The organism is Streptomyces sp. NPDC039609 (assembly GCF_055596705.1).
In genome coordinates this window covers 115,344-171,866 of sequence record NZ_JBVIUJ010000009.1, presented here as the reverse complement: position 1 = coordinate 171,866, position 56,523 = coordinate 115,344, and the positions used below count along the sequence as shown (strand labels likewise).

The following is a 56,523-nucleotide window of genomic DNA, read 5'->3' as shown; positions in this document are numbered from 1 at the left end:
CTTCGGGGGAGGGCTTCCTCGCGTTACCGGCGATCCGCACACAACTCCGGCCCACCGCTGCGGCGTTGAAGCGGTGGGCCGATGTTCGGGCGGGTGACGGGAGAAGGCTGCCAGGAGGGACGTGAAGCGCGTCAGCCGTTGCGGCGGAGCGCCTCGGAGAGGCGGGCGGCGGCATCGATGACCGCCTGGGCGTGCATACGGCCCGGGTGACGCGTCAGGCGCTCGATCGGCCCGGAGACCGACACGGCGGCCACCACGCGGTTCGAGGGGCCGCGTACGGGTGCGGAGACGGACGCGACGCCCGGCTCCCGCTCACCGATCGACTGAGCCCAGCCACGGCGCCGTACGCCGGAGAGGGCCGTCGCCGTGAAGCGGGCGCCCTGAAGGCCGCGGTGGAGCCGCTCGGGTTCCTCCCAGGCCATCAGGATCTGCGCCGAGGAGCCGGCCTTCATCGTCAGCGTGGAGCCGACCGGGACCGTGTCCCGAAGGCCGGACAGCCGCTCGGCCGCCGCGACGCAGATGCGCATGTCGCCCTGGCGACGGTAGAGCTGGGCGCTCTCGCCGGTGACATCGCGCAGATGCGTCAGTACGGGGCCCGCCGTGGCGAGCAGGCGGTCCTCACCGGCCGCGGCGGCGAGCTCCGCCAGGCGCGGTCCGAGGATGAACCGGCCCTGCATGTCGCGAGCCACCATCCGGTGGTGTTCCAGTGCCACGGCGAGGCGATGTGCCGTGGGTCGTGCGAGTCCCGTCGCCGCGACCAGACCTGCGAGGGTGGCCGGACCGGACTCCAGGGCGCTCAGGACAAGGGCTGCCTTGTCGAGAACGCCCACGCCGCTAGAGTTGTCCATGCAACGATATTCACGTCTCACTCTGTGAAACGCAAGTTCAATTTTCCCGGGATCTTGCGACCCTGGTGAGGCGGCCGCACAACGGCCTGCGAAACGGGTCTCTAGTTGCGCCGACGTAGCCGTCGGCCGGAGGGAAAGCGATGGGTAGGACACTCGCGGAGAAGGTCTGGGACGACCACGTCGTCCGGCGCGCCGAGGGCGAGCCCGACCTCCTCTTCATCGATCTGCACCTGCTGCACGAGGTGACCAGCCCCCAGGCGTTCGACGGCCTGCGTCAGAACGGCCGCCAGGTGCGGCGCCTCGACCTCACCATCGCCACCGAGGACCACAACACCCCGACCCTCGACATCGACAAGCCCATCGCCGACCCGGTCTCGCGTGCCCAGTTGGAGACCCTGCGCAAGAACTGCGCGGAGTTCGGCGTACGGCTGCACCCGCTGGGCGACGTCGAGCAGGGTGTCGTCCACGTCGTGGGCCCCCAGCTGGGTCTGACCCAGCCCGGCACCACCGTCGTCTGCGGCGATTCGCACACCTCCACGCACGGCGCCTTCGGCGCGCTGGCGTTCGGTATCGGCACCAGCCAGGTCGAGCACGTCCTGGCCACCCAGACCCTGCCGCTGGCCCGCCCCAAGACCATGGCGATCACCGTCGACGGCGAGCTGCCCGAGGACGTCACCGCCAAGGACCTGATCCTGGCGATCATCGCCAAGATCGGCACCGGCGGCGGTCAGGGCTACATCCTGGAGTACCGCGGCTCCGCCATCGAGAAGCTCTCGATGGAGGCCCGGATGACCATCTGCAACATGTCGATCGAGGCCGGCGCCCGCGCGGGCATGATCGCCCCCGACGAGACCACCTTCGCGTATCTGAAGGGCCGGGCCCACGCCCCCGAGGGCGAGGACTGGGACGCCGCCGTCGCGTACTGGAAGACCCTGAAGTCCGACGAGGACGCGGCCTTCGACGCCGAGGTCGTCATCGACGCCGCCTCCCTGGCGCCGTTCGTCACCTGGGGCACCAACCCGGGCCAGGGCGCGCCGCTTTCGGCGAACGTCCCCGACCCGGCTTCGTACGAAGACGCTTCGGAGCGCCTGGCCGCCGAAAAGGCCCTGGAGTACATGGGGTTGACCGCAGGACAGCCGCTGCGCGACATCAAGGTCGACACCGTCTTCGTAGGCTCCTGCACCAACGGCCGCATCGAGGACCTGCGCAACGCCGCCGCCCTGCTGGAGGGCCGCAAGGTCGCCGACGGCGTCCGGATGCTGGTCGTCCCCGGCTCGGTCCGGGTGGCCCTGCAGGCCGTCGAGGAGGGCCTGGACAAGGTCTTCAAGGAGTCCGGCGCCGAATGGCGGCACGCGGGCTGCTCGATGTGCCTGGGCATGAACCCCGACCAACTGGCGCCCGGTGAGCGTTCCGCGTCCACCTCCAACCGCAACTTCGAGGGCCGGCAGGGCAAGGGCGGCCGGACCCACCTGGTCTCGCCCCAGGTCGCCGCCGCCACCGCCGTACTGGGCCACCTGGCCTCCCCGGCCGATCTGTCCGACGTCGCTACGCCCGCGGGGGTCTGAGGAACCATGGAAGCTTTCACCACGCACACCGGCCGGGCCGTCCCGCTGCGCCGCAGCAACGTCGACACGGATCAGATCATCCCCGCGCACTGGCTGAAGAAGGTCACCCGCGACGGGTTCGAGGACGGGCTGTTCGAGGCCTGGCGCAAGGACTCCGAGTTCGTGCTCAACCGCCCCGAGCGGCAGGGCGCCACGGTCCTGGTGGCCGGCCCCGACTTCGGCACCGGCTCCTCCCGTGAGCACGCCGTCTGGGCGCTGCAGAACTACGGCTTCAAGACCGTCATCTCCTCCCGGTTCGCCGACATCTTCCGCGGCAACTCGCTGAAGAACGGCCTGCTGACCGTCGTCCTCGACCAGAAGACCGTGGACGCGCTCTGGGAGCTGACCGAGGCCGACCCGACGGCCGAAATCACCGTTGACTTGGAGCGCCGCAAGGTGCTGGCGGCCGGGATCGACGCCGACTTCGAGCTCGACGAGAACGCCCGCTGGCGTCTGCTGAACGGCCTGGACGACATCAGCCTCACCCTTCAGAACGAAGCCGACATCGCGACCTACGAGGCGGCCAGGCCGGCCTTCAAGCCGCGTACAATTACGGTCTGAGCAGCGCTTTTCCACGACTGCGCCCCCCACCCTCCGGTGGGGGGCGCAGTCGCTTGTTGAGACCCCGTCGGGCGACAACTCGCCCTAGATGGCACAATCGGTGCATGGAACGCGACAGCCAACTCGAGCTCTACGAGGCAGTCGCCACCCGATTGAAGGAAGCGCACACAAGAGTGCGTGAACTGCAAGTCCCGGAGGGCGTAAGGATGGCGCTGTCCCGGAAGCTGCTGGTCGTCACGGCAGCGGCGAAGCACGATCTCGCGGACGCGGCAACGCGTCTCGACCGGTTGATGAAGGACCTCGATGAGGGCCGATTCCCTGAAGACGACTGACACCAGGAACTCCACAACGGCACTACTGCGTTGCGGCACTAGGGTGATTAGCCCGTTTCGTGTTTGATTTGCGGTATATACATGCCTAACGTGCGAAAAAGCTTGAACACTTTCGTTCTGGCAATGTCTCCGAAGGGGAAGACGTGAACAAGGCGCAGCTCGTAGAAGCGATTGCCGACAAGCTCGGCGGCCGTCAGCAGGCCGCGGACGCTGTCGACGCGGTGCTGGACGCGATCGTGCGTGCCGTGGTCGGCGGGGACCGGGTTTCGGTCACCGGCTTCGGCTCGTTCGAGAAGGTCGACCGCCCGGCCCGGTACGCCCGCAACCCGCAGACGGGTGAGCGCGTGCGGGTCAAGAAGACCTCGGTGCCGCGCTTCCGTGCGGGTCAGGGCTTCAAGGACCTGGTCAGCGGCTCGAAGAAGCTCCCCAAGGGCGGCGAGGTCTCCGTCAAGAAGGCGCCCAAGGGCAGCCTGACCGGCGGGGCTTCCGCGACCGTGAAGAAGGCCGCGGCCAAGAAGGCCACCACCGCCAAGAAGGCGGCGGCCAAGAAGGCCACCGCCAAGAAGACCGTGGCGAAGAAGACCACCGCGGTCAAGAAGACCACCGCCGCGAAGAAGACCACCGCGGCGGCCAAGAAGACCACGGCGGCGGCCAAGAAGGCGGCCCCCGCGAAGAAGACCACCACCGCGGCCGCCAAGAAGGCCACCGCCAAGAAGACCGCGCCGGCGAAGAAGGCCACGGCGAAGAAGGCGCCCGCCAAGAAGGCGACGGCGCGCAAGACCACCGCCAAGAAGGCCGCCGCGAAGAAGTAGGAGTAAGCGGCGCAGGGGTCATTGGCCACTCACACGCCGGGCCGGGCTCCCCTCGGGGAGCCCGGCCCGCGGCGCGTTTACGCCCCCTTCGGCCCAGTCGGGCCGATCTCTTCGGTGTCTTCGGCCGATTCGGCTCGTCGAGCCGGTCCGATCAGAGGGTCTGCAGCGTCACCAGCGTGATCCGCAGCCCCGCGTTCTCCGCCGGCCCCGTCTCCGTCTCGATCCGCACCCGCTGCCCCGGACGCAGCAGCAGCAACCCGCCCGCATCGAAGGCATCGGCCCCGAACTCCACCGGGGTGCCGTCGTCGAGCAGCACACTGCCGCTGCGGGTCTCGGGGTCGTACGTGTACGCGGTCGCCTGCATGGTCCGCAGCCTATCCGGCCGCGTGGAACCGATGGGCCGCCGTCCGCGGGCCGACACCCAGCGCCCACGCGGCCGCCAGATCCTCGCCGGTGTCCACGTCCCGGCGCACGGAATCCACCCCGGTCAGCCGGATTTCCACCGCCCCCGAAGACAAATGCCGCCGGCGCGAAGCGCCCCCGAATGCAGGTGCCAATTCCACTCCCGGACCCGCCGAGAGGAATGTCGTACCGATTTCGGCAGCATCTGCGAGAAATGTCCGAGGGAATTCACCGGCGGCGTCCAGGACCCGGGCCAGCTCGCCGGGGCGCAGCGCCGGCAGGTCCGCGTTGAGCGCCGCGACCCCCGCGTCCGGCCGGGACACCCGTACCGTCCGCGCCCCGTGCGCCAGCGCCGCGTTGAGTCCGGCGGACGGGGAGTCGGGCACGATCCGCGCACCGAGCGCCGCCAGCGCCACCGCGGCCACCGGATCGTCCGTGACGACCGCCACATCCCGCACCCGCCCGCATTCCAGCGCCGCAGCCACCGTGTCCTGCGCGAACGCCAGCGCGAGCCGAGGGCGCAGCAGCGCCCCGGTGGCCGTCGCGAGCCTGCTCTTCGCCCGCGCAAGGGGCTTCAGGGGGACGACCAGGGACCAGCCGCCATCCGGATCGGTGTTCATCGGGGCCCATTCTGTCCCGACACCCGCCACGTGTGATCGACGGGCCGTAGGGGCCGGTGCCCGGCGGAGGCGTGATCCCGGGGCGTACGGTGTTCTCGACAGACCAGGAGCATGGGGCGACACTTGGCCCCCTGCACGCCAGTCCCAGAGGAAGGTGCACGAGTGTCCCGCCGCAGAATCGGCTTCTGGTACCGCCTGGCGGCGGTCATCGCTAAACCGCCGCTGGTGGTTCTGTTCAAGCGGGACTGGCGCGGAGCGGAACACATTCCGGCCGACGGCGGATTCATCACCGCCGTCAATCACAACTCATATCTGGACCCGCTGTCGTACGCGCACTACCAGTACAACACCGGACGCGTCCCGCGCTTCCTCGCCAAGGCCGGCCTCTTCAAGGGCTCGTTCGTCGGCACGATGCTGCGCGGCACCGGACAGATCCCCGTCTACCGCGAGACGACCAACGCGCTGGACGCCTTCCGCGCCGCCGTCGAGGCCATCGAACGCGGCGAATGCGTCGCCTTCTACCCCGAGGGCACCCTCACCCGCGACCCCGACATGTGGCCCATGGCCGGCAAGACCGGCGCCGCCCGCGTCGCGCTGCTCACCAAGGCCCCGGTCATCCCCGTCGCTCAGTGGGGCGCCAACCTCGCGATGCCGCCGTACGCCAAGGAGAACAAGCTCAACCTGTTCCCGCGCAAGACGCTGATCGTGCAGGCAGGCCCGCCCGTCGACCTCTCGCGCTTCTACGGCCAGGAGCCGACGCCCGAGGTACTGCGCGAGGCGACCGAGGTCATCATGGCCGCGATCACCGCGATCCTGGAGGACGTACGCGGCGAGAAGGCACCGGCCGAGCCGTACGACCACCGCAAGGCCCGTCTGGAACAGCGGCGCAAGGCCGCCGGGGAAGGTACGAAGTGACCAAGGTAGCCGTCTTCGGTACGGGATCGTGGGGCACCGCCTTTGCGATGGTGCTCGCCGACGCGGGCTGCGAGGTGACCCTCTGGGGCCGCCGCGCCGAACTCGTCGAGGCCATCAACACCACCCGTACCAACCCCGACTACTTCCCCGGCATCGAGCTGCCTGCGGGCGTACGGGCCACCACCGACCCCGCCGAGGCCGCCCGCGACGCCGAGTTCACCGTCCTCGCCGTCCCCTCGCAGACCCTGCGCCGGAACCTCGCCGAGTGGGCCCCGAAACTGGCCCCCGACACGGTCCTCGTCTCCCTGATGAAGGGCGTCGAACTCGGCACCGCCGAGCGCATGAGCGAGGTCATCATGGAGGTCGCCGACGTCCCCGCCGAGCGTGTGGCCGTCCTCACCGGTCCCAACCTGGCTCCGGAGATCGCCGCCCGGCAGCCCGCCGCCGCAGTCGTCGCCTGCGCCGACGAAAGCGTCGCCCAGCGGTTCCAGGCCGCCTGCATGACCCCGTACTTCCGCCCGTACACCAACACCGACGTCGTCGGCTGCGAACTCGGTGGCGCGGTCAAGAACGTCATCGGGCTCGCCGTCGGCATCGCCAATGGCATGGGACTCGGCGACAACTCCAAGGCCACGCTCATCACCCGCGGCCTCGCCGAGACCACCCGGCTCGGCCTCGCCATGGGCGCCGACCCGCTCACCTTCTCCGGCCTTGCCGGGCTCGGCGACCTGGTGGCCACCTGTTCCTCGCCGCTCTCCCGCAACAACACCTTCGGCACCAACCTCGGCCGCGGCATGACTCTCCAGGAGACCATCGCGGCGACCAAGCAGACCGCCGAGGGCGTCAAGTCCTGCGAGTCCGTGCTCGATCTGGCCCGCCGCCACGGCGTCGACATGCCGATCACCGAGACGGTCGTCTCCATCGTCCACGAGGGCAAGCCGCCGATCGTCGCCCTCAAGGAACTGATGTCGCGCAGCGCCAAGTCCGAGCGCCGCTGAGGCACCCGCTACGCCGGACGCGCGCGGCGGGCCGGGGCTCTTAAGCGGATCGAACACGCAAGGTACGCTCAACCCGTTATGAGCGAGAACACCCAGAGCCCCCGCAAGCCGCGCGTGGCCGTCGTCTTCGGCGGACGCAGCTCCGAGCACGCCATCTCCGTCGTCACGGCCGGCGCCGTCCTGCGCGCCATCGACCGGACCAAGTACGACGTGCTGCCCATCGGCATCACGACGGACGGGCGCTGGGCGCTGACCGCCGACGCCCCGGAGCGGATGGCCATCGCCGACCGCGCGCTGCCGAACGTCACCGACCTCACCGAGTCCGAGCACGGTGGCGTCGTCCTCTCCGTCGACCCGGCCAACCGCGAGGTCGTGTACACCGAGCCCGGCTCCGTGCCGAAGGCCCTCGGCGAGGTCGACGTCGTCTTCCCGATGCTGCACGGCCCGTACGGCGAGGACGGCACCCTCCAGGGCCTCCTGGAGCTCTCCGGCGTCCCCTATGTCGGCGCGGGCGTCCTCGCCTCCGCCGTCGGCCAGGACAAGGAGTACATGAAGCGGGTGTTCACCTCCTTCGGGCTGCCCGTCGGCCCGTACGAGGTCATCCGCCCCCGCGAGTGGGAGCAGAGCCCCGCCGCCGCCCGCAAGAAGATCGTCGAGTTCGCCGCCGAGCACGGCTGGCCGCTCTTCGTGAAGCCCGCCCGCGGCGGCTCCTCCATGGGCATCACCAAGGTCGACGACCTCTCCGGCCTGGACGAGGCCATAGAGGAGGCCCGGCGCCACGACCCCAAGATCCTCGTCGAGTCGCTGCTGCGCGGCCGCGAGATCGAGTGCGGCGTCCTGGAGTTCGAGGACGGCCCGCGCGCCAGCGTGCCGGCCGAGATCCCGCCCGTCACCGACCACGACTTCTACGACTTCGAGGCCAAGTACATCGACTCGGCGTCCGGGATCGTGCCCGCGCCGATCGGCGACGAGGCCACCGCCGAGGTCCAGCGACTCGCGGTCGCCGCGTACGAGGCCGTGTCCTGCGAAGGGCTGGTCCGCGCGGACTTCTTCCTCACCGAGGACGGCCAGTTCGTGATCAACGAGATCAACACCATGCCGGGCTTCACCCCGATCTCCATGTACCCGCGCATGTGGCAGGAGAGCGGCGTCGGCTACCCGGAGCTGGTCGACCGGCTGATCCAGGCCGCGCTGACCCGCTCCACGGGCCTACGCTAGGGGAGACCCCCTAGTCGCATTCGGGTTCCAGAGCACACGGAACGGTCTGCTCCACGGGGGCGGCGAGATCCACGAGCGGTGCGGCGTCGTGCGCGTACCGCTCGTCCAGCGTCACCTCGACGTACGTCTTCCGGTACACCGAGGTGAAGCGGGGTCCGCCGCCCTCCGGTCGTTCCAGCATCCAGCGCACGCCGTTAACCGAGATGCCCTGGGACTGGGGATCGGTCATCTTTTCGGGCCGGGGAACGCCGCAGCGCAGTACGATCGCCGCATCCCCCCACCCGGCGGTCAGCTCGGACTCGGGCTTCGGATCGGTCCGTCCCAGCCCCGCCACGGTGTCCGGAAGCTCCTTCGCCAACGCCTGGCAGAGGACGGCCTCCTCCGCCGAAGGGCTGGGAACCGGGACCGATGCCTTCGCGTCCGTGGACGAGCAGCCCGCGGCGGTCAGCAGCAGAAGCGCTGCGGCGGCGGTGGGCAGGCCGAAGGGCCGGTGGGAAGACTTCACCGGCCAAGGGTAGACGGGGGCTACAGATGCACGACCGGGCAGGTGAGGGTCCGCGTGATGCCGTCCACTTGCTGGACCTTGGCGACCACCATGCGGCCCAGTTCATCGACCGTGTCTGCCTGGGCGCGGACGATCACGTCGTACGGGCCCGTCACGTCTTCCGCCTGGATCACCCCCGGGATCTTGGAGATGGTCTCGGCGACGGTCGACGCCTTGCCCACCTCGGTCTGAATAAGGATGTACGCCTGTACCACGGAACCTCCAGGGCGACCACGAGGATCTTGTGGGAGAAAGGGACGCCACGGTACCGCGTCGCCGAGGGCCGCGGGGAGACCTGCGCGCCCCGAGGCGCCCACAGTGTGGCGTACGCACGACAGAAGTTGACGGTCTACTTGACGGTACCCAGCGCCGTGACGGCTCGCGACCCGCAGAGCGAGCGGCGGGCGACGCGCACGGCCGGCACGACAACACGAGGTGATACGCGGTGAAGGGCACAGTAGGAGAGCTGGGCGAGTTCGGGCTCATCAGAGAGCTCACCTCCCGGCTCACCTCCACCCCGGCGGTACGGATCGGACCCGGCGACGACGCCGCGGTCGTCTCCGCACCCGACCGGCGCGTGGTGGCCAGTACGGACATCCTGCTCGAAGGACGTCACTTCCGCCGCGACTGGTCGACGGCGTACGACGTCGGCCGCAAGGCGGCCGCACAGAACCTCGCCGACATCGCGGCCATGGGCGCCGTCCCCACCGCACTGCTGCTCGGCCTCGTCGTCCCCGCCGAACTTCCCGCCACCTGGCCCGTGGAGCTCATGGACGGCCTGCGCGACGAGTGCCAGGTCGCCGGCGCGGCCGTCGTCGGCGGCGACGTCGTCCGCGGCGACACCATCACCATCGCCATCACCGCCCTCGGCGACCTGCGCAACCACGACCCGGTGACCCGCGGCGGGGCACAGCCCGGCGACGTCGTCGCGTACACCGGCTGGCTCGGCTGGTCCGCCGCCGGATACGCGGTGCTCTCCCGCGGCTTCCGCTCCCCGCGCGCCTTCGTCGAGGCCCACCGGCGGCCCGAACCGCCGTACCACGCGGGCCCCGCGGCCGCCGGGCTCGGCGCCACCGCCATGTGCGACGTCAGCGACGGGCTCATCGCCGACCTCGGCCACATCGCCGAGGCCAGCAAGGTCCGCATCGACCTGCGCTCCGGGCTCATCGACATCCCGACCCAGATGAACGACATCGGCCAGGCGGTGGGCGTGGACCCGCTGCAGTGGGTGCTCACCGGGGGAGAGGACCACGCGATCGTCGCCACCTTCCCGCCCGACGTGAAGCTGCCGGCCCGCTGGAAGGTCATCGGCGAGGTCCTCAACCCCTCCGCGCTGCCCCAGGTGACGGTGGACGGGGCGCCCTGGCACAGCAAGGGCGGCTGGGACCACTTCGGGGGGACGGAGTGAGCCTGCCCCTGGTCCTCACCGTCGCCGGATCCGACTCCGGCGGCGGCGCCGGCATCCAGGCCGACCTGAAGACGATGCTCGCCCTCGGCGTCCACGGCATGAGCGTGATCACCGCCGTCACCGCCCAGAACTCGCTGGGCGTCCAGGGCGCGTGGGAACTGCCCGAGGAGGCCATACGGGCCCAGTACCGGGCCGTCGTCGACGACATCGGTGTCCAGGCCGTGAAGACGGGCATGCTGTCCTCCGCCCCGCTCGTGGAGACCGTGGCCGAGCTGCTCGCGGGCACGCCGGACGTGCCCGTGGTCGTCGACCCGGTCGGGGTCTCCAAGCACGGAGATCCGCTCCTCGCCGCCTCGGCGCTGGATTCCGTACGGACGAAGCTGCTGCCGGTGGCGACGGTGGCCACACCCAACCTCGACGAAGTGGCGCAGCTCACGGGAGTCGTCGTCGAGCGGGAGGCCGATCTGCGGCAGGCCGCGGCGGCGATCCTGTCGTACGGGCCCCGCTGGGCGCTCATCAAGGGCGGCCATCTCGAAGGCGACGCGGTCGACCTGCTCACGGACGGGACCGAGGAGCACTGGCTGCGCGCTCCCCGGCACGACAACCGGCACACGCACGGCACGGGCTGCACGCTGGCCTCGGCGGTGGCGTCGGGCCTCGCGAAGGGGCTCACCGTGCCGGAGGCGGTCCGGGAGGCGAAGACGTATGTGACGGGGGCGATCGCGGCCGGCTTCGCGCTGGGCGAGGGGATCGGGCCCGTGGACCACGGCTGGAGATTCCGCGCCTAGGGGTGTCTTGCCGATCAGGCCGGGCTCGCGGCGCGCGTTTCGTCTCCGGGCATGGCAAAAGGCCGGTTCACCGAGGTGAACCGGCCTTTCAAGGCAACCGCAGGGGCTGCGCTACGACGAAACGTCGGCGTTAGCGCGAGACCTTGCCGGCCTTGATGCACGAGGTGCAGACGTTGAGCCGCTTCGGCGTCCGACCGACCACGGCACGCACACGCTGGATGTTCGGGTTCCAGCGACGAGACGTACGGCGGTGCGAGTGCGAAATGTTGTTGCCGAAGCCCGGCCCCTTGCCGCAGACGTCGCAGTTGGCAGCCACGGGTCACTCCAAAGACTTCAGATTTACAGTGAAATCCGGCGCACCGGAATCAGAGTTCTGAAGTGGCTTGCCGGGGGAATGGCCCGACTCTCGCCGGGCAACCGAAGCAGCATACAACGGCTGCTCCCGTAGAACGAAACTACCATGGCGACGGCGGCCCCCGCCCCGGGTGCAGGTCACGAGCGGGTCTACCCTGCGGTGAGCCCACCGCAGACGCCGCCTAGCAGGAGGATCACCCGTTGCCGCAGACCGCGCAGACCCTCGACGCCGCAGCGGTCCGCTCCTGGTGCGTAAGGGCGCTGGACGCGCTCGGCAGGGAGCGCGAGGAGATCGACGCGATCAACGTCTATCCGATCGCCGACGGGGACACCGGCACGAATCTGTATCTGACGGTGGAATCCGCCGCCCGGGCCGTCGAGGCGCTCTTCACGGAGGACGCCCCGGACGCGGGCGCCGCCATAAGGGCCATGGCCCACGGCGCCCTGATCGGCGCCCGGGGCAACTCCGGAACGATCCTCTCGCAGCTGCTGCGCGGCATGGCGTCCGTCCTCGCGGACGGGCGTGACGGCGAGCACCTCGCCCGGTCCCTGGCGGCGGCGGCCCGCGCGGCCCGCGAGGCCGTGGCGCACCCCGTCGAAGGAACGATCCTGAGCGTGGCCACCGCGGCCGCGGACGCCTGCGACGGGGGCGGAAGCCTCGTGACGGTGGCCAGGGGGGCGTACGAGGGGGCCAGGACCGCCCTCGAGGCCACTCCCGGACAACTGGCCGTCCTCGAACGTGCCGGGGTCGTGGACGCGGGCGGACGGGGTCTGGTGGCCGTCCTCGGGGCCCTCGTGGAGGTCGTGTCGGGAGAGGCGCAGGTACGGCCGACCGGGACGGCGCACCGGCCGGTCCCCGCCGACGAGGCGTGCGGACCCGAAGACGGAGCCGCCGGACCCGCCTTCGAGGTGATCTACCTCCTGGAGGCGGAGGACGCGGCCGTGGAGCGGCTGCGGGCCCGGCTGGACGCGCTGGGGGACTCGCTGGTCGTGGTCGGCGGCGACGGCCTGTGGAACGTCCACGTCCATGTCGACGACGCGGGGGCGGCCGTGGAGGCCGGCGTGGAGGCGGGACGGCCGTACCGGATCCGTATCACGCACTTCTCGGGCGTCACCGAGACCCGGGAGCGGATGCAGCGGGCGGTCGTGGCGGTCGTACCGGGCGAAGGGCTCGCGGGCCTGTGCGCGGAGGCCGGGGCGACGACGGTGCTGGCCAGGCCGGGCGAGCCACCGGCCGCCGGTGAACTCCTCGACGCCGTCCGGAGGGCCCACGCGCGCGAGGTCGTGCTCCTGCCCAACGACACCGACCTGCGGCACACGGCCGGCGCCGCCGCCGAACAGGCCCGCGCGGAGGGCATCCGGGTCGCCCTGATCCCGACCCGGGCCGCCGTCCAGGGCATCGCGGCGCTCGCCGTCCACGAACCGGACCGGCGCTTCGACGAGGACGTGGTGGCGATGACGGCGGCTGCGGGCGCGACCCGGTACGCCGAACTCGCCGTCGCCGAACGGCAGTCCTTCACCTCGGCCGGCGTCTGCCAGGCCGGAGACATCCTGGGCCTGATCGAGGGCGATGTGGCCGTCATCGGCCAGGACCTGACGACGACGGCCCGCACGGTCCTGGACCGGATGCTCTCGGCGGGCGGCGAACTGGTCACCCTGATCGTGGCCGACGAGACCCCGCCCTCCCTGGCGACAGCGCTCGAACGCCACGTCCGCGAGACGTACCTGGCGGTCGACACGGCGACGTACCGCGGGGGAGTGGGAGCGCCGCCGCTCCTGATCGGGGTCGAGTAGCGGGGCAGGCGGCCGTCCCGTCCCCGGCACCACTCCCCGGCACCACACCTCGCCGACGTGACCCGGCGATATCCACAGCCTGCGGGACGGGTGTCAGTGGAGTGGTGTGCAATGGAACGCGTGCCAGTGCTCGACGAACCCCTCAAGAACCTCCTCGGCGCCGCCACCGCGAAGGTGATGGCCGAGCACCTCGACCTGCGGACGGTCGGGGACCTCCTCCACCACTACCCCCGGCGGTACGCCGAGCGCGGCGAGCTCACCGCCCTCGCCGACCTGCCGCTGGACGAGCACGTCACGGTGGTCGCGCAGGTGGCCGACGCCCGCGTGCTGACCTTCAACAAGGGCGGCCGGGGCAAGGGCCAGCGCCTCGAGGTCACGATCACCGACGGCAGCGGCCGGATGCAGCTGGTCTTCTTCGGCCGTGCGGTCCACTTCCACCAGAAGGAGCTACTGCCGGGCCGCCGCGGGATGTTCGCCGGCAAGGTCGGGGTCTTCAACCGCAAGCTCCAGCTCACCCACCCCGAGTACAAACTCCTCGACGCGGAGAGCAGCGACGAGACGGTCAAGGCGTTCGCGAACGAGCTGCTGCCGATCTACCCCGCCTGCAAGCAGCTGGAGTCCTGGACCATCGAGCAGTCCGTCTCCATCGCGCTCGACTCCCTGGTCGCCACCGGCTGGGCCGGGCTCGCCGACCCGCTGCCGCCCGCCCTGCGCGAGGACCGCGGCCTCACCGACCTGCCCGAGGCGCTCCTGAAGGTCCACCGCCCGCGCACCAAGGCGGACATCGAGGACGCCCGGCAGCGGCTGAAGTGGGACGAGGCCTTCGTCCTCCAGGTCGCCCTCGCCCGCCGCAGGTTCGCCGACACCCAACTGCCCGCCGTCGCCCGCAGACCCGCCCCCGACGGTCTCCTCGACGCCTTCGACGCCAAGCTGCCCTTCACCCTCACCGACGGTCAGCAGAAGGTCTCCAAGGAGATCTTCGACGACCTCGCCACCGAGCACCCCATGCACCGCCTTCTCCAGGGAGAGGTGGGCAGTGGAAAGACGATGGTGGCCCTGCGGGCCATGCTCGCCGTCGTCGACGCCGGGGGACAGGCCGCGATGCTCGCCCCCACCGAGGTCCTCGCCCAGCAGCACCACCGCTCGATCACCGAGATGATGGGCGAGCTCGCGGAGGGAGGGATGCTCGGAGGGGCCGAGCACGCCACCAAGGTCGTCCTGCTCACCGGCTCGATGGGCGCCGCCGCACGCCGAAAGGCCCTGCTCGACCTCGTCACCGGAGAGGCCGGGATCGTGATCGGTACGCACGCGCTCATCGAGGATAAGGTGCAGTTCCACGACCTCGGCCTGGTCGTGGTCGACGAGCAGCACCGCTTCGGCGTCGAGCAGCGCGACGCCCTGCGCGGGAAGGGGCACTCCCAGGGGGAAAGGCGGACGCCCCACCTGCTCGTGATGACGGCCACCCCCATCCCGCGGACGGTCGCCATGACCGTCTTCGGCGACCTGGAGACCTCCGTCCTGGACCAACTGCCCGCCGGACGCTCCCCGATCGCCAGCCACGTCGTGCCAGCCGCCGACAAGCCGCACTTCCTCACGCGCGCGTGGGAGCGGGTGCGCGAGGAGGTGGAGAACGGGCACCAGGCGTATGTGGTCTGCCCCCGCATCGGCGACGACGAGGACGAGAACGGCAAGGGGGCGAAGAAGAAGCCGTCCCCCGAGGACGAGGCCGAGAAGCGCCCGCCGCTCGCCGTCGTCGAGATCGCCGAGCAGCTCACCGGGGGACCTCTCGCGGGGCTCCGTATCGAGGTCCTGCACGGCCGGATGCACCCGGACGACAAGGACGACGTCATGCGCCGCTTCGCCGCCGGCGAGGTCGACGTCCTGGTCGCCACGACGGTCATCGAGGTCGGCGTCAACGTCCCCAACGCCACCGCCATGGTGATCATGGACGCCGACCGCTTCGGCGTCTCCCAGCTCCACCAGCTCCGCGGCCGCGTCGGCCGAGGCTCCGCCCCCGGCCTGTGCCTCCTCGTCAGCGAGATGCCCGAGGCCAGTCCCGCCCGGCAGCGCCTCGGCGCCGTCGCCTCCACCCTCGACGGCTTCGAGCTCTCCCGCATCGACCTCGAACAGCGCCGCGAGGGCGACGTCCTCGGCCAGGCCCAGTCCGGCGTCCGCTCCTCGCTGCGGATGCTCACCGTCATCGACGACGAGGAGGTCATCACCGCGGCCCGCGAGGAGGCGACCGCCGTCGTCCTCGCCGACCCGGACCTCACCGGCCACCCCGAGCTGCGCACCGCCCTGGACGCCCTCCTGGACAAGGAGCGGGAGGAGTACCTGGAGAAGGGGTGACGCCACACCCGCCCCACCCGCCATATCGTGGAGGCACAGACCACGGAGCGCCCCCGAAAAGGACAAGGACCTCAGATGACCCGCGTGATCGCCGGTACCGCCGGCGGACGCCGACTGGCCGTGCCCCCTGGCAACGGCACCCGCCCCACCTCCGACCGGGCGCGCGAGGGCCTCTTCTCCACCTGGGAGTCGCTCCTCGGCACCCTCGACGGCGCTCGGGTGGCCGACCTGTACGCGGGTTCGGGCGCTGTCGGCCTGGAGGCGCTCTCCCGGGGCGCCTCCCACGCCCTCCTCGTCGAGGCCGATGCCCGCGCCGCTCGGACCGTCCGCGAGAACGTCCGGACGCTCGGACTGCCCGGCGCGGAACTCCGCACGGGCAAAGCGGAACAGATCGTGACGGGACCGGCCCCCGCCGCCCCCTACGACCTGGTCTTCCTCGACCCGCCGTACGCCGTCTCCGACGACGATCTTCGCGAGATCCTGCTCACACTCCGCTCAGGGGGCTGGCTCACGGAGGACGCCCTCGTCACCGTGGAGCGCAGCACCCGAGGCGGGGAATTCGGCTGGCCGGCCGGATTCGAGCCACTACGGGCCCGTCGTTACGGCGAGGGAACGTTTTGGTACGGTCGCGCCGCCTCTACGTGCGAAGACGCACGATGACCGGACCGGAGAGCGAGGGACCCAAGTTGCGCCGCGCCGTCTGTCCGGGGTCATTCGACCCCATCACCAACGGACATCTCGACATCATCGCCCGCGCCTCCAAGCTGTACGACGTCGTACATGTCGCGGTGATGATCAACCAGTCCAAGAAGGGACTGTTCACGGTCGACGAGCGGATCGAGCTGATCCGCGAGGTCACCGCCGACTTCGGAAACGTCGAGGTGGAGGCCTTCCACGGCCTCCTCGTCGACTTCTGCAAGCAGCGCGACATCCCCGCGATCGTGAAGGGCCTGCGCGCGGTCAGCGACTTCGACTACGAGCTGCAGATGGCGCAGATGAACAACGGGCTCTCGGGCGTCGAGACCCTGTTCGTCCCCACCAACCCCACGTACAGCTTCCTGTCGTCGTCCCTGGTCAAGGAGGTCGCGGCCTGGGGCGGCGACGTCTCCCACCTGGTGCCGCCGGCCGTCCTCGGCAGGCTCACCGACCGGCTCGCCGAACAGCGCGGCGGGCACTGACCCGGACGTGACCGCGAGCGACCACCGCTGACGGTCCGTCACCCGGTGTCGGGCGGGGGACGACTGCCCTTAAAGTCGTCCCGTCCGTCTCCATCCAGCTGTAGAGAGTGGCGAGCACCCGGTGGACGTGCAGAAGAAGCTCGACGAGATCGTTTCGACGGTCACAAACGCCCGCTCCATGCCCATGTCGGCGTCCTGCGTGGTCAACCGCGCCGAGCTGCTCGCCATGCTCGAAGAGGTACGGGAGGCCCTGCCGGGCTCCCTGGCCCAGGCGCAGGAGCTCCTCGGGGGCCGTGAGCAGATGGTGGAGCACGCCCGGCAGGAGGCGGAGCGGATCATCGAGGCCGCCCACGCCGAGCGCGGCTCGCTGATCTCCGACACCCAGGTCGCCCGCCAGTCCCAGGACGAGGCGGACCGGATCCTCTCCGAAGCCCGCCGCGAGGCCGAGGAGATCCGGGCGGAGGCCGACGACTACGTCGACTCCAAGCTCGCCAACTTCGAAGTCGTCCTCAACAAGACCATCGGCTCCGTCGACCGTGGCCGCGAGAAGCTCCTCGGCCGCGGCCCGGGCCTGGACGCGCAGGGCTACGCCGACGAGGACGCCCCCGAGTACAGCGCGGACCCGCAGACCCTGATCCACCGGGCCGACGAGTACGTGGACGCCAAGCTGGGCGCCTTCGAGGCCGTGCTGTCGAAGACCCTGGAGGCGGTCGGCCGCGGCCGGCAGAAGCTGCACGGCAGGATCGCCACCGACGACCTCGGCGCCCACATGGCGGCCCAGGACGCGGCGGGCGGCGCGGCGCACACCAGCGACGCGGACTACCTGGCGGGGCTCGCGGAGCTGGCCGACCCCGAGCCGGTCCAGCAGCCCGTCCACCAGCAGGCCCCGCAGATCCCGGCGCAGCAGCCGGACCCGTACGGCTACCAGCAGCCGCAGCACCAGGACGCCTACGCCTACCAGGCCCAGGCCCAGGACCCGTACGGGTACCAGACCCAGGACCCCTACGCGTATCAGCAGCCGCAGCAGCCGGTCTACGACTATCAGCAGCCGCAGGCCGCCGCGCTCGACGAGACCAGCTTCTTCGACACGAGCATGATCGACCTGGAGCAGCTGCGTCAGTACGAGCAGGGTCACGGCCAGGGGCACGGTCAGGCGCACTGAGCCGAGCGCCGCCCAAGGCCGGATTGGGCCCTGGGCGAAGCGTCCAGTATCCTGGCTCTTCGGTCGCGCGTATGCCCGCGATCCATGCTGCCCGCTTCGTCTCTCGATTCGAACACGGCAGCCCCTCACGATCCGAAAGCAGGAAGAACCCTGAGCACGCGCCTTGACCACCGCAACCCCCTCGTGTTCGACACACACGAGCTGGGGCGGCGTCCTGGTGCCCTCCAGAGGATCTCCCGCTCGGCCTCGGCCCCCAAGGACTTCGGTGTCGAAGGGGTCATCGGGGTGCCGGAAGGCTCGCCCGTGGAAATCGAGCTCCGTCTCGAGTCGGTCATGGAAGGGGTGCTCGTCACAGGCACCGCCCGTGCATCGGCCGAGGGGGAGTGCGTAAGGTGTCTGGAGCCCGTCGAGCTCGAGCTCGACGTGGACTTCCAGGAGATGTTCTCGTACCCCGACTCCGACGACCGGGGCCGCTCCAAGGCGGCCGCGGACGACGAAGCCGAGGACGACGAGGACATGATCCCCCTCGAGGACGGCATGTTCGACCTCGAACCCGTGCTGCGTGATGCGGTGGTGCTCGCACTGCCGATGCAGCCGGTGTGCCGGGAGGACTGTGCGGGTCTGTGTTCCGAATGCGGAACCAACCTGAACGACAACCCGGACCACCACCATGACGCCGTCGACATTCGTTGGGCGGCACTGCAGGGACTCGCCGGTTCGCTGGGAACCGATGAGAAGGACAACATGAGCGGCGCCGAAGCTGGCGTCGACGAGAAGCAGGAGAAGTAGCCGTGGCTGTTCCGAAGCGGAAGATGTCGCGCAGCAACACGCGCCACCGCCGGTCGCAGTGGAAGGCTGCGGTCCCCACCCTGGTTTCGTGTGAGCGTTGCCAGGAGCCGAAGCAGCAGCACATCGCGTGCCCGAGCTGCGGCACCTACAACAAGCGCCAGGTCCTCTCGGTCTGAGTGGCTGGTGAGAGGCGCAATGTCTGAGTCCAACAAGACGGACAATGCCTCGTCCCACACGCTTCTGGAAGGGCGGCTCGGGTATCAGCTCGAGTCCGCCCTTCTGGTGCGTGCGCTGACGCACCGCTCGTACGCGTACGAGAACGGCGGTCTGCCCACCAACGAGCGTCTCGAGTTCCTCGGGGACTCCGTGCTCGGACTGGTGGTCACGGACACGCTGTACCGCACCCACCCCGACCTGCCCGAAGGCCAGCTGGCCAAGCTGCGGGCCGCGGTGGTCAATTCGCGTGCGCTGGCGGAGGTCGGTCGCGGCCTCGAACTCGGCTCCTTCATCCGGCTCGGCCGGGGTGAAGAGGGCACGGGTGGCCGGGACAAGGCGTCCATCCTCGCCGACACCCTTGAAGCGGTGATCGGTGCGGTCTATCTCGACCAGGGCCTCGACGCGGCCTCGGAGCTGGTGCACCGGCTCTTCGACCCGCTGATCGAGAAGTCCTCGAACCTCGGTGCAGGACTGGACTGGAAGACCAGCCTCCAGGAACTGACCGCGGCCGAGGGCCTGGGTGTTCCGGAGTACCTCGTCACGGAGACGGGTCCGGACCACGAGAAGACCTTCACTGCTGCCGCCCGCGTCGGTGGTGTCTCGTACGGCACCGGCACCGGCCGCAGCAAGAAGGAAGCGGAGCAGCAGGCGGCGGAGTCCGCATGGCGCGCGATTCGCGCGGCGGCGGACGAGCGTCTCGCGGCGGCGAAGGCCGCGGCGGACGCGGCGGCCGAAACGACGCCGGAAGAGGTCGCCGACACCTCTTCCCCCGCGGACCAGGCCTCGGCCTGAAGCCCTCCCCTTCCTGACGGCACTGCTTCTTGACGACCCCGCCCGGGGCCCCGCGAGGGTCTCCGGGCGGGGTCTTCCGCTTCCGTTCGGTCGTCCCGGTCCGGGCGGTAGGCTTCGGGCGTCGCCTGTCCCGTACCCCTCCGGAGGAGTCCCGTGCCCGAGTTGCCCGAGGTCGAGGTCGTACGACGCGGTCTTGAGCGCTGGGTCGGCGGCCGCACCGTGGGCGAGGTCGAGGTGCTCCATCCGCGGGCCGTGCGCCGGCACCCGGCCGGCGGGGCGGACTTCGCCGCCCGGCTCAAGGGGCACCGCTTCGGGGCCGCGCGCCGGCGCGGCAAGTACCTGTGGATTCCGCTCGCCGACTCCGACGTCTCCGTCCTCGGCCATCTCGGCATGAGCGGGCAGCTGCTCGTCCAGTCCGAGGACGCCTCCGACGAGAAGCACCTGCGGATCCGCGTCCGTTTCCAGGACGGCCTCGGCACCGAGCTGCGCTTCGTCGACCAGCGGACCTTCGGCGGGCTCTCGATCCACGAGAACACGGTGGACGGCCTTCCCGACGTCATCGCGCACATCGCCCGCGATCCGCTGGACCCGGAGTTCGACGACGCGGCCTTCCAGACGGCGCTGCGCTTGCGCCGTACGACCGTCAAGCGCGCGCTGCTCGACCAGACGCTGATCAGCGGGGTCGGCAACATCTATGCCGACGAGGCGCTGTGGCGCGCGAAGCTGCACTACGAACGCCCCACCGCGACGCTGACCAGGACCCGCTCCGCCGAGCTTCTCGGCCATGTACGGGACGTCATGAACGCGGCTCTCGCCGCGGGAGGCACCAGCTTCGACAGCCTCTACGTCAATGTGAACGGGGAATCGGGCTACTTCGACCGGTCGCTGGACGCCTATGGGCGCGAGGACGAGCCGTGCCGCCGCTGCGGTACGCCGATGCGACGCCGGCCGTGGATGAACCGGTCCAGCTACTTCTGCCCGCGCTGCCAGCGCCCGCCGCGCCCGACGGCCTGACGCTCTCGGTCGCTCACGCGCGCACCGCGGCGCTCGACACGGCCGCTCAGGCGCTCGCTGCGGCCGCACGCTCCTCGTCGTAGCTCTCGCGCGCCGAGAGTACGTCCGGCATCCGGCCCTCGACCAGGTCGATCAGCGCACGCAGGCGCTCCGCGATCTCGCGGCCCAGCGGCGTCAGCCGATAGTCCACCCGCGGAGGGTTGGTCGGCTGCGCCTCGCGGTGGACGAGCCCGTCGCGCTCCAGCGCGTGCAGGGTCTGCGCCAGCATCTTCTCGCTGACCCCGTCGACCCGGCGGCGCAGCTCGTTGAAGCGGAACGTGCCCTCGTGGAGCGCGCCGAGCGTGAGCGTGCCCCACCGGCCCGTCACATGCTCCAGCGTCTCGCGCGAGGTGCAGGCCCGGGCGAACACGTTGAACACGAGGTCGTCAGTCATGCCCTCTACCATACTCGCGCACAGCGCTAACCAAAGGAGTGCGCTTACCTGTGGATTGCACTTTCTGAAAGTTAGTGCTCTACTTCTTGTCGTTCCCCCGCCGATGAGGAGTCCCACCATGTCCACGCCCGTCATCTCCATCGCCTACCACTCCGGCTACGGCCACACCGCCGTCGTCGCCGAGGCCGTCCGTGCCGGTGCCCTCGACGCGGGTGCCACCGTCCACCTGATCAAGGTCGACGAGATCACCGACGCCCAGTGGGAGCTGCTGGACGCCTCCGACGCGATCGTCTTCGGCTCGCCGACGTACATGGGCACGGCCTCGGGCGCGTTCCACACGTTCGCCGAAGAGAGCTCGAAGCGCTGGTTCACGGACGCCTGGATCGACAAGCTGGCCGCGGGCTTCACCAACTCCGCCTCCAAGAGCGGCGACAAGCTGCACACGCTGCAGTTCTTCCAGGTCCTTGCCGCTCAGCACGGCATGACCTGGGTGAACCTGGGCCTGAAGCCGGGCTGGAACACCACCGAGGCGTCGGAGAACGACATCAACCGCCTCGGCTTCTTCTCCGGCGCCGCCGCTCAGACCCACAACGACCTGGGCCCCGAGGGCGTCCACAAGGCCGACCTCGCCACCGCCGAACACCTCGGCCGCCGCGTCGCCACGACCGCCCGCACCTTCGCAACGGGCCGCGCCGCCGCCTGACCGCGCGACGCGCGAAGGCCCCGTCACCACTCGGTGCCGGGGCCTTGAGCAACGCCCGGTCGCCTCCGTGGTTCGCCGAGGCCCCCCGTACGATCGGGCGCGGCTGGGGCACGCACACCCCCTGGCAGTCAGATACGTGTGCGAACCAGGGGAGCGGTCATGGGGTTGCTGATCTCAACCGCGCTTCTTGTCGTTCTTCAATGGGGCCTGAAGGTGATGCTGCTCGGGGGTGCGGTCCTCTGCCTGCTGGGCGTCACTCTGTACCTCCGGCGCTTCTGGGTTGCGCGTAGGGGTGAGGTGTCCGGCGGCTCGCGGCGTACGACGCCATGGGCAGCGCATGTGCTCGGCGGCATCGGCATCGCCATGCTGGTGCCCGCCTCGGTGGCGCTCGCCATGGGGGAATGGCTGGGCGTGTTCGGAACCTGAGCGGCGTAGACCCGCACCGCGGGCTGGGGTGGCGAGGAGCGGGCGTTCCCCTGCTCGTACCCGTGCCGCTGTGGACGCAGTGTGGGCCGCCCCGGTCGCCGATGGCGACCGAGACGGCCCACGAAAGCTCACAGGTGGCTGACCTGCGGAAGTGTCAGAAGCCGAAGTCCTGCGTCCACCACGGGCCGCCGTCCGCGAAGTACACGCCGACGCCCATGGTCTTGTAGTCGCAGTTCAGGATGTTCGCGCGGTGGCCGTCGCTGTTCATCCACGACGCCATCACGGCTGCCGCGTCCACCTGGCCGCGGGCGATGTTCTCGCCGCCCATGCCCGTGACGCCCGCCTGGCCGGCGCGGTCCCAGGGGGTGTCGCCGTCCGGGTCCGTGTGGTCGAAGAAGCCGCGCTGCGCCATGTCCTGGCTGAACGCTCCGGCCAGTGCGGCGAGGGCGCCGTCGGACCGGACCGGGGTGCAGCCGACCTTGGCCCGCTCCACGTTGACCAGTCGTACGACCTCCGCCTCGGCCGCCGCGGCGCGGCTGGGCACGGACGGGGTCGGCGCCGGGGCCGGGGTGCGCACGACGGGCTTCTCGGTCGTGGGCGCCGGCTTGGGCTTCGGCTTCGCCGTCGTCTTCGACGGCTGCGGGGCCGGCTTCTTCGGCGCGGGGGACCTGGTGGTCTTCGACGGCTGCGGCGACGGGGTCGCGGAAGGGGAGGACGAGGCCTTGTCGGTCGCCTTGTCGGTCGCCTTGCCCGTACCGGTACCCGTACCAGTGCCCGTGCCCGTGCCCGTGCCCGTGCCCGTCGACGGGCTCGACGACTGGCTCGACGGGGTCGCGGACGCGCCGCCCTGAGTCGTCAGCTCCGGCGTCTGCCGGGACTGGGTGGTCTGCTGCTCTCCGGAGCCGGCACTGCCCACGGTCAGGGTGTCCCCGCCGGGCAGAAGGCCCGAGGCGACGGCGACCGCGCCGACGGCCACCGCGGCCGAGGCGCCGATCAGTCCCGTACGCATGCCGCGCTTCCTGCGGCGTTCACCCCGGTGCCGGCGGTCCGAACCCGCCGCGTAATCTTCTGCGGCGGGCGCGGCGCCGGAGCGACGATGGCGTCCCATCTGCTCTGCCTTCCTGACGACCTGTGCTGTCTCTTTGCTGATCTTTGCTTCTGCGTGGCCCGTGACGGGCTCGCTCGATGAGGCGCACCCGAACGGGTGAGCCTCATTCGGTCGGGACTGTACGCCATGACGCGCCGGGCCGACGTGCTCCTTCGGCAATTGGCCCGTTAGCGTGCAGCCATGAATGAGGACGTACGGCTCACCGCATGGGTGCGCGGCCGAGTACAGGGAGTGGGCTTCCGCTGGTTCACCAGGGCAAACGCCTTGGAGATCGGAGGGCTCGTCGGCTTCGCTCTGAACCTCGACGACGGGCGCGTGCAGGTTGTGGCCGAAGGGTCGAGTGAGAATTGCCACCGACTGCTCGACTGGCTGCGGTCCGGCGACACTCCCGGGCGCGTCGACGGAGTCACTGAGATCTGGGCCACCCCGCGCGGCGGTTACGACAGCTTCGCGATCCGCTGACGGACGCCTCGGCGGAGCCCCGCCCGGTGGCCTGCTCGACCCCCGAGCGGACGTTCGCCGACGAGCCGCCGAAGTGGAAATGGCCTGATGGTTGCCGAGAGGGGCTTGCGGTGGCGCGCTCCGCGCGGAAGGATGATCGCTACGCCCCTGAGGCACCGAGTTGCGAGGCGCCGCCGCCTGTTCCGCGGCCGCAGACCCCCCGGTCGCCCTTGATACGGGGCGTGATCGTGTTGACCGTCAAACTTTTTGGTGAGACGCTGGAATCCCCGCGCACCTTAGCTGTTTGGCAGTACGAACCGGCACGACATGAAGCACTGCCGAGACCGCGGGTGCGAAATCCCTCACGACCCACACCGCTTCGGTCGGTCACTCAGTGTGGAGGACCATCCATCATGGCAAAGGCGCTTCTCGGTTACGTCGGCGGCTCCGACCCGCGACTCCTCGCCGAGATGCGACGGCTTCAGCAGCGCGTCCAGGATCTGGAGTCCGAGCTCGTTCGGATCCAGTCCGAGAACGACGCGCTCAACGCTGCCGCCGCACAGCATGGCGAGTCGCTGCTCGACAGCATCGACCTCGACGTTCCCCAGGCGGAGCCTGCGCTCACCTGACAGTCAGCCCCGTGCCGGGGCCAGGTGAGAAACACTCACGCCAGCACAGCTGGATATGCAAGGGGCGCTCCGGCGTCCCTTCTTTCTTGAGTCCCCCATGAGCCCCCCGAGTCCCACCGTTCCTTAGGGGAGGGTGTGCCCTGCACCTTCATGGGTGAAACGCGCAACCCCAGGTAGAGTCCGGGGGCGTGCACCTCAAGGCCCTGACCCTCCGCGGTTTCAAGTCGTTCGCCTCCGCCACCACGCTGCGGTTCGAACCTGGAATCACGTGTGTCGTGGGGCCGAACGGCTCGGGCAAGTCCAACGTGGTGGACGCGCTGTCCTGGGTCATGGGAGAGCAGGGCGCCAAGTCGCTGCGCGGCGGCAAGATGGAGGACGTCATCTTCGCCGGCACGACCGGGCGCCCGCCGCTCGGCCGCGCCGAGGTCTCGCTGACCATCGACAACTCCGACGGCGCGCTGCCCATCGACTACGCCGAGGTCACCATCACCCGGATCATGTTCCGGGGCGGCAGCAGCGAGTACCAGATCAACGGCGACACCTGCCGGCTGCTCGACATCCAGGACCTGCTCTCCGACTCCGGCATCGGCCGCGAGATGCACGTCATCGTCGGCCAGGGCCAGCTCGACTCCGTCCTGCACGCCGATCCCATGGGCCGCCGCGCCTTCATCGAGGAGGCCGCCGGCGTCCTCAAGCACCGCAAGCGCAAGGAGAAGGCGCTGCGGAAGCTCGACGCGATGCAGGCCAACCTCGCGCGCGTGCAGGACCTCACCGACGAACTGCGCCGCCAGCTGAAGCCGCTCGGCCGGCAGGCGGCGGTCGCCCGACGGGCCGCGGTCATCCAGGCCGATCTGCGCGACGCCCGGCTGCGACTGCTCTCCGACGACCTCGTACGCCTCCAGGAAGCACTCAAGGCCGAAGTCGCCGACGAGGCCGCGCTCAAGGAGCGCAAGGAGAGCGCCGAGGCGGAACTCCGCGCGGCGCTCGCCAAGGAGGCCGACCTCGAGGACGAGGTCCGCCGGCTCGCCCCGCGCCTCCAGCGCGCCCAGCAGACCTGGTACGAACTCTCCCAGCTCGCCGAGCGGGTCCGCGGCACCGTCTCGCTGGCAGACGCCCGCGTGAAGAGCGCCACCGCCCAGCCGCCGGAGGAGCGCCGGGGCCGCGACCCCGAGGACATGGAGCGCGAGGCCGCCCGGATCCGTGAGCAGGAGGCCGAACTGGAGGCCGCCCTCGAAGCGGCCGAACGGGCCCTGGAGGACACCGTCGCCCACCGCGCCGAACTGGAGCGCGAACTGGCGGTGGAGGAGCGCCGGCTCAAGGACGTGGCCCGCGCCATCGCCGACCGGCGCGAGGGCCTCGCCCGGCTGCACGGCCAGGTCAACGCCGCCCGCTCGCGCGCCGCGTCCGCCCAGGCCGAGATCGACCGGCTCGCCGCCGCACGCGACGAGGCCCAGGAACGGGCCGTCGCCGCACAGGAGGAGTACGAGCAGCTCAAGGCCGAGGTCGACGGACTCGACGCGGGCGACACGGAACTGGGGGAGCGGTACGAGGCCGCCCGCCGGGACCTCGCCGCGGCCGAGTCGGCGCTGACGGCCGCCCGCGAGGCGGCCACGGAGGCCGACCGCAGCCGCGCGGCGACCCGGGCCCGGCACGAGGCGCTCTCCCTGGGGCTGCGCCGCAAGGACGGGACAGGAGCGCTGCTCGGCGCCCGGGACACGCTGGGCGGACTGCTCGGCCCGGCCGCCGAACTGCTCACCGTCACCCCGGGATACGAGATCCCGCTCGCCGCCGCCCTCGGCGCGGCGGCGGACGCGATCGCCGTCTCCGGCCCCGCCGCGGCCGCCGAGGCCCTGCGCCTGCTGCGCAAGCAGGACGCGGGCCGGGCCGCGCTGCTGCTCACCGGCGGGGAGGCCCCGGGGGAGTCCCCGGAGTCCGCCGGCGGAAGCCCTCGCGCGGCGGACTTCGTCCGGGGCCCCGAGGAACTCATGACGTCCGTACGACGGTTGCTCGCCGGGATCGTGGTGGTCGGGACGCTGGAGGAGGCCGAGGGACTCGTCTACGCCCACCCGGGCCTCACCGCCGTCACCGCCGAGGGCGACCTCCTCGGGGCGCACTTCGCCCAGGGCGGCTCCGCCGGGGCGCCCAGCCTCCTGGAGGTGCAGGCGTCCGTCGACGAGGCGGCCACCGAGCTGGACGAGCTGGAGTCGCGTTGCGCACGGCTGGCCGCCGCCCAGCAGGAGGCCACCGAACACCGGCGTACGTCCGCCGCGCTCGTCGAGGAGCTCGCCGAACGCCGGCGCGCCGCCGACCGCGAGAAGTCCCAGGTCGCACAGCAGCTCGGCCGGCTGGCCGGACAGGCCCGCGGCGCCGCGGGGGAGGCCGAGCGCACCACCGCGGCGGCCGCCCGCGCGGAAGAGGCCCTGGAGAAGGCGCTCTACGAAGCCGAGGAGCTGGCCGAGCGGCTGCTGGTCGCCGAGGAGGCCCCGGCCGAGGAGGAGCCCGACACCTCCGTGCGCGACCGGCTCGCCGCCGACGGCGCCAACGCCCGCCAGACCGAGATGGAGGCCCGGCTTCAGCTCCGTACGCACGAGGAGCGGGTCAAGGGCCTCGCGGGACGCGCCGACTCCCTCGACCGTGGCGCGCGCGCCGAACGCGAGGCACGCGCGCGTGCCGAGCAGCGCCGCGCCCGGCTGCGCCACGAGGCGGAGGTCGCCACCGCCGTCGCCGCCGGCGCCCGGCAGCTCCTCTCGCACATCGAGGTCTCCCTGCTCCGGGCCGAGCAGGAGCGAGCGCTCGCGGAGGCCGCGAAGGGCGCCCGCGAGCAGGGCCTTGCCGGGGCCCGTAACCGGGGCCGCGAGCTGAAGGCCGAGCTGGACAAGCTCACCGATTCCGTCCACCGGGGCGAGGTCCTCGGCGCGGAGAAGCGGATGCGGATCGAGCAGTTGGAGACCAAGGCCCTGGAGGAGCTGGGCGTCGAGCCGGCCGGCCTCGTCTCCGAGTACGGCCCCCATCAACCCGTACCGCCGTCGCCGCCCGCCGAGGGCGAGGAGCTGCCGGAGGATCCGGAGCATCCGCGCAACCAGCCGCGCCCCTTCGTCCGTTCGGAGCAGGAGAAGCGGCTCAAGTCCGCCGAACGGGCGTACCAGCAGCTCGGCAAGGTGAATCCGCTGGCCCTCGAGGAGTTCGCCGCGCTGGAGGAACGCCACAAGTTCCTTTCCGAGCAGCTGGAGGACCTCAAGAAGACCCGGGCCGACCTCCTTCAGGTCGTGAAAGAGGTCGACGTCCGCGTCGAGCAGGTCTTCACCGAGGCCTACCGGGACACCGCCCGCGAGTTCGAGGGTGTCTTCTCGCGTCTCTTCCCCGGCGGCGAGGGGCGGCTGATCCTGACCGACCCCGACAACATGCTCACCACCGGTGTCGATGTGGAGGCCCGTCCCCCGGGAAAGAAGGTCAAGCGGCTCTCCCTGCTCTCCGGTGGCGAGCGTTCGCTTACCGCCGTGGCGATGCTGGTCTCCATCTTCAAGGCCCGCCCCAGCCCCTTCTACGTGATGGACGAGGTGGAGGCGGCCCTGGACGACACCAACCTCCAGCGGCTGATCCGGATCATGCAGGAACTCCAGGAGTCCTCGCAGCTCATCGTCATCACGCACCAGAAGCGGACGATGGAGGTCGCCGACGCGCTCTACGGCGTCTCCATGCAGGGCGACGGCGTCTCGAAGGTCATCAGCCAACGGCTGCGATGATCGTCTCCATGGTCAACTTCAAGTCTTGAACTCAAAGGTTGATCCAGTGCGGTTGAAGTCATACGACATCAGGTCTTGACTTCGAAACTTGAAGGCATAGTCTCTGCAACGTTGCTTTTACCTTCAAGTGGTGGGCGGCGTGATGTTGTGCGCCACTGGAAGGGCTCGCCCCCCACGCCCCGGCGACGCTGCCGGAGGCCTCCAGGAGTCCATGTGACCAGCACCGCGCAGGCGCCCACGCCGCCGCCTTCCGAAGGCCGAGCCGCCCACCCGGACCACCTCGGCCACGTCATCTTCATCACGGCGTCCGCAGCGATGGGTGGTTTCCTCTTCGGCTACGACAGCTCCGTCATCAACGGCGCCGTCGAGGCCATCCGGGACCGGTACGACATCGGCTCGGGCACGCTGGCCCAGGTCATCGCCATCGCCCTGATCGGCTGCGCGATCGGCGCCGCGACCGCCGGCCGGATCGCCGACCGCATCGGCCGCATCCGCTGTATGCAGATCTCCGCCGTGCTCTTCGCCGTCAGCGCCGTCGGCTCCGCACTGCCCTTCGCCCTCTGGGACCTCGCCTTCTGGCGGATCGTCGGCGGCTTCGCCATCGGCATGGCCTCGGTGATCGGCCCGGCGTACATCGCCGAGGTCGCCCCCGCCGCGTACCGCGGCCGCCTCGGCTCCTTCCAGCAGGCCGCCATCGTCATCGGCATCGCCATCTCCCAGCTGGTCAACTACGGCATCCTGCAGATCGCCGACGGCGACCAGCGCGGCGAGATCGGCGGCCTCGAGGCCTGGCAGTGGATGCTCGGCGTGATGGTCGTCCCCGCCGTGCTCTACGGACTGCTCTCCTTCGCCATCCCCGAGTCCCCCCGCTTCCTGATCTCCGTCGGCAAGGTCGACCGCGCCAAGGAGGTCCTCGCCGAGGTCGAGGGCCACGAGGTCAACCTCGACCACCGCGTCGCCGAGATCGACCGCGCCATGCGCAGCGAGCACAAGTCCACCTTCAAGGACCTGCTCGTGGCCGGCGGCCGCTTCAAGCTGCTCCCCATCGTCTGGGTCGGCATCGGACTCTCGGTCTTCCAGCAGCTCGTCGGAATCAACGTCGCCTTCTACTACTCGGCGACGCTCTGGCAGTCGGTCGGCGTCGACCCCTCCAGCTCGTTCTTCTACTCGTTCACCACGTCGATCATCAACATCGTCGGCACCGTGATCGCGATGGCCCTGGTCGACCGGGTGGGCCGTAAGCCCCTCGCCCTCGTCGGCTCCATCGGTATGGCCATCGCCCTCGCCTTCGAGGCCTGGGCGTTCTCCGCCGACCTCGTCGACGGCAAGCTGCCCGAGACCGAGGGCGTCGTGGCGCTCGTCGCCGCCCATGTCTTCGTGCTCTTCTTCGCCCTCTCATGGGGCGTGGTGGTCTGGGTCTTCCTCGGCGAGATGTTCCCCAACCGGATCCGCGCCGCCGCCCTCGGCGTCGCCGCCTCCGCGCAGTGGATCGCCAACTGGGCCATCACCGCGAGCTTCCCGTCCCTCGCGGACTGGAACCTCTCCGGCACGTACATCATCTACACGGTCTTCGCCGTGCTCTCCATCCCCTTCGTGCTCAGGTACGTGAAGGAGACCAAGGGCAAGGCGTTGGAGGAGATGGGCTAAACCCCGCTGCCCCTCTCCTCGAATCCGGAACTGCCCCGGCGCACGGTCCTATGCCGTGAGCCGGGGCAGCACCGTCTCCCCCAGCAGACGCAGACTGCGCCACGCCTCCTCGACCGGCATCCCGCCGCACAGCGGATGCAGCACCAGACTCTCCAGCTCCCGCCCCAGCGCCACGCACTCGTCCGGCGTCACGATCCGGTACACCCCCTCCGCCCGCAGCTCCGCGACCGTCGTCGCCGTCGAGCGCACCGCCGAGCGGATGTCCTTCGACTGCCAGGAGGCGTACGTCCGCGCCTCGTGCAGGAAGTGCTCCCCGTACAGCTCCCAGGACCGGTCCGGGTCCTCCGAGAGATGCAGCAGCGGGGTCTGCTCGGCCGGCATCATCGTCCAGCCCTCGGTGCCGTACTCCGCGCACCGCTCCCGGTAGTACGTCTCCAGCTCCGGCAGATGTGCGCTCGGGAAGAACGGCAGCCCGAGCCGGGCCGCCCGTCGCGCCGCCGCCTTCGAGGAACCGCCGACCAGAAGCAGCGGATGCGGCCGGGTGAAGGGCCGCGGAGTGACCCGCACCGTACGGCCCTGATACGTGAACGGCTCACCGGACCACGCCTGCAGCAGGGTCTCCAGGAGCAGGTCCTGCAGCTTGCCGCGGCGGCCCCAGTCGACCCCGCGCTCCTCGTACTCCTCCGGCCGGTAGCCGATCCCCGCGACCGTCACCAGACGCCCCGCGCTCAGCAGGTCGAGGACGGCGATCTCCTCGGCCAGCCGCAGGGGATCGTGGAGCGGCCCGATGATCGCGGAGACCGTGACCGCGATCCTCTTCGTGGCGCCGAACACCGCGCCCGCGAAGGCGAACGGGGAGGGCAGCCAGTTGTTGGCGGCGCCGTGGTGCTCCTCGGTCTGGATCGTGTCGACGCCGTGCTCGTCCGCGTAGGCGGCCATGGCGAGGGCGGCGCGATAGCGCTCCGAGAGGGACTCGGGGGTCGCGTGGGGATCGACGAGGTTGAACCGTACGACTGTGAAGGGCATGGGAAGTCCCCCTCCGCGAGCGTGGGATGCCGGCGAAGGGGGACGCTATCTGACGTTGCGTCAGATGGAAACAGTCTCGCGGACCTCGGCCGGCTCCACGGCCGCCGGCGCGGCGGTCCGCGGCAGCACCGTGTACAGCACACCCGCGACCACGATCGTCGCGCCCCAGCCGAGCCCGTTCTCCCCGATCCAGGAGGAGGCGAGCGGACCGGAGAACCAGTCGACCTTGGTGAACAGCAGGCCCACCAGCAGGGCCACCGCCCACGCCGTCATCGCCTGCCAGGCGAAGCCGCCCCGGTACCAGTAGGCGCTGGTGCGCGTGGTGTCCATCAGCGCCACGCCGTCGTACGACCTCCGCCGCAGCATGTCGACGCCGAAGACGCCGATCCACGCGGAGAACGCCACGGCGAGCAGCGTCAGGAACGAGATGAACGAACCGATGAAGCTGGTCGCCACCACCATCAGAAGGAAGCCGAAGACCAGGCTGATCACCGCGTTCACACTCACCGCCGCGGCGCGCGACACCTTGATGCCCAGCGTCTGCGCCGTGAACCCGGCCGAGTACATCGACATCGAGTTGATCAGCAGCATCCCGATCAGCGCGATGATCAGGTACGGCACGGAGATCCAGGTCGGGAGCAGCTCGCCGATGAACGACACCGGGTCCTGCGCCGACGCCAGACCGGGGGTGGCCACCGCCATCACCGCACCCATCAGAACCATCGGCAGCACGACGATCCCGGCGCCGCCGATCGTGGAGCCGACCATCGCCTTCGAAGAGGCCGTACGCGGCAGATAGCGGGTGAAGTCGGGGCCGGAGGGGACCCAGCTGATGCCGCCCGCCGCGATCGTGCCGATACCCGCGATCATCATGGCCGTCGAACCGGCCGGCTTGTCGAAGACCGCCGACCAGTCGGTGTCGGCGACCAGATACACCAGCACCAGGACCGAGAACGCACCGAAGAGATACGTCGACCACTTGCTGCACACCCGCAGCGCGTTGATGCCCAGCCCGGACACCAGGAAGGTGCAGGCGACGAAGAGCATCAGTGTGATGACGATCAGCGCGGTGTTCGAATGGATGCCGAAGAGCAGATCGAGAACCGTCAGCACGGCGTAGGCGCCGGTGACCGCGTTGATCGTCTCCCAGCCCCAGCGGGCCACCCAGATCAGCGACCCGGGGAAGAGATTGCCGCGCTGGCCGAAGACGGCCCGCGACAGGGCCATGCCGGGGGAGCCTCCACGCTTTCCGGCGATCGATATGAGGCCGACGATCCCGTACGAGAGGATCGGCGCGGCCGTCGCGACGACGAGGACCTGCCAGAAGTTCAGGCCGTTGAAGACGACCAGGCCCGCGCCCATCGTGAGCAACAGCACACTGATGTTGGCGGCGACCCAGGTCGGGAACAGCTCACGGACGTGGCCGGTGCGCTCGGCGTCGGGGACGGGTTCGAGACCACGGGTCTCGACGGCACCTTCGCTCTCGGCGGCGTGGGGCATGGGGGTACTCCGTGCGGGGTGTGGGGGACCCACCCAGCGTACGTGCTCCTCCTACCGCCCTCTCGTGGCCGATACTGGAGCCGTTATGGAACTCATTCTTGCTGTAGTCATCGCCCTGGTCGTCGCCGTCGCCGTGACCAGCGGGCTCGTGATCAGCGGCCGCAAGAAGAAGCAGCTGCCGCCGCCCGAGGCGCCGCCCACCACGCCGACCATCACCGCTCCGCCCGCCGAGCCGCACGTCGGCGACGAGGCGGAGACGCCACGGGAAGAACCACGCCGGACCATCGAGGAGGTCGACCTCCCGGCCACCGAGGCCCCGGTCGCCGTCGAGGACCCGGTCGTCGCCGAGGCGCCCGCGCCCGAGATCGAGGTGCCGGAACCGACCGCGGGCCGTCTCGTACGGCTCCGGGCCCGCCTCGCCCGCTCGCAGAACTCCCTCGGCAAGGGGCTGCTCACGCTCCTGTCGCGGGACAACCTCGACGACGACACCTGGGAGGAGATCGAGGAGACCCTCCTCACCGCCGACGTCGGCGTCGCCCCCACCCAGGAGCTGGTCGAGCGGCTGCGCGAGCGCGTCCGCGTCCTCGGCACCCGCACCCCCGACGAGCTGCGCGGCCTGCTCCGCGAGGAGCTCATCACCCTTCTCGGCCCCGACTTCGACCGCACCGTGAAAACCGAGAGCGACCCCGGCACCCCCGGCGTCGTCATGGTCGTCGGCGTCAACGGCACCGGCAAGACCACGACCACCGGCAAGCTCGCCCGGGTCCTGGTCGCCGACGGCCGCTCCGTCGTCCTCGGCGCCGCGGACACCTTCCGTGCCGCCGCCGCGGACCAGCTCCAGACCTGGGGCGAGCGGGTCGGCGCACGGACCGTCCGCGGCCCCGAGGGCGGCGATCCGGCGTCGATCGCCTTCGACGCGGTCAAGGAGGGCATCGCCGAGGGCGCCGACGTCGTCCTCATCGACACCGCCGGCCGTCTGCACACCAAGACCGGCCTCATGGACGAGCTCGGCAAGGTCAAGCGGGTCGTCGAGAAGCACGGCCCGCTGGACGAGGTCCTGCTCGTCCTCGACGCCACCACCGGCCAGAACGGCCTGGTCCAGGCGCGCGTCTTCGCCGAGGTCGTCGACATCACCGGCATCGTGCTCACCAAGCTCGACGGCACCGCCAAGGGCGGCATCGTCGTCGCGGTCCAGCGCGAGCTGGGCGTCCCGGTCAAGCTGATCGGCCTGGGCGAGGGCCCGGACGACCTGGCCCCCTTCGACCCGGCCGCCTTCGTCGACGCCCTGATCGGCGACGGGGCCTAGAGCAGCCCGCAGCCTCGATGACGCGGCCCCGGCCCCACCACCGGTGGGACCGGGGCCGCGCCCGTTCCAGGGCCGTCGGGGCCGAGGGTCCGTGCCCGCCGCCTAGAAGTGCGTGCGATGGCAGATGTACGCCAGGGTCCCGAGGAGCAGCCGTGCCTGCGGCGGCGCACCCGCCGCGTCCAGCGTCGGCGGCCGCAGCCACCGCACGGGCCCCAGGCCCCCGAGATCCGACGGCGGCGCCGTCACATGGTCGCCGGGACCGAGGCCCCGCAGATCCAGGTCCGCGTCGTCCCAGCCCATCCGGTACAGCAGCTGCGGCAGCTCCGCCGCCGCCCCCGGCGCCACGAAGAACCACGCCCGCCCCGTCGGCGTCGCGCAGACCGGCCCCAGCGGCAGTCCCATGCGCTCCAGCCGGACCAGCGCCCGACGTCCCGCCGGCTCGGCGACCTCGATCACGTCGAAGGTCCGGCCCACCGGCAGCAGCAGCGCCGCCCCCGGATACTCCGACCACGCCTTCGTCGCGTCGTCCAGACCCGCGCCCGCCGGGACCTCCGCGGCGAACGAGAGCGGATGCGCCCCCGGAGCCGTACAGGAAGCATCCCCGCAGGAACACTGGCCGGAGACGGCCCGTGCTCCGGGGACCACGTCCCAGCCCCACAGTCCTGTGTATTCGGCCACCGCTGTGCACTCTGTGGTGCGGACGCGGCGTCGTGAGCCGGACCGCATCTCACGAATGCCGCCGATCGTGAAGCCCATGCCCCCTCCAACGGGTCGGACGCGCCGGTGGTTACGACCCGGAGCACCGTCGTCACGCTCCGTCGCCGGGGGTGGCGTACCGTCGCGGGCGAGGTGGTGCGGCCCGTCGCGCGCGCCTCCTCGCGCAACGCTCCGCCAACCCAGGTCGTCGCATGTCAAGTGAATCGTGTTCGGCGGCACGCGAGTTCATTCGAAGGGGTGGCGAATGGTGGCGTTTCTTGAATCCGCCTCGCGAGAGGGGTGATCGTAGGATTACTTTCGGTGCACGAACCCCGGAGTTCACTGCGCGCGTGGGTATGCCGGGGGCAACCCGCTTTCCAGTTCGAAGGGGTCCAAGCTCCAGACGAACGCCGCAACACACGGCATTCTGTTAGGGGTTCGCGCAACAGAGGCATCGACGTGGATGGGGGCGTTCCTGTGGGCGGCAACGGCGCAGACGGTACGACTGCCGGCAAGCGCCCGAACGAGCAGCTGAGCTCGTGGTTCGTGCGAAGCGGCTGGTCGAAGGGCGAGCTGGCACGCCAAGTGAACCGCAGGGCACGCCAGATGGGCGCCCACCACATCTCCACCGACACCTCCCGCGTCCGCCGCTGGCTGGACGGCGAGCAGCCCCGCGAACCCATCCCGCGGATCCTCTCCGAGCTGTTCTCCGAGCGGTTCGGCGCCGTCGTGGCCGTCGAGGACATCGGACTGCGCACCGCCCACCAGTCACCGTCCGTCTCCGGTGTCGACCTGCCCTGGGCAGGACCCCAGACCGTCGCGCTGCTCAGCGAGTTCTCCCGCAGCGACCTGATGCTCGCCCGCCGAGGCTTCCTCGGCTCCGCCCTGTCGCTCGCCGCCGGACCCTCCCTCATCGAGCCCATGCAGCGCTGGCTCGTGCCCACCCCCGCCGGCGAACCCGAACGCCCCGAACCGGCCGTCGACACCCGACGCCCCGGCCGCCTCTCCCCGGGCGAGCTGGACCTCCTCGAATCCACCACGGCGATGTTCCGCCAGTGGGACGCCCAGTGCGGCGGCGGACTGCGGCGCAAGGCGGTCGTCGGCCAACTCCACGAGGTCACCGACCTCCTTCAGGAACCCCAGCCCGCCGCCACCGCCCAGCGCCTGTTCAAGTGCGCCGGCGAACTGGCCGAACTGGCCGGATGGATGAGCTACGACGTGGGCCTGCAGCCCACCGCCCAGAAGTACTTCGTCCTCGCCCTGCACGCCGCGAAGGAAGCGGGCGACAAGCCGCTCGGCTCGTACATCCTCTCCTCCATGAGCCGCCAGATGATCCACCTCGGCCGGCCCGACGACGCCCTCGAACTCATCCACCTCGCCCAGTACGGCAGCCGCGACTGCGCCACCCCGCGCACCCAGGCCATGCTGTATGCGATGGAGGCCCGCGCCTACGCCAACATGGGCCAGCCCTCCAAGTGCAAGCGGGCCGTCCGCATGGCCGAGGACACCTTCGCCGACGTCGGCCTCGACGGCGAGCCCGAGCCCGACTGGATCCGCTTCTTCTCCGAGGCCGAGCTCAACGGCGAGAACTCCCACTCCTACCGGGACCTCGCCTACGTCGCCGGACGCTCCCCGACGTACGCCTCCCTCGCCGAGCCCGTCATGGAGCGGGCCGTCGCCCTCTTCGAGAAGGACAGCGAGCACCAGCGTTCGTACGCACTCAACCTGATCGGCATGGCCACCGTGCACCTCCTCAAGCGGGAGCCCGAGCAGTCCGCCACCCTCGTCGAGAAGGCCCTCGGCGTCGCCAAGAGGGTCCGCTCCGAGCGCGTCAACACCCGGCTCCGCAAGACCGTCGACACGGCCGCCCGCGACTTCCGCGACGTCGCCGAGGTCGTCCAGCTCACCGACCGGCTCACCGCCCTGCTGCCCGAGACCGCCGAGGCGGTCTGAACACCGGCACCCTCCAGACCCCGGCCGCGACAGACGTCCCCCACTGCCCGACTCGGCTCCCCCGCCGCCAGGACACAGGGACGCTGCCGCGGCCGGTCCCCTCTCTGCGGCTCATCCGCCGCCGCTCTCGCGGATGTGGTCGATCGCCGTCGTGGTTGCTCAACCGATGGCTGCTGAATCGGGAGGGCGGGCGCGTTACATGTCCGTGACCTTGCCGTTCACAGTCGCGTAACACGCCCCACCCCTTCGTCACTGCGGCGAAACATCGTGCGGCATCGACGGAAACCGCGCTGCGCGAATCTCTGGCGCATAACCGGCCACCCCTCACGGCCAAGCCGCTTTTCGGCCCCGCCCCCGCACAGGCCGTACCGACGACGAGGAGACGCCGATGGCACCAGCCATCACGACCCTGGCCGCAGACGCCCCCGAGCTGTCTGCAGCCAACACCGGGTTCATGCTCATCTGCTCCGCCCTGGTCATGCTGATGACCCCGGCACTCGCCTTCTTCTACGGAGGCATGGTCCGCGTCAAGTCCACCCTGAACATGCTGATGATGAGCTTCATCAGCCTCGGGATCGTCACGATCCTCTGGGTGCTCTACGGCTTCAGCATGGCCTTCGGCACCGACTCCGGATCGCTCATCGGCTGGTCCTCCGAGTACGTCGGCCTCAGCGGCATCGGCGTCACCGAGCTGTGGGACGGCTACACCATCCCGGTGTACGTCTTCGCCGTCTTCCAGCTGATGTTCGCGATCCTCACCCCCGCCCTGATCAGCGGCGCCCTCGCGGACCGCGTCAAGTTCACGGCCTGGGCCCTCTTCATCGCCCTCTGGGTCACCGTCGTCTACTTCCCCGTCGCCCACTGGGTCTGGGGCGCCGGCGGCTGGCTCTTCGAGATGGGCGTCATCGACTTCGCCGGCGGCACGGCGGTCCACATCAACGCCGGTGCCGCGGCCCTCGGCGTGATCCTCGTCATCGGCAAGCGCGTCGGCTTCAAGAAGGACCCGATGCGCCCGCACAGCCTCCCGCTGGTCATGCTCGGCGCCGGTCTGCTCTGGTTCGGCTGGTTCGGCTTCAACGCCGGCTCCTGGCTCGGCAACGACGACGGCGTCGGCGCGGTGATGTTCGTCAACACCCAGGTCGCCACCGCCGCCGCCATGCTCGCCTGGCTGCTCTACGAGAAGATCCGCCACGGCTCCTTCACCACCCTGGGCGCCGCCTCCGGCGCGGTCGCCGGCCTCGTCGCCATCACCCCGTCCGGCGGCTCCTGCTCCCCGCTCGGCGCGATCGCCATCGGCGCCATCGCCGGTCTCGTCTGCGCCATGGCCGTCGGCCTCAAGTACAAGTTCGGCTACGACGACTCCCTCGACGTCATCGGCGTCCACCTCGTCGGCGGTGTCATCGGCTCCCTGCTCGTCGGCTTCTTCGCCACCGGCGGCGTCCAGTCCGACGCCAAGGGCCTCTTCTACGGCGGCGGCCTCGAACAGCTCGGCAAGCAGGCCATCGGCGTCGTCGCCGTCCTCGCCTACTCTCTGATCGCCTCCGCGATCCTCGCGCTGCTCATCGACAAGACCATGGGCATGAGGGTCAGCGAGGACGACGAGGTCTCCGGCATCGACCAGGTCGAGCACGCCGAGACCGCGTACGACTTCAGCGGAGCCGGCGGCGGCGCCTCCTCGCGCACCACCGCCGCCCCCGCCCCCGCCGTCACGGAGAACAAGAAGGTGGACGCATGAAGCTCATCACCGCGGTCGTGAAGCCGCACCGGCTCGACGAGATCAAGGAAGCCCTCCAGGCCTTCGGGGTCCAGGGCCTCACGGTCACCGAGGCCAGCGGCTACGGCCGCCAGCGCGGCCACACCGAGGTCTACCGCGGTGCCGAGTACACCGTCGACCTCGTCCCCAAGATCCGCATCGAGGTGCTCGTCGAGGACGACGACGCCGAACAGCTCATCGATGTCGTGGTCAAGGCCGCCCGAACCGGCAAGATCGGTGACGGCAAGGTGTGGAGCGTGCCGGTCGAGACCGCCGTACGGGTCCGCACCGGCGAACGCGGTCCGGACGCACTGTAAGCGCGGAGCACTAGGGAGCTGCTGGGTGACGAGCCTCGACACGAGTACGCAAGCGGAAGACTCGGGACCCAGCGGATACGCGGCGGCCCGGCTGCGCCTTCTCACCGAGAAGGCGCAGTCCGGGCCGCCGCGCCGTGCTGCCCTGGCCCGGCTCACCGACGACTGGCTGACCGGACTGTTCACCGCCGCCCAGCCGCCACGAGGGGTGGCGCTCGTCGCCGTCGGCGGCTACGGGCGCCGTGAACTCTCCCCGCGCAGCGACCTCGACCTGCTGCTCCTGCACGACGGAACCGCCGACGCGGGCACCATCGCCACCCTCGCCGACCGGATCTGGTACCCCGTCTGGGACCTGGGCCTCGCCCTGGACCACTCCGTACGCACCCCCGCCGAGGCACGCAAGACCGCCGGGGACGACCTCAAGGTCCAGCTCGGGCTCCTCGACGCCCGGGCCGTCGCCGGCGACCACGGACTCGTCGCCGGACTGCGGACCGCCGTCCTCGCCGACTGGCGCAACCAGGCACCCAAGCGGCTCCCCGAACTCGACGCGCTGTGCCGGGAGCGGGCCGAGCGCATGGGGGAGCTGCAGTTCCTCCTCGAACCCGACCTGAAAGAGGCCAGGGGAGGTCTCCGCGACGCCCAGGTCCTGCGCGCCGTCGCCGCCTCCTGGCTCGCCGACGCCCCACGGGAGGGCCTGGACGGCGCCCGCCGCCGCCTCCTCGACGCCCGCGACGCCCTGCACCTCGCCACCGGCCGGGCCACCGACCGGCTCGCCCTCCAGGAACAGGACGCCGTCGCCGAAGAGCTGGGCCTCCTCGACGCCGACACCCTGCTGCGCGAGGTGTACGAGTCCGCGCGGATCATCTCGTACGCCACCGACGTCACCTGGCGCGAGGTCAACCGCGTCCTCAAGGCCCGCTCGGCCCGGCCCAGGCTGCGCACCATCCTGGGCGGCAGGTCCGGCACGAAGCCGCCCGTCGAACGCACCCCGCTCGCCGAAGGCGTGGTGGAGATGGACGGCGAGGTCGTCCTCGCCCTCAGCGCCAAACCCGAACGGGACTCCGTACTCCCGCTGCGGGCCGCCGCCGCGGCCGCCCAGTCCGGGCTCCCCCTCTCCCTGCACGCCGTCCGCAGGCTCGCGGCCACCGCCAAGCCGCTGCCGGTGCCCTGGCCCGCCGAGGCCCGCGAGGAACTGGTCACCCTGCTCGGCGCCGGGGAGCCGACCGTGCCCGTCTGGGAGGCCCTGGAAGCCGAAGGGCTGATCACCCGGCTCCTGCCGGACTGGGAACGTGTCCGCTGCCGCCCGCAGCGCAACCCCGTCCACACCTGGACCGTCGACCGGCACCTCGTCGAGACCGCCGTCCGTGCGTCCTCGCTCACCCGCCGGGTCGGCCGGCCGGACCTGCTGCTCGTCGCCGCGCTCCTGCACGACATCGGCAAGGGCTGGCCCGGCGACCACTCCGTGGCCGGCGAGACCATCGCCCGGGACGTCGCCACCCGGATCGGCTTCGACCGCGCCGACGTCGCCGTCATCGCCACCGTCGTACGCCACCACCTGCTGCTCGTCGAGACCGCGACCCGCCGCGACCTCGACGACCCCGCCACCGTACGGTCCGTCGCCACCGCCGTCGGGACGCAGGGCGCGCTGGAACTGCTGCACGCCCTCACCGAGGCCGACGCGCTGGCCACCGGACCGGCCGCCTGGTCCTCCTGGCGCGCCTCGCTCGTCGCCGACCTCGTCAAACGCGTCGGCGCCGTCCTCGCGGGAGAACCCGAACCGGAACCGGAACCCGCCGCCCCGAGCGCGGAGCAGGAACGCCTCGCGATCGAGGCACTGCGCACCGGGGAGCCCGTCCTCGCCCTCCACACCCAGCCGGAGACCGAGCCCCAGGACAGCGAACCGGAACCCGTCGGTGTCGAACTCCTCATCGCCCTGCCCGACCAGCCGGGCGTCCTGCCGGCCGTCGCCGGCGTCCTCGCCCTGCACCGGCTGACCGTGCGCGCCGCCGACCTGCGCGCCATCGAGCTCCCCACCGAGCTCGGCCCCGGAGCCGTCCTCGTACTGAACTGGCGCGTCGCCGCCGAATACGGATCCCTGCCCCAGGCCGCCCGGCTCCGCGCCGACCTCGTACGGACCCTCGACGGCAGCCTGGACATCCGGGCACGGCTGGCCGAACGTGAGGCCGCCTACCCCCGGCGACGCGGCGTCACCGCCCCGCCGCCCCGCGTCACCGTCGCCGCCGCCGACTCCCGCCTCGCCACCGTCATCGAGGTCCGCGCCCAGGACGCCCCCGGCCTGCTGCACCGCATCGGCCGGGCCCTGGAGGGCGCCGACGTCCGCGTCAGGAGCGCCCATGTCTCCACCCTGGGCGCCAACGCCGTGGACACCCTCTACGTGACCCGCCCCGACGGCTCCCTCCTGCCCGACGAAGAGGCCTCCGACCTGGCCCAGGCCCTGGAGGGCGCGCTGCGGTGAGAGCGTCCCGCCCCCGCCCGTTTCGACGGGCGGGGGCACGCACTTCGACCGGGCAGATACCCTGGAGGGCAATCCGTCCGCCCGCCCCCGACACCGAGGATCCGCGACCGCCGTGTTCGATACCCTCTCCGACCGCCTTGCAGCGACATTCAAGAATCTCCGGGGCAAGGGGCGCCTGTCCGAGGCGGACATCGACGCCACCGCGCGCGAGATCCGTATCGCCCTCCTCGAGGCGGACGTCGCCCTGCCCGTCGTCCGGGCGTTCATCAAGCAGGTCAAGGAGCGGGCCGCCGGCGCCGAGGTCTCCCAGGCGCTGAACCCCGCCCAGCAGGTCATCAAGATCGTCAACGAGGAGCTCATCGGCATCCTCGGCGGCGAGACCCGGCGCCTGCGGTTCGCCAAGACCGCGCCGACCGTGATCATGCTCGCCGGTCTCCAGGGTGCCGGTAAGACCACCCTCGCCGGAAAGCTCGGTCTCTGGCTCAAGGCCCAGGGCCACTCCCCGCTGCTCGTCGCCTGTGACCTCCAGCGCCCCAACGCCGTCACCCAGCTCGGCGTCGTCGCCGAGCGTGCGGGCGTGGCGTTCTACGGCCCGCAGCCGGGCAACGGCGTCGGTGACCCGGTCCAGGTCGCGAAGGACTCGATCGAGTACGCGCGGACCAAGATGTACGACGTCGTCATCGTCGACACCGCCGGCCGCCTCGGCATCGACCAGGAGCTGATGCAGCAGGCCGCGGACATCCGCGACGCCGTCAGCCCCGACGAGGTCCTCTTCGTCGTCGACGCGATGATCGGTCAGGACGCGGTCAACACCGCCGAGGCCTTCCGCGACGGCGTCGGCTTCGACGGCGTCGTGCTCTCCAAGCTCGACGGCGACGCCCGAGGCGGTGCCGCGCTCTCCATCGCGCACGTCACCGGCCGCCAGATCATGTTCGCCTCCAACGGCGAGAAGCTGGACGAGTTCGACGCGTTCCACCCGGACCGCATGGCGTCCCGCATCCTCGGCATGGGCGACATGCTCTCGCTCATCGAGAAGGCCGAGCAGACCTTCAGCCAGGAAGAGGCCGCCAAGATGGCCTCCAAGCTGGCGTCCAAGAAGGGGCAGGAGTTCACGCTCGACGACTTCCTGGCCCAGATGGAGCAGGTCCGCAAGATGGGCTCCATCAGCAAGCTCCTCGGAATGCTGCCCGGCATGGCGCAGATGAAGGAGCAGATCAACAACATCGACGAGCGGGACGTCGACCGCACGGCCGCGATCATCAAGTCGATGACCCCGGGCGAGCGCCACGACCCGACCATCATCAACGGCTCGCGCCGCGCCCGTATCGCCAAGGGTTCCGGCGTCGAGGTCAGCGCGGTCAAGGGCCTGGTCGAGCGGTTCTTCGAGGCCCGCAAGATGATGTCCCGCATGGCCCAGGGCGGCGGAATGCCCGGCATGCCCGGGATGCCCGGCATGGGTGGCGGCCCCGGCCGGCAGAAGAAGCAGGTCAAGCAGGCCAAGGGCAAGCGCAAGAGCGGCAACCCGATGAAGCGCAAGGCCGAGGAGGAGGCCGCCGCGGCCCGCCGCGAGCAGGGCCAGCAGGGCGGCGCGTTCGGCCTCCCGGCGGCCGGGCAGGGCCCGCAGGACTTCGAGCTCCCCGACGAGTTCAAGAAGTTCATGGGCTGACAGCCCGGACGGCAGTCGTACGACGAGGGGCCCGGAGCGGTGCGAAACCGCCCCGGGCCCTTTTTCATCCCCACGCCATGCCTGTAATGCCGCATTGATCCGGTTCTCGAATAATGAGGCCTGACGTCGGCTTGAGGAGAGCAGCGTGGCCAACCCCGTACCCCCTCGCGACCGGACCGACCAGCCCTGGCGCTCGGAAGGCGCCCCGCCGCCCGCGCCGCCGAAGCGGAAGATGCCCGGCGGCTGGGGAGGGCTCATCCTCACCGCCTTGGTCGTCTACCTGATCGCCAACCTCGTCCTGTCGTTCTTCAACCGGGGCGACGAGCCGACGATCTCGTACACCGAGTTCAGCAAGCAGGTCACCGCCGGCAACGTCACCAAGATCTACTCCAAGGGCGACGCCATCCAGGGCGAGCTCAAGAACAAACAGCCCCTGCCCAACGGAGACAAGGGCGACTACACCAAGTTCGTCACCCAGCGGCCCGCCTTCGCCGACGACAACCTCTGGGACGAACTGACCGCCAAGGGCGTCACGGTCACCGCCGAGCCCGTCGTCCAGGAACGCAGCTTCCTCGCCAACCTGCTCATCTCGCTCGCACCGATGCTGCTGCTCGTCGCCCTGTGGATCTTCATCGCCCGCCGCATGAGCTCCGGCCTCGGCGGCGCGGGCGGAATGCTCGGACGCAAGGCCCCACCCAAGCCCGTCGAGCTCGAACCCGGAGCCACACGCACCACCTTCGACGACGTCGCCGGCATCGACGAGGTCGAGGGCGAACTCAACGACGTCGTCGACTTCCTCAAGAACCCCACCGCCTACCGCGACATGGGCGCCAAGATGCCGCGCGGCGTCCTCCTCGCCGGCCCGCCCGGAACCGGAAAGACACTCCTCGCACGAGCGGTCGCCGGCGAGGCGGGAGTGCCCTTCTTCTCCGCCTCGGCATCGGAGTTCATCGAGATGATCGTCGGCGTCGGCGCCTCCCGCGTACGGGAACTCTTCGCCGAGGCCCGCAAGGTCGCCCCCGCGATCATCTTCATCGACGAGATCGACACCATCGGCCGCGCCCGCGGCGGCGGCTCGGGCATGGGCGGCCACGACGAACGCGAGCAGACCCTCAACCAGATCCTCACCGAGATGGACGGCTTCACCGGCTCCGAAGGCGTCATCGTCCTCGCCGCCACCAACCGCGCCGACGTCCTGGACCCCGCGCTCACCCGGCCCGGCCGCTTCGACCGGATCGTCCACGTCAACCCGCCGGACCGCGGGGGCCGCGAGGCCATCCTCAAGATCCACACCCGCGAGATCCCCCTGGCCCAGGACGTCGACCTGGTCCAGGTCGCCCGCACCACCCCCGGCATGACCGGCGCGGAGCTCGCCAACCTCGCCAACGAGGCCGCCCTCCTCGCCGTCAAACGACAGCAGAAGGCCGTCACCCGGTCCGACATCTCCGACGCGCTGGAAAAGGTCCAGCTCGGCGCCGAACGACCCCTCGTCATGCCGGAGGAGGAACGGCGTCGCACGGCCTACCACGAGAGCGGCCACGCCCTGCTCGGAATGCTCCAGCCCGGCGCCGACCCGGTCCGCAAGATCACCATCGTGCCGCGTGGCCGCGCCCTCGGCGTCACCCTCTCGACGCCCGACTCCGACAAGTACGCGTACACCGAGGAGTACCTACGTGGCCGGATCATCGGCGCGCTCGGCGGCATGGCCGCCGAACAGGTCGTCTTCGGAGTCATCACCACCGGCGCCGAGAGCGACCTGGAACAGGTCACCAACATCGCCCGCGGCATGGCCGGCCGCTGGGGCATGAGCGAACGCGTCGGCCGCCTCACCGCCATCCCCGGCGACGCCCAACAGGCCTACGGCCTCTCGGCGGCCCCCGCGACACTCGACATGGTCGCCGACGAGATGCGCCGGATCGTCGACGAGTGCTACGAGAGCGCCCTCCGCCAACTCCGCGAGAACCGCGACAAACTCGACGCCCTCGCGGCCGCCCTCCTGGCCAACGAAACCCTGGAGGAGGACGCCGCCTACCGGGCGGCCGGCATCACACGTCAGACGAAGGAGACGTAGGCGCCCGGGCAGAAGCGGGGCGGTATGCGTTCCGTACGGGTCGGACGCCCGCCACGCGCGCGTGGCGGTGCCTGCCGGGCCGGCTACGGCACCCGGGCGATCAGGTAACGGAAGACGTTCGCCATCCACACCGTCCCGTCCCGGCGGACATACGGATCCAGCGCCTCGGTGATCTCCTTCTCGACCTGGCACGGATCCGTGGCCCGTACCGCCGCGTCGAACTCGCCCGTCGACAGCAGCCCCCGCACCGCACTGTCCTGGTCCGCGTACCCGAACGGGCACGACACCCGACCCGATCCGTCGGGCTTCAGACCGGCCCGCGCCACCACCTCCTCCAGGTCGTCACGGAGCGCCGGCCGCCAGCCCGTCAGCCGGGCGGCGACCCGCAGCACCGACGCCGTCGCGCACCGCTCGGGCGGCCCCCAGCCCGCGAGCACGATCGTCGTGCCCGATTGCGCCAGAGGAGTGACGTCGGCCAGCGCCTGGCCGAGCCCCGCCGAGGCGTGGAAGGCAGTGATCACGTCGTACGGTGCGCCCCCGGCGGCCGCCGCGTCGGCCGGATCCCCCTCGACCACCGCGTGCCCCGACCCCTCCGGCAGCCGCTCTCTCGCCAGCTCCACGCGCGCGTGGTCCCGGTCCACGCCGGTGGCGACAGCACCCCGGGAGGCCGCCATCAGCAGCGCCAGCCCGGAACCGCAGCCGAGCCCCAGAACCCGCGAGCCGCGGCCCACGTCGAGACGGTCGTACACCGCCTCGTAGAGCGGCACGAGCATGCGCTCCTGGATCTCGGCCCAGTCGCGCGCGGGATCGTGCCGGACGAGCGTAGGTGTCATGGAATGCGCCCCAATCAGTGCCTGGTCGACGGCCCCCGTGTACGTGCGCCCGCATCCCCCGTATGTCAGGGAACTGCGCATCCGTCCCCGCGTCCAGTGCTCGCACCGGACCACTTCCCGTTCGGGGCGGGCCCGGTGCGCCGCCTTGCATCCGGACCCGGTACTGTCCCCGCATCGGGCCGCGGCGGCCCCCGGGGGCGCGAACGCCACCGCATACACGCCGACGCGTATGCGCCACTACGCACCACCTTGGCGTGACCTGCGAGCCTTCTCCGCAGATCGGCGCACTGACCCTCGTCCGGACGCATGAACGGCAACTGACGGGTACGTGCAAATTATTTGGGATGCCCCGGAATGGAACCCGGGAGCACTTCGGCTCGTTGTACGCGACGTGAGCACGACACCACCTGTTCTCGCCGCAGAGCTGGCACAGGCGTGGGCCGACATTCAGCGGCACCACCCCGAACTGCCCGATCTTGCCGCGCCCGAGTCCCTGATCGGAGAGTCCTCGTCCGCCTGCGGCGCCGAGCTCTCCTTCGAGCGACTGCTCCACGAGGCAGTCCACGGCATCGCCGCCGCCCGAGGAGTCCGCGACACCTCACGCGCCGGCCGCTACCACAACCGCAGATTCCTGGCCATCGCCGAGGAGATGGGCCTCGACCACCCCGAGGAGCCGCATGCCAGCAGCGGCTTCTCCCTGGTCACGCTCAACCCCGAGGCGAAGCGGCGGTACCGGCCCACGATGGAGCGGCTCCAGCGCGCCCTCAAGGCCCACACCGTCGCGACGGCCGCGGACACCAAGCGCTCCTTCCGCGGTCCGGCCGCGCGCCACGGCTCCTCAGGCGGTGGCGTCCGCGTGAAGGCCGTCTGCGACTGCGGCCGCAACGTCCGCGTGGTCCCGTCCGTCCTCGCCCAGGCGCCCATTGTCTGCGGCGGCTGCGGCAAGCCCTTCCGTATCCCGGAATCGGTCGGAGCGGCGAGCTGAGCCCGAGTGAGCGCCCGGTCCGGCGTGCCACAGGCGTGTGGCACAATGGCTAGCTGTACTCGACAGTCGCACAGGACCCCTCTCTCCTCCGGCTGACGCGTCCATCGGGCACCCGAGTACCGCAACCCCACGTGGCATCTCATGTGCCCAACCACGTCAAGACCAGGAGACACCACTCCAGTGGCAGTCAAGATCAAGCTCAAGCGCCTCGGCAAGATTCGCCAGCCGCACTACCGCATCGTCGTCGCCGACTCCCGCACCCGCCGGGACGGTCGTGCGATCGAGGAGATCGGTCTGTACCACCCGACGTACAACCCGTCGAAGATCGAGGTCGACTCGGACCGCGCGCAGTACTGGCTGTCCGTCGGCGCCCAGCCGACCGAGCCGGTCCTCGCCATCCTGAAGCTCACCGGCGACTGGCAGAAGCACAAGGGCCTGCCGGCCCCGGCGCCGCTGCTGCAGCCGGCGACGAAGGAGGACAAGCGCGCCTCCTTCGACGCGTTCGCCAAGACCCTCGAGGGCGACGACGCCAAGGGTGAGGCCATCACCCCGAAGGCGAAGAAGGCCGACAAGAAGGCGGACGAGGCCGAGGCCACGTCCACCGAGTCGACCGAGGCCTGATCGTGCTCGAGGAGGCTCTCGAGCACCTCGTGAAGGGCATCGTCGACAACCCTGACGAAGTGCAGGTCGCCTCGCGCAACCTGCGCCGTGGCCGCGTGCTCGAGGTTCGGGTCCACCCCGACGACCTCGGCAAGGTGATCGGCCGCAACGGCCGCACCGCGCGTGCGCTGCGTACCGTCGTGGGCGCCATCGGCGGCCGTGGCATCCGCGTCGACCTCGTCGACGTGGACCAGGTCCGCTGAGCAAGTTGGACACACCGGCACGGGCCGGGGAGGGCCTTCGGGTCCTCCCCGGCCCGTCGTCGTCGGACAGGAGAGAATGAAGTCGTGCAGCTGGTAGTCGCGCGGGTCGGCCGCGCCCATGGCATCAAGGGCGAGGTCACCGTCGAGGTACGGACGGACGAGCCCGAGCTGAGGCTCAGCCCCGGAGCGGTTCTGCTCACCGATCCGGCCCCCGCAGGGCCCTTGACCATCGAGACCGGCCGAGTGCACAGCGGACGGCTGCTGCTCCGCTTCGAGGGCGTACGCGACCGCAGCGCGGCCGAGGCCCTGCGCAACACCCTGCTGATCGCCGACATCGACCCCGAGGAGATGCCGGAGGGCGAGGACGAGTACTACGACCACCAGCTCATGGACCTGGACGTCGTACTCGCGGACGGCACCGAGGTCGGCAGGATCACCGAGATCACCCACCTGCCGTCCCAGGACCTCTTCATCGTCGAGCGGCCCGACGGCACAGAGCTGATGATCCCCTTCGTCGAGGAGATCGTCACCGACATCGACCTGGAGAAGCAGCAGGCCGTCATCGACCCGCCGCCCGGTCTCATCGACGACCGCGCCGAGATCGTCTCCTCCCGGGACGAGGACTCCGCTGGGGACTCCTCCGAGGACGCTTCCGGGGACAAGGGCTCTTCCGGGGACGCCGGCGCATGAGGCTCGACGTCGTCACGATCTTCCCCGAGTACCTGGAACCGCTGAACGTCTCCCTGGTCGGCAAGGCACGCGCGCGTGGACAGCTCGACGTCCACGTCCACCACCTGAGGGAGTGGACCTACGACCGGCACAACACGGTCGACGACACCCCCTACGGCGGCGGCCCCGGCATGGTCATGAAGACCGAGCCCTGGGGCGACGCCCTCGACCAGACCCTCGCCGACGGCTTCGAGGCGGGCGCCCACGGCCCCGCCCTGGTCGTCCCCACGCCCAGCGGACGCCCCTTCACCCAGGAACTCGCCGTCGAGCTCTCCGAGCGCCCCTGGCTGATCTTCACGCCGGCCCGCTACGAGGGCATCGACCGACGCGTCATGGACGAGTACGCCACCCGCATCCCGGTGTACGAGGTCTCCATCGGCGACTACGTCCTCGCCGGCGGGGAGGTCGCCGTCCTGGTGATCACCGAAGCGGTGGCCCGACTGCTGCCCGGCGTCCTCGGCAACGCCGAGTCCCACCGCGACGACTCCTTCGCCCCCGGGGCCATGGCCAACCTCCTCGAAGGACCCGTCTACACCAAGCCCCCCGAGTGGCGCGGCCGCGCCATCCCCGACGTACTCCTCAGCGGGCACCACGGGAAGATCGCGCGCTGGCGCCGCGACGAGGCCTTCCGCCGCACGGCGGCGAACCGGCCCGACCTCATCGAACGCTGCGACCCCGCCGCCTTCGACAAGAAGGACCGGGAGATCCTCTCCATGATGGGCTGGGCCCCGGAGCCCGGCGGCCGATTTTGGCGCAGGCCCGGCGCCGTGGAAGAATAGGCCGCTGCTGTGTGTCCGGCGTGCGCCCCTGCCACAGGGGGACGACGCCCGCCCGGTACACCCGGCGCTCCATCTCCTTCTCGAACGTTCCGCTGATGACCTGTGGCATCAGCGAGGAAAGAGACCACCATGGCCTCCCTGCTCGACTCGGTCAACGCGGCTTCGCTCCGCACCGACCTCCCCGCCTTCCGTCCCGGCGACACCGTGAACGTCCACGTGCGCGTCATCGAGGGCAACCGCTCCCGTATCCAGCAGTTCAAGGGCGTTGTCATCCGCCGCCAGGGCTCGGGCGTCAGCGAGACCTTCACGGTCCGCAAGGTCTCGTTCTCCGTCGGCGTCGAGCGCACCTTCCCGGTGAACAGCCCGATCTTCGAGAAGATCGAGCTCGTGAGCCGCGGTGACGTCCGTCGCGCCAAGCTCTACTACCTGCGTGAGCTGCGCGGCAAGGCTGCCAAGATCAAGGAGAAGCGCGACAACTGAGCTCCGGCTCACCCATCGCGCGGGGCTTCGGAGCGATGATTCTCAGGGTGGCCGGATAGGCTCTGCCCCCGATGGACACCGAAGCACAGCACACGGAGCGCGACCGCTCCTCCGAGACGGAGGAGCGGTCGCGCTCCGCGCGTATTTCCGGGCCCGATGGGCAGGACTCCGCGGCCACGGAGCGGGACGGGGACGTCGCCACGTGGTCCTGGCGCCGTACGGGCGCCATCGGCGGCGTCTTCGTGATCTTCCTGCTGCTCCTGAGCCACTTCGTGATGCAGCCCTTCCTGATCCCCAGTCGCTCGATGGAACCCACACTCCAGGTCGGGGACCGGATCCTCGTGAACAAGCTGGCGTACCGTTTCGGCGACCAGCCGCGCCGGGGTGACGTCGTCGTCTTCGACGGCACGGGCTCCTTCCTCCAAGAGGCCCCCGAGCAGAACCCGGTCACCGGTCTGCTGCACGGCGCGGCCGCGGCCCTCGGCCTCGCCGAGCCCGCCGAGACCGACTTCGTGAAGCGGGTGGTGGGCGTCGGCGGCGACCGGATCGTGTGCTGCGACGACAACGGCCGGCTGACCGTCAACGGCGTGCCCGTCGAGGAGCGGTACGTCATGCTCGGCGACTCGCCCTCGAAGGTTCCCTTCGACATCGTCGTCCCTCAGGGCACCCTGTGGGTCATGGGCGACCACCGCAGCCAGTCCAGCGACTCCCGCGACCACCTCGGGCGGCCGGGAGGCGGCATGGTGCCCGTGGAGCGCGTGATCGGGCGCGCGGACTGGATCGGCTGGCCCTTCGGCCGCTGGTCCGAGGTGGAGGAGAGCGGAGCCTTCGACTCCGTACCCACCCCCGTGGCGGGTGGCCATGGGTAACCGGGGCAGGCCGGCCGGGCACCGCGGCGACACCCGGCTGCCCACCGGCACACGGCCGACGCAGGCCGGCGGCCGTCCCATGCCCGGCCGGGCGGAGCGGCGCAGACTCGCCCGCAAGGTCAAGCGCAGGCGACAGCGCTCCGCGGTCAAGGAGATCCCGCTCCTGATCACGGTCGCCCTGCTGATCGCACTCGTCCTGAAGACCTTCCTCGTCCAGGCCTTCGTCATCCCGTCCGGCTCGATGGAGCAGACGATCCGGATCGACGACCGGGTCCTGGTCGACAAGCTCACGCCCTGGTTCGGCTCCAAGCCGCAACGAGGCGACGTCGTCGTCTTCAAGGACCCCGGCAACTGGCTCCAGGACGACACCGCCCCCGTCACCGACGACCCGATCGGCGTCAAGCAGGTCAAGCAGGCCCTGACCTTCATCGGGCTGCTGCCCTCGGCCGACGAGCAGGATCTGATCAAGCGGGTCGTCGCGGTCGGCGGTGACACGGTCGAGTGCTGCGGCGCGGACGGCCGGATCAAGGTCAACGGCGTACCGTTGGATGAACCGTATCTGCACCCGGGGAACGAACCGTCGAAGATCAAGTTCAAGGTGACGGTGCCCGCAGGCCGGATCTTCGTGCTGGGTGACCACCGGTCGGACTCCGCCGACTCCCGCTTCCACCTCGACGAGAAGGAGCAGGGAACCATCTCCGAGGAGGACGTGGTGGGCAGGGCTGTTGTCATCGCCTGGCCGGTGAGCCACTGGCGGCGACTGGAGGAACCGGACACGTTCGCGGCCGTACCGGACGGTCGTTCGGCTCCTGTGTCCGCACACGGTGTGTCGCATAGTGTGTCCTCGCGGAATCTGAACGGATTGCCCTGGCTCCCGACCCCTGCGGAACTCCCGCTCGTTATGGGAGTGGTGGGCCTGTCCCTGTTCTGGGGCAGGCATATGCACGGACTGAGGAGTGGATGTGGGGGATGTGGCCGTCGGCGCACGATCCGGACACGACGAGCCGGAGGAGAGGCCCGAGCGGCTCGCCGAATCGGCGGTGGCCATGAGGGATGAATCCTCCGGCCCGCACGACGCCGACCCCGCGGACGGCGAGGGCGAGACCGGAAAGAACCAGCAGGGCGGACAGGACGGGCCGGACGGGCCCGGGCAGACCGGCGAGGGCGCGAAGAAGCCGCGTTCCTTCTGGAAGGAACTGCCCCTGCTGATCGGTATCGCTCTGCTCCTCGCGCTGCTGATCAAGACCTTTCTGATGCAGGCGTTCATGATTCCCTCGGACTCGATGATGAACACGCTGCAGCGCGGCGACCGGGTCCTCGTGGACAAGCTGACCCCGTGGTTCGGCTCCGAGCCGGAGCGCGGCGAGGTCGTCGTCTTCCACGACCCGGGCGGCTGGCTGGCGGACACGACCACCCCCGAACCGAACGTGCTGCAGCAGTTCCTGAGCTTCGTCGGGCTGTACGCCGAGGAGAAGGACCTGATCAAGCGCGTCATCGCGGTGGGCGGTGACACGGTCTCCTGCAAGGAGGGCGGCAATGTCATCCTCAACGGGAAGACGCTGGACGAGACCTCCTACATCTACCCCGGTTCCTCGCCGTGCGGTGACAAGCCCTTCGGGCCGCTCACCGTCCCCGAGGGCAGCATCTGGGTGATGGGCGACAACCGCCAGAACTCCCTGGACTCCCGGTTCCACCAGAACCTCCCGGGCGGCGGCACGGTCCCGAACGACAAGGTCGTCGGACGCGCGGTCGTCGTGGCCTGGCCGGTCACCCGCTGGGCGACGCTGCCGGTGCCGAGCACCTTCGACCAGCCCGGGCTGAGCCAGGCGCTGGCCGTCGCCCCGGGCGCGGCCGGACTCGCCGCCGCGCTGCCGCTCGTACTGTGGCGCAGGAAGAGGCTCACCTCTCGGCATACCGCCGAGTAGGAACGCGCGGGTAGGGTGCCGTCCCAGATCGACGAACCGACCTTGAGGGTGGGGAGCGCTGGGATGAGCGGAACGATACGAACGGACGGCGGCCGCGGCCGCCTCGGCAGCGTGCTGTCGGGGCTGGCCGTGGCCGTCGGCTGTGTGCTCTTCCTCGGCGGCTTCGTCTGGGGAGCCGTCCTCTACCAGCCCTACAGCGTGCCCAGCGACTCCATGACCCCGACCCTGGCCGTCGGGTCCAAGGTTCTCGCCCAGCGCATCGACGGCGACGAGGTGCGGCGAGGCGACATCGTCATCTTCCAGGACCAGCTCTGGGGCGGCGGACCCATGGTCAAGCGGGTCGTCGGCGTCGGCGGCGACACCGTCGCCTGCTGCGGTGCGGACGGCCGGCTCACGGTGAACGGCAAGCCGGTCGAAGAGACGTATCTGCGGCCCGGCGCCCCCGCCTCCGGACAGCGGTTCTCCGCGACCGTGCCGGAGGACAGCCTCTTCCTCCTCGGCGACGAGCGGCACAACTCCCTCGACTCCCGGGTCCACCTCGAGGAGGCCGGCCAGGGCTCCGTGCCGCGCTCTGCGGTCACCGGCCGGGTGGATGCCGTCGTCTGGCCGATGAACGGCGTCCTGTCGCGGCCCGAGGGCTTCGCGGCACTGCCCGGTGGGATCTCGCAGCCCGGACCCGTGATGCCGCTCTTCTACGCGATCGTCGCCGGGTGTGTACTGATCCTGGCCGGGGCCGCGTACGGTCCGCTGGCGGCGAGGCTCGGTGGGCGGTCCGGTGGGCGGTCCGGTGGCTCCTCGGGTGGTGGGTCCGGCGGGTCCGGCGGTGCGTCGGGCGGGCGGAGCGGTAAGGAGACGGTGACCACGTGACGGGTACAGAGGGATCGGCCGGGGCTGCGGGTCCGGCGGGTTCGGCAGGTTCGGCAGCGTCCGAGCGGGAGCTGCGGCAGGTCGCGCGGGTCGTGCTGCTCGACCCCGACGACCGCATCCTGCTCATGCACGGGTACGAGCCCGACGACCCCGACCAGACCTGGTGGTTCACGCCCGGCGGCGGCCTGGAGGGCGACGAGACCCGCGAGGAGGCGGCGCTTCGCGAGCTGGCGGAGGAGACCGGGATCACCGACGTCGACCTCGGCCCGGTCATCTGGCAGCGGATCTGCTCCTTCCCCTTCGACGGGCGGCGCTGGGACCAGGACGAGTGGTACTACCTGGCACGAACCACCCAGACCGTGACGGCCCCCGGCGGGCTCACCGAGCTGGAAGCGCGCAGTACCACGGGGCTGAGGTGGTGGACCTCCGCCGAACTGTCGGCGGCGCGTGAGACGGTGTACCCGACCAGACTCGCCGAGCTGCTGCACAGGCTGCTCGACGAGGGACCGCCGAATGCGCCGGTGGTGCTCGCCCCGGAAATCGTCTAGGGGTGCGAGTGGCTGGCGCACAATAGGTGGACGCACGGCTGAAGGGGAACATGCCATGAGCGCCGAGGACCTCGAGAAGTACGAGACCGAGATGGAGCTGAAGCTCTACCGGGAGTACCGCGATGTCGTCGGGCTGTTCAAATACGTGATCGAGACCGAGCGGCGCTTCTACCTCACGAACGACTACGAGATGCAGGTGCACTCGGTCCAGGGCGAGGTGTTCTTCGAGGTGTCCATGGCCGATGCCTGGGTCTGGGACATGTATCGGCCTGCCAGGTTCGTCAAGCAGGTCCGGGTGCTCACTTTCAAGGACGTGAACATCGAGGAGCTCAACAAGAGCGACCTGGAACTCCCCGGCAGCTGAGGCGCGGGCTGAAACCACCCGCAAGGGTGAGGCGGTTGTCCACAGACGGGCAACCGTCCACCAAGATCCACACGCGACGTCGCGGAGCGTCACAGTCGGTACCGGAGGTGGTACCGAATGAACTCGACCCACGCGACGAACGCAACCGGCCCGACCAACCCGACCCGCGGAACGAACGCAGCCGGCCCGACCCGCGGAACGAGCGCAACCGGCCCGACCCGCGGAATGAACGCAGCCGGCCCGACCCGCGGAACGAACGCAGCCGGCCCGACCCACGGAACGAACGCAGCCGGCCCGACCCACGGAACGAGCGCAACCGGCCCGACCCGCGCGACGAACGCAACCGGCCCGACCAACCCGACGAACGCACTCGGACAGTACGGGGAAGAGCTGGCCGCCCGGCGACTCACCGAAGCCGGGATGTCCGTCCTCGCACGGAACTGGCGCTGCGGACGCACCGGCGAGATCGACATCGTCGCCCGCGACGGCGACACCATCGTCATCTGCGAAGTGAAGACGCGCCGCGCAGGCGCCTTCGAACACCCCATGGCCTCCGTCACCCCCACCAAGGCCGACCGGCTCAAACGACTCGCCGCCTGCTGGCTCGACCGCCACGGAGGACCACCACCCGACGGCGGCGTCCGCATCGACCTGATCGGCATCGTCCTGCCACGCCGCGGCGCCCCCGCCGTCACCCACGCCCGGGGGGTGGCCTGAGATGGGATTCGCCCGCACCTGCTCCGTCGCCCTCGTCGGCGTCGAAGGCGTCGTCGTCGAGGTCCAGGCCGACCTCGAAGCCGGAGTCGCCGCCTTCACCCTCGTCGGACTCCCGGACAAGAGCCTCAGCGAGAGCCGCGACCGGGTCCGCGCCGCCATCGTCAACTCCGACGCCGAATGGCCCCAGAAGAAACTCACCGTCGGACTCAGCCCCGCCTCCGTCCCCAAAGGCGGATCCGGCTTCGATCTGGCAGTCGCCGCCGCCGTCCTCGGCGCCGCCGAACGCATCGACCCCAGAGTGATCGCCGACCTCGTCCTCATCGGCGAACTCGGGCTCGACGGCCGCGTCCGGCCCGTCCGCGGCGTCCTGCCCGCCGTCCTCGCCGCCGCCGAAGCCGGCTACCAACAGGTCGTCGTCCCCGAACAGACAGCGGGCGAAGCCGCCCTCGTCCCCGGAGTGTCCGTCCTCGGCGTCCGCAGCCTCCGCCAACTCATCGCCGTCCTCTCCGACGAACCCGTCCCCGAAGAAGAAGCGGCCGAGGAAGGCCGCCCCGACTCCATGCTCGCCGGACTCCTCGTCCCCGGCGCCGGCGTCGGCACCGGCCTCGCCGCCGACCCGACCGACGGACCCGACCTCGCCGACGTCGCCGGACAGCACAGCGCCCGCCGAGCCCTGGAAGTCGCCGCCGCAGGAAGCCACCACCTCCTGCTCTCCGGACCACCCGGCGCCGGAAAAACCATGCTCGCCGAACGGCTCCCTGGCATCCTGCCCCCACTCACCCGACAGGAGTCCCTCGAAGTCACCGCCGTCCACTCCGTCGCCGGCATCCTCCCGCCCGGCGAACCCCTCGTCCGCCGCGCCCCCTACTGCGCACCCCACCACTCCGCGACCATGCAATCCCTCGTCGGCGGCGGCAACGGCCTCCCACGCCCCGGCGCAGTGTCGCTCGCCCACCGAGGCGTCCTCTTCCTCGACGAAGCCCCCGAGTTCTCCGGCAAAGCCCTCGACGCCCTACGGCAACCCCTCGAGTCCGGCCAGGTCGTCGTCGCCCGCGCCGCCGGAGTCGTCCGACTCCCCGCCCGCTTCCTGCTCGCCCTCGCGGCCAACCCCTGCCCCTGCGGACGACACACCCTGCACGGCGCCGGATGCGAATGCCCCGCCTCCCTCATCCGCCGCTACCAGGCACGCCTCTCAGGCCCCCTCCTCGACCGCATCGACCTCCGCGTCGAAGCCCAACCCGTCACCCGATCCGACCTCCTCGGCCAAGGCGGCCGCGGCGAAACCACCGCCGCCGTCGCCGACCGCGTCCGCGAAGCCCGCGCCCGCGCAGCGTCCCGCCTCGCCGACACCCCCTGGAACGTCAACAGCGAAGTCCCCGGACACGAACTGCGTACCCGCTACCTCGTCCACCCCGGAGCCCTCGCCGCCGCAGAACGCGACATCGAACGCGGACTCCTCACCGCACGCGGCCTCGACCGAGTCATCCGCGTCGCCTGGACCGTCGCCGACCTCGCCGGACACGACCGGCCCGACGCCCACGACATCGACCTCGCCCTCCAACTGCGCACCGGCATCGCACGAGGCGTACCCGTCGGAGCGGGGAACCTCGCATGACCCCGGACGAAGCGCACACCACGGCAGAAACGCGCCGCGCCACCCCCGGCGAAACACACGACCACGACAGGGAGGAAACACCCCACGTCACCCCGGACGAAGAACGCCTCGCCCGCGCCGCCCTCACCCGCATCGTCGAACCCGGCGACGAACACGCCGGCCGCTGGCTCCGCAGATACGGCGCCGCCGGCTTCCTCCGGCACCTCCGCGACCCCGCCGCGGACGATCACGAAACACACGCCCACACCCACACCACCCTCCCGCCCCACCCGAGCCACTCAGCCGCGCGCGACTCCACCCGGCCCCCAGAGACCGGGCCCTTCCCCGGCACCGGGGAGAAACGGGTCGCCGGATGGCGGC

Annotated in this window: 57 protein-coding genes and 1 pseudogene (1 of these 58 cut by a window edge); 46 read left to right on the top strand and 12 right to left on the bottom strand. The window is 70.7% G+C overall.

Annotation, left to right across the window (positions count from 1 at the left end; genetic code table 11):
• Positions 1-131: 131 nt before the first annotated feature.
• Entirely contained in the window at positions 132-848 is a 717-nt protein-coding gene (gene ndgR, locus ACZ561_RS26775; RefSeq protein WP_005311436.1) for an IclR family transcriptional regulator NdgR, read from the bottom strand.
• A gap of 140 nt (positions 849-988) precedes the next feature.
• Here ndgR and leuC point away from each other — a divergent pair, with 140 nt between their 5' ends.
• From leuC to ACZ561_RS26755, 4 genes are all read left to right on the top strand, one after another.
• Complete coding sequence (leuC, locus tag ACZ561_RS26770; protein WP_470999548.1) at positions 989-2,413, top strand: 3-isopropylmalate dehydratase large subunit; 1,425 nt, start codon at positions 989-991, stop codon at positions 2,411-2,413.
• 6 nt (positions 2,414-2,419) lie between these two features.
• Positions 2,420-3,013, top strand: coding sequence for a 3-isopropylmalate dehydratase small subunit (gene leuD / locus ACZ561_RS26765; protein WP_376446411.1), 594 nt, complete (start codon positions 2,420-2,422; stop codon positions 3,011-3,013).
• Between the two features lie 104 nt (positions 3,014-3,117).
• The gene (locus ACZ561_RS26760) at positions 3,118-3,345 is read left to right on the top strand and encodes an SCO5555 family protein (protein WP_470999546.1); all 228 of its coding nucleotides are present in this window, start codon (positions 3,118-3,120) and stop codon (positions 3,343-3,345) included.
• A gap of 143 nt (positions 3,346-3,488) precedes the next feature.
• A complete protein-coding gene (locus ACZ561_RS26755; protein WP_470999544.1) occupies positions 3,489-4,157 on the top strand; it encodes an HU family DNA-binding protein in 669 nt (222 codons plus the stop codon).
• 151 nt (positions 4,158-4,308) lie between these two features.
• Here the strand turns inward: ACZ561_RS26755 and ACZ561_RS26750 are convergent, their stop codons facing one another.
• Positions 4,309-4,521 carry a hypothetical protein gene (locus ACZ561_RS26750; protein WP_376432866.1) on the bottom strand — a complete coding sequence of 71 codons (213 nt, stop codon included), beginning with the start codon at positions 4,519-4,521 and terminating at the stop codon, positions 4,309-4,311.
• 10 nt (positions 4,522-4,531) lie between these two features.
• Positions 4,532-5,179 (bottom strand): 2-phospho-L-lactate guanylyltransferase, encoded by a 648-nt coding sequence (gene cofC, locus ACZ561_RS26745; protein WP_470999542.1) that lies wholly within the window; start codon positions 5,177-5,179, stop codon positions 4,532-4,534.
• Positions 5,180-5,341: 162 nt separating this feature from the next.
• Here cofC and ACZ561_RS26740 point away from each other — a divergent pair, with 162 nt between their 5' ends.
• From ACZ561_RS26740 to ACZ561_RS26730, 3 genes are all read left to right on the top strand, one after another.
• Positions 5,342-6,094 carry a lysophospholipid acyltransferase family protein gene (locus ACZ561_RS26740; protein WP_470999540.1) on the top strand — a complete coding sequence of 251 codons (753 nt, stop codon included), beginning with the start codon at positions 5,342-5,344 and terminating at the stop codon, positions 6,092-6,094.
• A complete protein-coding gene (locus ACZ561_RS26735) occupies positions 6,091-7,092 on the top strand; it encodes an NAD(P)H-dependent glycerol-3-phosphate dehydrogenase (protein ID WP_470999538.1) in 1,002 nt (333 codons plus the stop codon). The genes ACZ561_RS26740 and ACZ561_RS26735 overlap by 4 nt, the downstream gene beginning before the upstream one ends.
• Positions 7,093-7,170: 78 nt before the next feature.
• A complete protein-coding gene (locus ACZ561_RS26730) occupies positions 7,171-8,310 on the top strand; it encodes a D-alanine--D-alanine ligase family protein (protein WP_470999536.1) in 1,140 nt (379 codons plus the stop codon).
• 10 nt (positions 8,311-8,320) lie between these two features.
• On the opposite strand, the gene ACZ561_RS26725 is transcribed toward ACZ561_RS26730, so the two are convergent.
• Positions 8,321-8,815: a DUF3515 domain-containing protein gene (locus tag ACZ561_RS26725; RefSeq protein WP_376432875.1), complete on the bottom strand. Its 495-nt coding sequence runs from the start codon at positions 8,813-8,815 to the stop codon at positions 8,321-8,323.
• Between the two features lie 20 nt (positions 8,816-8,835).
• Positions 8,836-9,069 (bottom strand): Lrp/AsnC family transcriptional regulator, encoded by a 234-nt coding sequence (locus ACZ561_RS26720; protein WP_028802415.1) that lies wholly within the window; start codon positions 9,067-9,069, stop codon positions 8,836-8,838.
• Positions 9,070-9,299: 230 nt separating this feature from the next.
• Between ACZ561_RS26720 and ACZ561_RS26715 the strand changes: the two genes are divergently transcribed.
• Positions 9,300-10,262 carry a thiamine-phosphate kinase gene (locus ACZ561_RS26715; RefSeq protein WP_470999534.1) on the top strand — a complete coding sequence of 321 codons (963 nt, stop codon included), beginning with the start codon at positions 9,300-9,302 and terminating at the stop codon, positions 10,260-10,262.
• Positions 10,259-11,050: a bifunctional hydroxymethylpyrimidine kinase/phosphomethylpyrimidine kinase gene (thiD, locus tag ACZ561_RS26710; RefSeq protein ID WP_470999532.1), complete on the top strand. Its 792-nt coding sequence runs from the start codon at positions 10,259-10,261 to the stop codon at positions 11,048-11,050. The genes ACZ561_RS26715 and thiD overlap by 4 nt, the downstream gene beginning before the upstream one ends.
• Before the next feature lie 130 nt (positions 11,051-11,180).
• On the opposite strand, the gene rpmB is transcribed toward thiD, so the two are convergent.
• Positions 11,181-11,366, bottom strand: a complete 186-nt coding sequence (gene rpmB / locus ACZ561_RS26705; protein WP_003957616.1) for a 50S ribosomal protein L28 — start codon at positions 11,364-11,366, stop codon at positions 11,181-11,183.
• Between the two features lie 239 nt (positions 11,367-11,605).
• Here rpmB and ACZ561_RS26700 point away from each other — a divergent pair, with 239 nt between their 5' ends.
• From ACZ561_RS26700 to mutM, 9 genes are all read left to right on the top strand, one after another.
• Complete coding sequence (locus ACZ561_RS26700; protein WP_470999530.1) at positions 11,606-13,198, top strand: DAK2 domain-containing protein; 1,593 nt, start codon at positions 11,606-11,608, stop codon at positions 13,196-13,198.
• Positions 13,199-13,309: 111 nt separating this feature from the next.
• On the top strand, positions 13,310-15,547 hold the full coding sequence (recG, locus tag ACZ561_RS26695) for an ATP-dependent DNA helicase RecG (protein WP_470999528.1): 2,238 nt from the start codon (positions 13,310-13,312) through the stop codon (positions 15,545-15,547).
• Between the two features lie 75 nt (positions 15,548-15,622).
• Positions 15,623-16,207 (top strand): 16S rRNA (guanine(966)-N(2))-methyltransferase RsmD, encoded by a 585-nt coding sequence (rsmD, locus tag ACZ561_RS26690; RefSeq protein WP_384523847.1) that lies wholly within the window; start codon positions 15,623-15,625, stop codon positions 16,205-16,207.
• Positions 16,208-16,233: 26 nt separating this feature from the next.
• Complete coding sequence (gene coaD, locus ACZ561_RS26685) at positions 16,234-16,725, top strand: pantetheine-phosphate adenylyltransferase (protein WP_470999814.1); 492 nt, start codon at positions 16,234-16,236, stop codon at positions 16,723-16,725.
• A 121-nt stretch (positions 16,726-16,846) separates the two neighbouring features.
• A complete protein-coding gene (locus tag ACZ561_RS26680) occupies positions 16,847-17,887 on the top strand; it encodes an ATP synthase F0 subunit B (RefSeq protein WP_470999525.1) in 1,041 nt (346 codons plus the stop codon).
• Positions 17,888-17,971: 84 nt separating this feature from the next.
• Positions 17,972-18,676, top strand: a complete 705-nt coding sequence (locus ACZ561_RS26675; RefSeq protein WP_470999524.1) for a YceD family protein — start codon at positions 17,972-17,974, stop codon at positions 18,674-18,676.
• Between the two features lie 2 nt (positions 18,677-18,678).
• On the top strand, positions 18,679-18,852 hold the full coding sequence (rpmF, locus tag ACZ561_RS26670) for a 50S ribosomal protein L32 (RefSeq protein ID WP_030496967.1): 174 nt from the start codon (positions 18,679-18,681) through the stop codon (positions 18,850-18,852).
• 19 nt (positions 18,853-18,871) lie between these two features.
• Complete coding sequence (gene rnc / locus ACZ561_RS26665; protein ID WP_470999522.1) at positions 18,872-19,684, top strand: ribonuclease III; 813 nt, start codon at positions 18,872-18,874, stop codon at positions 19,682-19,684.
• A gap of 153 nt (positions 19,685-19,837) precedes the next feature.
• Entirely contained in the window at positions 19,838-20,698 is an 861-nt protein-coding gene (mutM, locus tag ACZ561_RS26660) for a bifunctional DNA-formamidopyrimidine glycosylase/DNA-(apurinic or apyrimidinic site) lyase (protein ID WP_470999520.1), read from the top strand.
• Positions 20,699-20,744: 46 nt separating this feature from the next.
• On the opposite strand, the gene ACZ561_RS26655 is transcribed toward mutM, so the two are convergent.
• Positions 20,745-21,131 carry a winged helix-turn-helix transcriptional regulator gene (locus tag ACZ561_RS26655; RefSeq protein WP_376432898.1) on the bottom strand — a complete coding sequence of 129 codons (387 nt, stop codon included), beginning with the start codon at positions 21,129-21,131 and terminating at the stop codon, positions 20,745-20,747.
• Between the two features lie 118 nt (positions 21,132-21,249).
• Between ACZ561_RS26655 and ACZ561_RS26650 the strand changes: the two genes are divergently transcribed.
• Together ACZ561_RS26650 and ACZ561_RS26645 are read left to right on the top strand one after the other, a co-directional pair.
• A complete protein-coding gene (locus ACZ561_RS26650; RefSeq protein ID WP_470999518.1) occupies positions 21,250-21,834 on the top strand; it encodes a flavodoxin family protein in 585 nt (194 codons plus the stop codon).
• A 159-nt stretch (positions 21,835-21,993) separates the two neighbouring features.
• On the top strand, positions 21,994-22,260 hold the full coding sequence (locus ACZ561_RS26645) for a hypothetical protein (protein WP_470999516.1): 267 nt from the start codon (positions 21,994-21,996) through the stop codon (positions 22,258-22,260).
• 154 nt (positions 22,261-22,414) lie between these two features.
• Here ACZ561_RS26645 and ACZ561_RS26640 read toward each other — a convergent pair whose 3' ends face one another.
• Positions 22,415-23,368, bottom strand: coding sequence for a CAP domain-containing protein (locus ACZ561_RS26640; protein ID WP_470999514.1), 954 nt, complete (start codon positions 23,366-23,368; stop codon positions 22,415-22,417).
• A gap of 180 nt (positions 23,369-23,548) precedes the next feature.
• On the opposite strand from ACZ561_RS26640, the gene ACZ561_RS26635 reads away from it, so the two are divergent.
• The 4 genes from ACZ561_RS26635 to ACZ561_RS26620 all read left to right on the top strand — a co-directional run bounded on the left by ACZ561_RS26635 (position 23,549) and on the right by ACZ561_RS26620 (position 29,828).
• Positions 23,549-23,830, top strand: coding sequence for an acylphosphatase (locus tag ACZ561_RS26635; protein WP_470999512.1), 282 nt, complete (start codon positions 23,549-23,551; stop codon positions 23,828-23,830).
• Between the two features lie 392 nt (positions 23,831-24,222).
• Entirely contained in the window at positions 24,223-24,438 is a 216-nt protein-coding gene (locus ACZ561_RS26630) for a hypothetical protein (protein WP_215066520.1), read from the top strand.
• 188 nt (positions 24,439-24,626) lie between these two features.
• Complete coding sequence (gene smc, locus ACZ561_RS26625) at positions 24,627-28,181, top strand: chromosome segregation protein SMC (protein WP_470999510.1); 3,555 nt, start codon at positions 24,627-24,629, stop codon at positions 28,179-28,181.
• A gap of 213 nt (positions 28,182-28,394) precedes the next feature.
• A complete protein-coding gene (locus ACZ561_RS26620; RefSeq protein ID WP_470999508.1) occupies positions 28,395-29,828 on the top strand; it encodes a sugar porter family MFS transporter in 1,434 nt (477 codons plus the stop codon).
• Positions 29,829-29,876: 48 nt separating this feature from the next.
• Here the strand turns inward: ACZ561_RS26620 and ACZ561_RS26615 are convergent, their stop codons facing one another.
• Both ACZ561_RS26615 and ACZ561_RS26610 read right to left on the bottom strand, forming a co-directional pair.
• Positions 29,877-30,854 (bottom strand): LLM class flavin-dependent oxidoreductase, encoded by a 978-nt coding sequence (locus ACZ561_RS26615; RefSeq protein WP_470999506.1) that lies wholly within the window; start codon positions 30,852-30,854, stop codon positions 29,877-29,879.
• A gap of 60 nt (positions 30,855-30,914) precedes the next feature.
• Complete coding sequence (locus ACZ561_RS26610) at positions 30,915-32,354, bottom strand: cytosine permease (protein ID WP_470999505.1); 1,440 nt, start codon at positions 32,352-32,354, stop codon at positions 30,915-30,917.
• A gap of 85 nt (positions 32,355-32,439) precedes the next feature.
• Between ACZ561_RS26610 and ftsY the strand changes: the two genes are divergently transcribed.
• A complete protein-coding gene (ftsY, locus tag ACZ561_RS26605) occupies positions 32,440-33,660 on the top strand; it encodes a signal recognition particle-docking protein FtsY (RefSeq protein WP_470999503.1) in 1,221 nt (406 codons plus the stop codon).
• A gap of 102 nt (positions 33,661-33,762) precedes the next feature.
• Here ftsY and ACZ561_RS26600 read toward each other — a convergent pair whose 3' ends face one another.
• Positions 33,763-34,416 (bottom strand): bifunctional DNA primase/polymerase, encoded by a 654-nt coding sequence (locus ACZ561_RS26600; RefSeq protein ID WP_470999501.1) that lies wholly within the window; start codon positions 34,414-34,416, stop codon positions 33,763-33,765.
• Positions 34,417-34,833: 417 nt separating this feature from the next.
• Here ACZ561_RS26600 and nsdA point away from each other — a divergent pair, with 417 nt between their 5' ends.
• The 6 genes from nsdA (at position 34,834) to ftsH (ending at position 44,589) form a co-directional block, all read left to right on the top strand.
• A complete protein-coding gene (gene nsdA / locus ACZ561_RS26595; protein ID WP_470999499.1) occupies positions 34,834-36,309 on the top strand; it encodes a transcriptional repressor NsdA in 1,476 nt (491 codons plus the stop codon).
• 388 nt (positions 36,310-36,697) lie between these two features.
• On the top strand, positions 36,698-38,044 hold the full coding sequence (locus tag ACZ561_RS26590) for an ammonium transporter (RefSeq protein ID WP_470999497.1): 1,347 nt from the start codon (positions 36,698-36,700) through the stop codon (positions 38,042-38,044).
• Positions 38,041-38,379 (top strand): P-II family nitrogen regulator, encoded by a 339-nt coding sequence (locus tag ACZ561_RS26585; protein ID WP_101390346.1) that lies wholly within the window; start codon positions 38,041-38,043, stop codon positions 38,377-38,379. Before ACZ561_RS26590 ends, ACZ561_RS26585 begins: the two co-directional genes overlap by 4 nt.
• Before the next feature lie 25 nt (positions 38,380-38,404).
• Complete coding sequence (locus ACZ561_RS26580; protein WP_470999495.1) at positions 38,405-40,852, top strand: [protein-PII] uridylyltransferase; 2,448 nt, start codon at positions 38,405-38,407, stop codon at positions 40,850-40,852.
• Between the two features lie 112 nt (positions 40,853-40,964).
• A complete protein-coding gene (gene ffh, locus ACZ561_RS26575) occupies positions 40,965-42,518 on the top strand; it encodes a signal recognition particle protein (protein ID WP_470999494.1) in 1,554 nt (517 codons plus the stop codon).
• A 145-nt stretch (positions 42,519-42,663) separates the two neighbouring features.
• Positions 42,664-44,589: an ATP-dependent zinc metalloprotease FtsH gene (ftsH, locus tag ACZ561_RS26570; protein ID WP_470999492.1), complete on the top strand. Its 1,926-nt coding sequence runs from the start codon at positions 42,664-42,666 to the stop codon at positions 44,587-44,589.
• An 83-nt stretch (positions 44,590-44,672) separates the two neighbouring features.
• On the opposite strand, the gene ACZ561_RS26565 is transcribed toward ftsH, so the two are convergent.
• Entirely contained in the window at positions 44,673-45,422 is a 750-nt protein-coding gene (locus ACZ561_RS26565; protein WP_470999490.1) for a class I SAM-dependent methyltransferase, read from the bottom strand.
• Between the two features lie 391 nt (positions 45,423-45,813).
• Here ACZ561_RS26565 and ACZ561_RS26560 point away from each other — a divergent pair, with 391 nt between their 5' ends.
• From ACZ561_RS26560 to dprA, 15 genes and pseudogenes are all read left to right on the top strand, one after another.
• A complete protein-coding gene (locus tag ACZ561_RS26560) occupies positions 45,814-46,407 on the top strand; it encodes a hypothetical protein (RefSeq protein WP_376446037.1) in 594 nt (197 codons plus the stop codon).
• A 180-nt stretch (positions 46,408-46,587) separates the two neighbouring features.
• Positions 46,588-47,028, top strand: coding sequence for a 30S ribosomal protein S16 (rpsP, locus tag ACZ561_RS26555; RefSeq protein WP_329115427.1), 441 nt, complete (start codon positions 46,588-46,590; stop codon positions 47,026-47,028).
• 2 nt (positions 47,029-47,030) lie between these two features.
• Entirely contained in the window at positions 47,031-47,270 is a 240-nt protein-coding gene (locus ACZ561_RS26550) for an RNA-binding protein (RefSeq protein WP_020868149.1), read from the top strand.
• Between the two features lie 84 nt (positions 47,271-47,354).
• Complete coding sequence (gene rimM, locus ACZ561_RS26545) at positions 47,355-47,960, top strand: ribosome maturation factor RimM (RefSeq protein WP_470999487.1); 606 nt, start codon at positions 47,355-47,357, stop codon at positions 47,958-47,960.
• Positions 47,957-48,778, top strand: a complete 822-nt coding sequence (gene trmD / locus ACZ561_RS26540) for a tRNA (guanosine(37)-N1)-methyltransferase TrmD (RefSeq protein WP_470999485.1) — start codon at positions 47,957-47,959, stop codon at positions 48,776-48,778. Before rimM ends, trmD begins: the two co-directional genes overlap by 4 nt.
• Positions 48,779-48,907: 129 nt before the next feature.
• Entirely contained in the window at positions 48,908-49,258 is a 351-nt protein-coding gene (gene rplS / locus ACZ561_RS26535) for a 50S ribosomal protein L19 (RefSeq protein WP_356894105.1), read from the top strand.
• Between the two features lie 71 nt (positions 49,259-49,329).
• A complete protein-coding gene (gene lepB / locus ACZ561_RS26530; RefSeq protein ID WP_470999483.1) occupies positions 49,330-50,127 on the top strand; it encodes a signal peptidase I in 798 nt (265 codons plus the stop codon).
• Positions 50,120-51,184 (top strand): signal peptidase I, encoded by a 1,065-nt coding sequence (gene lepB, locus ACZ561_RS26525; protein ID WP_470999812.1) that lies wholly within the window; start codon positions 50,120-50,122, stop codon positions 51,182-51,184. Before lepB (ACZ561_RS26530) ends, lepB (ACZ561_RS26525) begins: the two co-directional genes overlap by 8 nt.
• Positions 51,099-52,052, top strand: a complete 954-nt coding sequence (gene lepB / locus ACZ561_RS26520; RefSeq protein WP_470999810.1) for a signal peptidase I — start codon at positions 51,099-51,101, stop codon at positions 52,050-52,052. Before lepB (ACZ561_RS26525) ends, lepB (ACZ561_RS26520) begins: the two co-directional genes overlap by 86 nt.
• A 63-nt stretch (positions 52,053-52,115) precedes the next feature.
• Entirely contained in the window at positions 52,116-52,919 is an 804-nt protein-coding gene (lepB, locus tag ACZ561_RS26515; RefSeq protein ID WP_470999482.1) for a signal peptidase I, read from the top strand.
• 71 nt (positions 52,920-52,990) lie between these two features.
• Positions 52,991-53,467: an NUDIX hydrolase gene (locus ACZ561_RS26510; protein WP_470999809.1), complete on the top strand. Its 477-nt coding sequence runs from the start codon at positions 52,991-52,993 to the stop codon at positions 53,465-53,467.
• A 55-nt stretch (positions 53,468-53,522) separates the two neighbouring features.
• Positions 53,523-53,831, top strand: a complete 309-nt coding sequence (locus tag ACZ561_RS26505) for a DUF2469 domain-containing protein (protein ID WP_005311352.1) — start codon at positions 53,523-53,525, stop codon at positions 53,829-53,831.
• Positions 53,832-54,185: 354 nt separating this feature from the next.
• Positions 54,186-54,548: pseudogene (locus ACZ561_RS26500) on the top strand (YraN family protein); the annotation flags it as partial.
• 1 nt (position 54,549) lies between these two features.
• Complete coding sequence (locus ACZ561_RS26495) at positions 54,550-56,163, top strand: YifB family Mg chelatase-like AAA ATPase (protein ID WP_470999480.1); 1,614 nt, start codon at positions 54,550-54,552, stop codon at positions 56,161-56,163.
• Positions 56,160-56,523 carry the 5' portion of a DNA-processing protein DprA gene (dprA, locus tag ACZ561_RS26490; protein ID WP_470999479.1) on the top strand. 971 nt of this gene lie beyond the right edge of the window, so 364 of the gene's 1,335 nt are visible here — the first part of the coding sequence; its start codon is at positions 56,160-56,162; the stop codon falls past the right edge of the window. Before ACZ561_RS26495 ends, dprA begins: the two co-directional genes overlap by 4 nt.

Coding starts and splice junctions, on each gene's coding strand:
- rplS (WP_356894105.1), top strand. CDS start 48,908: ATGGCCTCCCTGCTCGACTCGGTCAACGCGGCTTCGCTCCGCACCGAC.
- ACZ561_RS26600 (WP_470999501.1), bottom strand. CDS start 34,416: ATGGGCTTCACGATCGGCGGCATTCGTGAGATGCGGTCCGGCTCACGA.
- recG (WP_470999528.1), top strand. CDS start 13,310: ATGGAACGCGTGCCAGTGCTCGACGAACCCCTCAAGAACCTCCTCGGC.
- lepB (WP_470999483.1), top strand. CDS start 49,330: ATGGACACCGAAGCACAGCACACGGAGCGCGACCGCTCCTCCGAGACG.
- lepB (WP_470999812.1), top strand. CDS start 50,120: ATGGGTAACCGGGGCAGGCCGGCCGGGCACCGCGGCGACACCCGGCTG.
- ACZ561_RS26675 (WP_470999524.1), top strand. CDS start 17,972: ATGCTGCCCGCTTCGTCTCTCGATTCGAACACGGCAGCCCCTCACGAT.
- ACZ561_RS26760 (WP_470999546.1), top strand. CDS start 3,118: ATGGAACGCGACAGCCAACTCGAGCTCTACGAGGCAGTCGCCACCCGA.
- ACZ561_RS26610 (WP_470999505.1), bottom strand. CDS start 32,354: ATGCCCCACGCCGCCGAGAGCGAAGGTGCCGTCGAGACCCGTGGTCTC.
- leuC (WP_470999548.1), top strand. CDS start 989: ATGGGTAGGACACTCGCGGAGAAGGTCTGGGACGACCACGTCGTCCGG.
- ACZ561_RS26640 (WP_470999514.1), bottom strand. CDS start 23,368: ATGGGACGCCATCGTCGCTCCGGCGCCGCGCCCGCCGCAGAAGATTAC.
- ACZ561_RS26635 (WP_470999512.1), top strand. CDS start 23,549: ATGAATGAGGACGTACGGCTCACCGCATGGGTGCGCGGCCGAGTACAG.
- lepB (WP_470999482.1), top strand. CDS start 52,116: ATGAGCGGAACGATACGAACGGACGGCGGCCGCGGCCGCCTCGGCAGC.
- ACZ561_RS26590 (WP_470999497.1), top strand. CDS start 36,698: ATGGCACCAGCCATCACGACCCTGGCCGCAGACGCCCCCGAGCTGTCT.
- ACZ561_RS26750 (WP_376432866.1), bottom strand. CDS start 4,521: ATGCAGGCGACCGCGTACACGTACGACCCCGAGACCCGCAGCGGCAGT.
- ndgR (WP_005311436.1), bottom strand. CDS start 848: ATGGACAACTCTAGCGGCGTGGGCGTTCTCGACAAGGCAGCCCTTGTC.
- ACZ561_RS26730 (WP_470999536.1), top strand. CDS start 7,171: ATGAGCGAGAACACCCAGAGCCCCCGCAAGCCGCGCGTGGCCGTCGTC.
- leuD (WP_376446411.1), top strand. CDS start 2,420: ATGGAAGCTTTCACCACGCACACCGGCCGGGCCGTCCCGCTGCGCCGC.
- ACZ561_RS26505 (WP_005311352.1), top strand. CDS start 53,523: ATGAGCGCCGAGGACCTCGAGAAGTACGAGACCGAGATGGAGCTGAAG.
- ACZ561_RS26645 (WP_470999516.1), top strand. CDS start 21,994: ATGGGGTTGCTGATCTCAACCGCGCTTCTTGTCGTTCTTCAATGGGGC.
- ftsY (WP_470999503.1), top strand. CDS start 32,440: ATGGAACTCATTCTTGCTGTAGTCATCGCCCTGGTCGTCGCCGTCGCC.
- rsmD (WP_384523847.1), top strand. CDS start 15,623: ATGACCCGCGTGATCGCCGGTACCGCCGGCGGACGCCGACTGGCCGTG.
- ACZ561_RS26650 (WP_470999518.1), top strand. CDS start 21,250: ATGTCCACGCCCGTCATCTCCATCGCCTACCACTCCGGCTACGGCCAC.
- ACZ561_RS26630 (WP_215066520.1), top strand. CDS start 24,223: ATGGCAAAGGCGCTTCTCGGTTACGTCGGCGGCTCCGACCCGCGACTC.
- ACZ561_RS26495 (WP_470999480.1), top strand. CDS start 54,550: ATGGGATTCGCCCGCACCTGCTCCGTCGCCCTCGTCGGCGTCGAAGGC.
- ACZ561_RS26585 (WP_101390346.1), top strand. CDS start 38,041: ATGAAGCTCATCACCGCGGTCGTGAAGCCGCACCGGCTCGACGAGATC.
- ACZ561_RS26615 (WP_470999506.1), bottom strand. CDS start 30,854: ATGCCCTTCACAGTCGTACGGTTCAACCTCGTCGATCCCCACGCGACC.
- trmD (WP_470999485.1), top strand. CDS start 47,957: ATGAGGCTCGACGTCGTCACGATCTTCCCCGAGTACCTGGAACCGCTG.
- cofC (WP_470999542.1), bottom strand. CDS start 5,179: ATGAACACCGATCCGGATGGCGGCTGGTCCCTGGTCGTCCCCCTGAAG.
- ACZ561_RS26565 (WP_470999490.1), bottom strand. CDS start 45,422: ATGACACCTACGCTCGTCCGGCACGATCCCGCGCGCGACTGGGCCGAG.
- ACZ561_RS26655 (WP_376432898.1), bottom strand. CDS start 21,131: ATGACTGACGACCTCGTGTTCAACGTGTTCGCCCGGGCCTGCACCTCG.
- rnc (WP_470999522.1), top strand. CDS start 18,872: ATGTCTGAGTCCAACAAGACGGACAATGCCTCGTCCCACACGCTTCTG.